At 69.8% G+C, this 57,671-nt stretch carries 46 protein-coding genes (2 of these 46 cut by a window edge); 23 read left to right on the top strand and 23 right to left on the bottom strand.

What is annotated here, in order from left to right:
• A protein-coding gene (locus GGR66_RS16455) for a methylmalonyl-CoA mutase family protein (RefSeq protein WP_184449143.1) crosses the window boundary here: on the bottom strand, positions 1-1,013 show its beginning. It extends 2,581 nt beyond the left edge of the window; 1,013 of the gene's 3,594 nt are visible here — the first part of the coding sequence; its start codon is at positions 1,011-1,013; its stop codon lies beyond the left edge, outside the window.
• 207 nt (positions 1,014-1,220) lie between these two features.
• Here GGR66_RS16455 and GGR66_RS16450 point away from each other — a divergent pair, with 207 nt between their 5' ends.
• Positions 1,221-1,535: a hypothetical protein gene (locus GGR66_RS16450; protein WP_255421741.1), complete on the top strand. Its 315-nt coding sequence runs from the start codon at positions 1,221-1,223 to the stop codon at positions 1,533-1,535.
• Positions 1,536-2,079: 544 nt separating this feature from the next.
• The gene (locus tag GGR66_RS16445) at positions 2,080-3,180 is read left to right on the top strand and encodes a Glu/Leu/Phe/Val dehydrogenase (RefSeq protein ID WP_184449141.1); all 1,101 of its coding nucleotides are present in this window, start codon (positions 2,080-2,082) and stop codon (positions 3,178-3,180) included.
• A 120-nt stretch (positions 3,181-3,300) separates the two neighbouring features.
• On the opposite strand, the gene GGR66_RS16440 is transcribed toward GGR66_RS16445, so the two are convergent.
• Positions 3,301-6,108, bottom strand: coding sequence for an autotransporter serine protease (locus GGR66_RS16440; RefSeq protein WP_255421740.1), 2,808 nt, complete (start codon positions 6,106-6,108; stop codon positions 3,301-3,303).
• A 201-nt stretch (positions 6,109-6,309) separates the two neighbouring features.
• Here GGR66_RS16440 and GGR66_RS16435 point away from each other — a divergent pair, with 201 nt between their 5' ends.
• The 6 genes from GGR66_RS16435 (at position 6,310) to GGR66_RS16410 (ending at position 11,749) form a co-directional block, all read left to right on the top strand.
• Positions 6,310-7,485, top strand: coding sequence for a thiolase family protein (locus GGR66_RS16435; protein WP_167087448.1), 1,176 nt, complete (start codon positions 6,310-6,312; stop codon positions 7,483-7,485).
• Positions 7,486-7,607: 122 nt separating this feature from the next.
• Positions 7,608-7,949 (top strand): hypothetical protein, encoded by a 342-nt coding sequence (locus GGR66_RS16430; protein ID WP_167087446.1) that lies wholly within the window; start codon positions 7,608-7,610, stop codon positions 7,947-7,949.
• 596 nt (positions 7,950-8,545) lie between these two features.
• Positions 8,546-8,899, top strand: coding sequence for a hypothetical protein (locus GGR66_RS16425; protein ID WP_160948353.1), 354 nt, complete (start codon positions 8,546-8,548; stop codon positions 8,897-8,899).
• 130 nt (positions 8,900-9,029) lie between these two features.
• Positions 9,030-10,739 (top strand): diguanylate cyclase, encoded by a 1,710-nt coding sequence (locus GGR66_RS16420; RefSeq protein ID WP_184449137.1) that lies wholly within the window; start codon positions 9,030-9,032, stop codon positions 10,737-10,739.
• 105 nt (positions 10,740-10,844) lie between these two features.
• Positions 10,845-11,390: a polymer-forming cytoskeletal protein gene (locus tag GGR66_RS16415; protein WP_184449135.1), complete on the top strand. Its 546-nt coding sequence runs from the start codon at positions 10,845-10,847 to the stop codon at positions 11,388-11,390.
• The gene (locus GGR66_RS16410; protein WP_010342294.1) at positions 11,387-11,749 is read left to right on the top strand and encodes a hypothetical protein; all 363 of its coding nucleotides are present in this window, start codon (positions 11,387-11,389) and stop codon (positions 11,747-11,749) included. The genes GGR66_RS16415 and GGR66_RS16410 overlap by 4 nt, the downstream gene beginning before the upstream one ends.
• Before the next feature lie 666 nt (positions 11,750-12,415).
• Here GGR66_RS16410 and GGR66_RS16405 read toward each other — a convergent pair.
• Entirely contained in the window at positions 12,416-14,056 is a 1,641-nt protein-coding gene (locus GGR66_RS16405) for an acyl-CoA dehydrogenase family protein (RefSeq protein ID WP_184449134.1), read from the bottom strand.
• A 111-nt stretch (positions 14,057-14,167) separates the two neighbouring features.
• On the opposite strand from GGR66_RS16405, the gene GGR66_RS16400 reads away from it, so the two are divergent.
• The 4 genes from GGR66_RS16400 to pdeM are packed head-to-tail and all read left to right on the top strand — an operon-like array spanning position 14,168 to position 19,941.
• Positions 14,168-15,172: a ligase-associated DNA damage response exonuclease gene (locus GGR66_RS16400; protein WP_167087440.1), complete on the top strand. Its 1,005-nt coding sequence runs from the start codon at positions 14,168-14,170 to the stop codon at positions 15,170-15,172.
• Positions 15,169-16,761 carry an ATP-dependent DNA ligase gene (locus GGR66_RS16395; protein ID WP_184449131.1) on the top strand — a complete coding sequence of 531 codons (1,593 nt, stop codon included), beginning with the start codon at positions 15,169-15,171 and terminating at the stop codon, positions 16,759-16,761. The genes GGR66_RS16400 and GGR66_RS16395 overlap by 4 nt, the downstream gene beginning before the upstream one ends.
• The gene (locus tag GGR66_RS16390) at positions 16,758-19,304 is read left to right on the top strand and encodes a ligase-associated DNA damage response DEXH box helicase (RefSeq protein WP_184449129.1); all 2,547 of its coding nucleotides are present in this window, start codon (positions 16,758-16,760) and stop codon (positions 19,302-19,304) included. Before GGR66_RS16395 ends, GGR66_RS16390 begins: the two co-directional genes overlap by 4 nt.
• The gene (gene pdeM, locus GGR66_RS16385; RefSeq protein ID WP_184449127.1) at positions 19,294-19,941 is read left to right on the top strand and encodes a ligase-associated DNA damage response endonuclease PdeM; all 648 of its coding nucleotides are present in this window, start codon (positions 19,294-19,296) and stop codon (positions 19,939-19,941) included. Before GGR66_RS16390 ends, pdeM begins: the two co-directional genes overlap by 11 nt.
• 349 nt (positions 19,942-20,290) lie before the next feature.
• On the opposite strand, the gene GGR66_RS16380 is transcribed toward pdeM, so the two are convergent.
• From GGR66_RS16380 to rlmD, 8 genes are all read right to left on the bottom strand, one after another.
• Positions 20,291-21,559, bottom strand: a complete 1,269-nt coding sequence (locus GGR66_RS16380; RefSeq protein WP_184449125.1) for an NAD(P)/FAD-dependent oxidoreductase — start codon at positions 21,557-21,559, stop codon at positions 20,291-20,293.
• A gap of 101 nt (positions 21,560-21,660) precedes the next feature.
• Positions 21,661-21,867: a cold-shock protein gene (locus tag GGR66_RS16375; RefSeq protein WP_003488188.1), complete on the bottom strand. Its 207-nt coding sequence runs from the start codon at positions 21,865-21,867 to the stop codon at positions 21,661-21,663.
• Positions 21,868-21,955: 88 nt separating this feature from the next.
• Positions 21,956-22,708: an S-methyl-5'-thioinosine phosphorylase gene (locus GGR66_RS16370; RefSeq protein WP_087943469.1), complete on the bottom strand. Its 753-nt coding sequence runs from the start codon at positions 22,706-22,708 to the stop codon at positions 21,956-21,958.
• An 81-nt stretch (positions 22,709-22,789) separates the two neighbouring features.
• Positions 22,790-23,344: a hypoxanthine-guanine phosphoribosyltransferase gene (locus GGR66_RS16365; protein ID WP_167087430.1), complete on the bottom strand. Its 555-nt coding sequence runs from the start codon at positions 23,342-23,344 to the stop codon at positions 22,790-22,792.
• Positions 23,344-24,351 (bottom strand): beta-N-acetylhexosaminidase, encoded by a 1,008-nt coding sequence (nagZ, locus tag GGR66_RS16360; protein WP_184449122.1) that lies wholly within the window; start codon positions 24,349-24,351, stop codon positions 23,344-23,346. The genes GGR66_RS16365 and nagZ overlap by 1 nt, the downstream gene beginning before the upstream one ends.
• Positions 24,352-24,732: 381 nt before the next feature.
• The gene (locus GGR66_RS16355; protein WP_184449121.1) at positions 24,733-25,407 is read right to left on the bottom strand and encodes a DsbA family oxidoreductase; all 675 of its coding nucleotides are present in this window, start codon (positions 25,405-25,407) and stop codon (positions 24,733-24,735) included.
• Positions 25,408-25,570: 163 nt separating this feature from the next.
• A complete protein-coding gene (locus GGR66_RS16350; protein ID WP_184449119.1) occupies positions 25,571-26,077 on the bottom strand; it encodes a CYTH domain-containing protein in 507 nt (168 codons plus the stop codon).
• Between the two features lie 69 nt (positions 26,078-26,146).
• A complete protein-coding gene (gene rlmD, locus GGR66_RS16345; RefSeq protein WP_184449116.1) occupies positions 26,147-27,493 on the bottom strand; it encodes a 23S rRNA (uracil(1939)-C(5))-methyltransferase RlmD in 1,347 nt (448 codons plus the stop codon).
• A 150-nt stretch (positions 27,494-27,643) separates the two neighbouring features.
• On the opposite strand from rlmD, the gene GGR66_RS16340 reads away from it, so the two are divergent.
• Positions 27,644-28,354 carry a response regulator gene (locus GGR66_RS16340; protein ID WP_184449114.1) on the top strand — a complete coding sequence of 237 codons (711 nt, stop codon included), beginning with the start codon at positions 27,644-27,646 and terminating at the stop codon, positions 28,352-28,354.
• A gap of 453 nt (positions 28,355-28,807) precedes the next feature.
• Here the strand turns inward: GGR66_RS16340 and recO are convergent, their stop codons facing one another.
• From recO to rpoE, 9 genes are all read right to left on the bottom strand, one after another.
• Positions 28,808-29,668, bottom strand: a complete 861-nt coding sequence (gene recO, locus GGR66_RS16335) for a DNA repair protein RecO (RefSeq protein WP_326521053.1) — start codon at positions 29,666-29,668, stop codon at positions 28,808-28,810.
• Between the two features lie 346 nt (positions 29,669-30,014).
• The gene (gene era, locus GGR66_RS16330) at positions 30,015-30,920 is read right to left on the bottom strand and encodes a GTPase Era (protein WP_184449110.1); all 906 of its coding nucleotides are present in this window, start codon (positions 30,918-30,920) and stop codon (positions 30,015-30,017) included.
• On the bottom strand, positions 30,917-31,597 hold the full coding sequence (rnc, locus tag GGR66_RS16325) for a ribonuclease III (protein WP_167087414.1): 681 nt from the start codon (positions 31,595-31,597) through the stop codon (positions 30,917-30,919). Before rnc ends, era begins: the two co-directional genes overlap by 4 nt.
• On the bottom strand, positions 31,587-31,964 hold the full coding sequence (locus GGR66_RS16320) for a DUF4845 domain-containing protein (protein ID WP_167087412.1): 378 nt from the start codon (positions 31,962-31,964) through the stop codon (positions 31,587-31,589). Before GGR66_RS16320 ends, rnc begins: the two co-directional genes overlap by 11 nt.
• A 20-nt stretch (positions 31,965-31,984) precedes the next feature.
• Positions 31,985-32,785, bottom strand: coding sequence for a signal peptidase I (gene lepB / locus GGR66_RS16315; RefSeq protein WP_167087410.1), 801 nt, complete (start codon positions 32,783-32,785; stop codon positions 31,985-31,987).
• A gap of 112 nt (positions 32,786-32,897) precedes the next feature.
• Positions 32,898-34,688 (bottom strand): translation elongation factor 4, encoded by a 1,791-nt coding sequence (gene lepA, locus GGR66_RS16310; protein WP_184449366.1) that lies wholly within the window; start codon positions 34,686-34,688, stop codon positions 32,898-32,900.
• 172 nt (positions 34,689-34,860) lie between these two features.
• Positions 34,861-36,396: a DegQ family serine endoprotease gene (locus GGR66_RS16305; protein WP_184449108.1), complete on the bottom strand. Its 1,536-nt coding sequence runs from the start codon at positions 36,394-36,396 to the stop codon at positions 34,861-34,863.
• A 99-nt stretch (positions 36,397-36,495) separates the two neighbouring features.
• Positions 36,496-37,458: a sigma-E factor negative regulatory protein gene (locus GGR66_RS16300; RefSeq protein ID WP_184449106.1), complete on the bottom strand. Its 963-nt coding sequence runs from the start codon at positions 37,456-37,458 to the stop codon at positions 36,496-36,498.
• A complete protein-coding gene (gene rpoE, locus GGR66_RS16295; RefSeq protein ID WP_167087404.1) occupies positions 37,455-38,075 on the bottom strand; it encodes an RNA polymerase sigma factor RpoE in 621 nt (206 codons plus the stop codon). Before rpoE ends, GGR66_RS16300 begins: the two co-directional genes overlap by 4 nt.
• 238 nt (positions 38,076-38,313) lie before the next feature.
• Here rpoE and GGR66_RS16290 point away from each other — a divergent pair, with 238 nt between their 5' ends.
• A complete protein-coding gene (locus GGR66_RS16290; protein WP_184449104.1) occupies positions 38,314-40,377 on the top strand; it encodes a 3-hydroxyacyl-CoA dehydrogenase NAD-binding domain-containing protein in 2,064 nt (687 codons plus the stop codon).
• A gap of 279 nt (positions 40,378-40,656) precedes the next feature.
• Here the strand turns inward: GGR66_RS16290 and GGR66_RS16285 are convergent, their stop codons facing one another.
• Both GGR66_RS16285 and GGR66_RS16280 read right to left on the bottom strand, forming a co-directional pair.
• The gene (locus tag GGR66_RS16285; protein WP_184449102.1) at positions 40,657-41,670 is read right to left on the bottom strand and encodes a cation diffusion facilitator family transporter; all 1,014 of its coding nucleotides are present in this window, start codon (positions 41,668-41,670) and stop codon (positions 40,657-40,659) included.
• A gap of 181 nt (positions 41,671-41,851) precedes the next feature.
• Positions 41,852-42,490, bottom strand: a complete 639-nt coding sequence (locus GGR66_RS16280; RefSeq protein ID WP_255421739.1) for a DUF4142 domain-containing protein — start codon at positions 42,488-42,490, stop codon at positions 41,852-41,854.
• 239 nt (positions 42,491-42,729) lie between these two features.
• Here GGR66_RS16280 and GGR66_RS16275 point away from each other — a divergent pair, with 239 nt between their 5' ends.
• Complete coding sequence (locus tag GGR66_RS16275; protein ID WP_167087397.1) at positions 42,730-43,611, top strand: SDR family oxidoreductase; 882 nt, start codon at positions 42,730-42,732, stop codon at positions 43,609-43,611.
• A 27-nt stretch (positions 43,612-43,638) separates the two neighbouring features.
• Here the strand turns inward: GGR66_RS16275 and GGR66_RS16270 are convergent, their stop codons facing one another.
• Positions 43,639-44,634, bottom strand: coding sequence for a putative sulfate exporter family transporter (locus GGR66_RS16270; protein ID WP_255421738.1), 996 nt, complete (start codon positions 44,632-44,634; stop codon positions 43,639-43,641).
• A 115-nt stretch (positions 44,635-44,749) separates the two neighbouring features.
• Here GGR66_RS16270 and GGR66_RS16265 point away from each other — a divergent pair, with 115 nt between their 5' ends.
• From GGR66_RS16265 to GGR66_RS16230, 8 genes are all read left to right on the top strand, one after another.
• Complete coding sequence (locus GGR66_RS16265; RefSeq protein ID WP_167087393.1) at positions 44,750-45,643, top strand: LysR family transcriptional regulator; 894 nt, start codon at positions 44,750-44,752, stop codon at positions 45,641-45,643.
• Positions 45,644-45,972: 329 nt separating this feature from the next.
• Entirely contained in the window at positions 45,973-48,675 is a 2,703-nt protein-coding gene (locus GGR66_RS16260) for a TonB-dependent receptor (protein ID WP_255421737.1), read from the top strand.
• Positions 48,676-48,691: 16 nt separating this feature from the next.
• Complete coding sequence (locus tag GGR66_RS16255; RefSeq protein WP_184449100.1) at positions 48,692-49,867, top strand: arabinogalactan endo-1,4-beta-galactosidase; 1,176 nt, start codon at positions 48,692-48,694, stop codon at positions 49,865-49,867.
• Complete coding sequence (gene galA, locus GGR66_RS16250) at positions 49,864-52,425, top strand: beta-galactosidase GalA (RefSeq protein WP_184449098.1); 2,562 nt, start codon at positions 49,864-49,866, stop codon at positions 52,423-52,425. Before GGR66_RS16255 ends, galA begins: the two co-directional genes overlap by 4 nt.
• Before the next feature lie 567 nt (positions 52,426-52,992).
• Complete coding sequence (locus GGR66_RS16245) at positions 52,993-55,083, top strand: ferritin-like domain-containing protein (protein WP_184449096.1); 2,091 nt, start codon at positions 52,993-52,995, stop codon at positions 55,081-55,083.
• A 12-nt stretch (positions 55,084-55,095) separates the two neighbouring features.
• Positions 55,096-56,064, top strand: coding sequence for a DUF692 domain-containing protein (locus GGR66_RS16240; RefSeq protein WP_184449094.1), 969 nt, complete (start codon positions 55,096-55,098; stop codon positions 56,062-56,064).
• Positions 56,057-56,995 (top strand): DNA-binding domain-containing protein, encoded by a 939-nt coding sequence (locus GGR66_RS16235; protein ID WP_255421736.1) that lies wholly within the window; start codon positions 56,057-56,059, stop codon positions 56,993-56,995. The genes GGR66_RS16240 and GGR66_RS16235 overlap by 8 nt, the downstream gene beginning before the upstream one ends.
• A protein-coding gene (locus GGR66_RS16230; protein ID WP_184449092.1) for a phosphatidylserine decarboxylase family protein crosses the window boundary here: on the top strand, positions 56,988-57,671 show its 5' portion. Its footprint extends 585 nt past the window's final position; the window shows 684 of its 1,269 coding nt (coding positions 1-684); the start codon lies at positions 56,988-56,990; its stop codon lies beyond the right edge, outside the window. The genes GGR66_RS16235 and GGR66_RS16230 overlap by 8 nt, the downstream gene beginning before the upstream one ends.

Genomic DNA, 57,671 nt, shown 5'->3' with positions numbered 1-57,671 from the left:
AGATCGACGATCTCCGAATCGCTCTGGCCGATGCCGGCGGTCTCCACGATCACCAGGTCGTAGCCGATGCCCTTCAGCAGCGCGATGCAGTCCTTCAGCACGCGATTGGTGGCGGCGTGCTGGCGCCGCGTGGCCATCGAGCGCATGTACACGCGCGGGCTGCGCAGCGCGTTCATGCGGATGCGGTCGCCGAGCAGCGCGCCGCCGGTGCGGCGTCGGCTCGGGTCCACCGACACCACCGCGATGCGCATCTGCGGGAAGCTGGCCAGGAAGCGGTTGAGCAGTTCGTCGGTGACCGAGGACTTGCCGGCGCCACCGGTGCCGGTCAGGCCGAGTACGGGCGCTGCGCGCCGGCTGCGGGACCCGGGACCCGGGGCCCGGGACTCGGAAGGGCGAGGCAGGCCGGCTTGCCACTGCTTGCGCAGCAGGGCCAGTTCGGCCTCGGAGAACACGCCGTCTTCAATGGCCGACAGCATCCGGCCGATGCCGATCTCGTCGTCGATGCTGGGAATCGAGGTGCCGGCGTGTTCCGGGTCCCGGGTCCCGGGTCCCGCGTCCCGTGCGCGCCCGGCGCGCGCCACCACGTCTTCGATCATCTCCACCAGGCCCATCTTCATGCCGTCGTTGGGGTGGTAGATGCGCTCCACGCCGTAGGCCTGCAGCTCGGCGATCTCCTCGGGGGTGATGGTGCCGCCACCGCCGCCGAACACCCGCACATGGCCGGCGCCGCGCTCGCGCAGCATGTCCACCATGTACTTGAAGTACTCCACGTGGCCGCCCTGGTAGGACGACAGCGCGATCGCATCGGCATCCTCGTGCAGCGCCGCGCGCACCACGTCCTCGACGCTGCGGTTGTGGCCGAGATGGATCACCTCGGCGCCCTGCGCCTGGATCAGGCGGCGCATGATGTTGATCGCCGCATCGTGGCCGTCGAACAGGCTGGCGGCGGTGACGAAACGCAAGGGACTGGCATCCGTCTGCGGCAACGGAACGCGGGACGCGGGAAGGCTCATCGTGCGCACATCGAAAAGAGAATGCCGCGATTCTAGGCGCGTAGGGCGACACGGGCAGGTTGCGCTGCAGCATACGCGTCCACGCCGCGTGCCGCCGCGCCCGCCTATCCGGCGGATGAATAGGCTCTCCCGAGCGCGTCAACACCTCCCCGGGCCGCGGCGTTTCCTCCCGCGTCGGCACCCCGCCGATGCCTTCGGAGAAATCGCATGTTCGCTCGTCCCTTGTTGCTGGCCTCCCTGCTCGGCGGCGCGCTCGCCGGCGGCATGGCCGCCGCGCCCGCGCAGGCGCGCGAGGTGGTGGAACTGTCGGTCCGCACCGCGCCGCCGCCGCGGGTGGAACGGGTGGTGGTGCGTCCCGGCTATGTCTGGATGCCCGGCTACTGGCAGTGGAACGGGTACCACCACGTCTGGGTCGCCGGCCGCTATGTGGTGGAACGGCCGGGCTACGTCTACGTCGGCCCGCGCTGGGAGCACTACGGCCCCGCCTATCGCTTCCACGCCGGGTACTGGGTCCGCCGCTGATGCATCGCCCCACAGCGCCGCGCGTGACCGCCATGCTGGCGGCGCGCGGCTGCGTGCCCACCGATACATGGCCGCCGGCCCGCATGGCGCACCGCGACACACGCGGTGCCGGCGTTCGGCCGCTGCCCGCTGCGCAGCTGCGAAGAGACTTCAGCCCCGGCGCCGACTGTCAGACGTCGGGGGCTGAAGCCCCTCCCACAATGCAATCGCATTGTCGGCGGCCGCCACGGGACTGACCGCCACCGCTCGCCCGCTCTTCCCCGTCCGCCGGGCGCCGCCTCCACCGACAGCCGCCCTGGTCCGCGATCTCAGCATCGGCCCGAGCAAACGGGCACGCCGCCGCCCCTTGCGTCGCACAGCACAGCGAGATGCCCGTACCGCGGGGCCATGGCGTCATCGCGCGGGCAGCCGGCAATTGCTTTAAAATGCCGGCATCGCGACGCTCAGGGCCTGTTCCGGAACCGTCGCGTTTTTGTTTTGCGCCACCCACCAGGCACGTTCCTGGACCATGGTGCCTGACACCTGCAACGCCAGCGGAGCCCCCATGCTTTTCGAAACGCTAGCCAACACCGGCCACGAACAGGTCGTCTTCTGCCACAACCGCGACGTGGGACTGCAGGCGATCATCGCCATCCACAACACCGTGCTCGGCCCCGCGCTGGGCGGCGTGCGCATGCGCCCCTACGCCAACACCGAGTCCGCCCTGCAGGACGCGCTGCGGCTCAGCCGCACCATGACCTACAAGAACGCGCTGGCCGGGCTCAACATCGGCGGCGGCAAGGCGGTGATCATCGGCGATCCGAAGAGCGACAAGTCCGAAGCGCTGTTCCGCGCCTTCGGTCGCTACGTCGATTCGCTGGGCGGCCGCTACATCACCGCCGAGGACGTCGGCACCGACGTCAACGACATGGAGCAGATCTACCTGGAAACCGAGTACGTCACCGGCGTGCACCAGGTGCACGGCGGCTCCGGCGACCCGGCCCCGTTCACCGCCTACGGCGCGCTGCAGGCGCTGATGGCCTCGCTGCAACGCAAGTTCGGCCACGAGGAGATCGGCAAGACCAGCATCGCCGTGCAGGGCCTGGGCCACATCGGCATGGAGCTAGTGAAGCTGCTCAAGGAACGCGGCGCCAAGCTGTACGTGACCGACCTGGACCCCGCGCTGGTCGCGCGCGCCGTGGCCGAATACGGCGCCGAATCGGTCGACCCGGACGACATCTACGACGTCGCCGCCGACGTGCTGGCGCCGTGCGCCATGGAGAGCGCGCTCGACGAGGCCAAGCTGCCGCGGCTCAAGGTCAAGATCGTCTGCGGCACCGCCAACAACCAGTTGGCCAATCCCGCCGTCGGCGAAGAATTGCACCGCCGCGGCATCCTCTACGCGCCCGACTACGCGGTCAACGCCGGCGGGGTGATGAACGTGTCGCTGGAGATCGACGGCTACAACCGCGAACGTGCGATGCGACTGATCCGCAGCATGTACCACAACCTCGGCAAGATCTTCGACCTGTCCGAGCGCGAGAACATTCCGCCGCAACAGGCCGCCGACCGCATCGCCGAGACGCGCATGCAGGCGATCGGCAAGCTCAAGCTGCCGCTGGGCCGCACCGCACCGCGCTCGATGGGCCATCTGCGCGGCGAGTGACACCGCGCGCCGCCTGCGCCGCAGGCGGAAGAGCCACAGATCGCAGGGCCGGGACGCCCCGGCCCTGCCTGACTGATCGACCCCGAGCCGGCGCAGCACGCGCCGGACGGGTACCGGGACTCAGAAGCCCAGGCGATAGTTCAGCGACACCGCGCGGTCGTCGCCGCGCGGCCCGAAGCGCTGGTCGTAGCCCAGGCCCAGCAGCGCGCCATTCCAGCGCGTCTGCAGGCTGGCGCCGAACAGCCCGCCCGAGCGCGCCGGCTGCAGGTCCACCAGCGGCGCCCACGCGTTCACGCCGACGAAGCTGGCCTGCCGCTCCAAGCCCTGCGTGGCCAGCGTCTGCTGCCACTCGGCATAGCCCTGCAGCGACCAGCCGTGCCCACCGAATCCGCCCCGCAAGCCGGCCAGTGCCTGGCTGCGCGAGGAACTGGCCGCGCCGGCCATCAGCCCGAAGCCATCGCCGCCCTGTTCGCGGAAGCCATCGCTGTCGATGCGGCTGTAGTCGGCGCCGGCATACGGGGTCAGCCACGCCGGACCGCGCCCGAACCGATAGCCGACCTCGACGCTGGAGGACAGGAAGCGCCCGGCATAGCGGCTGGAGGCGTCGGCGACGGTGTCGCCAAGCAGCAGGCTGCGGTCGAGCTGGCGCTGGTACTGGCCGCTGCCCAGTTGCGCCAGCGCGTAGGCATTGCCGGCCATCGCACCGAGATAGGCCTGGCCCTGCACCTGGCGGTTGCGGCTGCGGTCCAGGCTGCCGGCATCGCTGGCGCGGCTCTCGCCGAAAGCGACGCCGGCGACGAGGTGGTCGTTCAGGCGCAGGTCCTGGCCCATCAGCCAGCCATCGAGTTGGAACTCGCTGCCTGCGAAGCTGCCCTGCCCGGTCTCGCCCAGGCGCTGGCTCCAGGCGCCGACCGCGCGCGGTCGTTCGACCAGCGTATCGAAGCGGCTGGACAGCGCGCGCCGCTGCAGGTCCATGGTGTCGAAGGTCATCGCGGTGGCCGCGGCATGCGCCTCGCCGGACAGGCTGCGCAGCGTCGCCGACGCCGCCGCCACGCTCGGCGACTGCTGCACCGCGCCGGCCGCCTTGAGCAGGGCGCCGTCGACCGTGGCCGGGTCGTGGCTCAGCTGCGTGTTGAGCTGCGCGAACGCCGCATCCACGCGCGTCGCCGACGCCAGAGTGGCCGCAGTGATGTTGCCGAAACTGGCCGCGGCGGCGGTGACGCTCAGCGCCTGCACGGTGATCGAGGCGCTGGTGGCGTCGTAGGACAGGAACGAGGTCAGGAACACGTTCGACGGCGTGGTCACCGAGGCGAACGTGCCGGTGAGCCCGCCGTTGGCCTCCAGCACCCTGTACGCGGTGTTGTTGACCACGTAGTCGCGCTTGCCCAGCACGTACAGCGAACCGCCCTGCAGGACGGCGCTGCCGCCGACCGAGAGCTTGTCGCCGACCAACAGGGCCAGCCGGCCGTTGCTGCTCTGCACGTAGTTGCCGCTCAGGCTCAGCGTGGCCGCGCCGACCTGGAAGGTGCCGGCATTGGCGACGCTGCCGCCGAGCGCGCCGGTGCCGACGAAGGTGGCGCCATTGCTGATCGCCACGTTCGAGCTGCCCAGGCTGGCCGCGCTGAGCGTGCCGCCCTGCACCTGGGTGTCGCCGCTGTAGGTGTTCTGGGTGCCGCTCAGGGTCAGCGTGCCGCTGCCCTGCTTGATCAGGCCGCCGCTGCCGGCGATGTCGTTGGCCCAGGTCGAGCTGCCGGTGAAGCCCACGGTCACGTCGCCCCAGTCGAAGCGGCCAGGTCCCTGCACCGCCTTGCCGACGTTGAGCAGGCCGTAGCCGAAGGTCGCGTCCACGCCCGGCGTGCCCAGGTCGGTGGCGGTGCCGAGCAGGGTCTGCCGGACCAGGTCGTTGGTGAAATACGGGAAGGCCTGCCAGACCAGCGCCGCCGCACCGGACACCAGCGGCGCCGCGAACGAGGTGCCGCTGCCGTAGTAGTAGTCGGGGTTGCTGGCGGAGGTGGCCTTGGGATCGACGAACACCTCGGTGCCGGGCGCGACCAGGCAGTAGCGCATCGCCGCGCCACAGGCGTTGGAATACGAGGCCAGCTGCGTGCCGGTGCTCGAATCCGTCGCCGCCACCACCAGCCAGCCGCGCTCCAGGTCCGCCGCAGGCAGGGTGCCGTTGGGGCCGGACTTGCTGGGCAGCGAAGCGATGTCCGAGGGTGTGGACTTGGATTCGTTGCCGGCGGCGAACACCACCAGGCCACCATTGCCGATCACGAACGGGCGGTACTCGGCGGCGATGGCGTTGGTCGAGTTCAGGTCGGTCCAGTAGATGCCGCCCCAGGAGTTGTTCATCACCTTGACGCCGGCATTGATCAGGTCCTGGTGGACCTGGGTCAGGCCCAGCCCGCCACTGACCTGGTTGCCGCTGCCGCTGCCGTCGTCCTTGGGCGGAGTATCGGCAATGATGCGTGCGGACACGATCTGCGCGCCCGGCGCGATGCCGCCCGGCCACTGCCCGACCGACTTGCCCGCCGCCAGTTGCGCCACGGTGGTGCCGTGGCCGTCGACGTCGTCGACCTTGGTGTTGTTCTGGCTCGGATCGACGTAGATCAGGTTCGACACCACCCGCCCGGCCAGCGCCGGATGGTTGCGGTTGACGCCGGTGTCGACCACGCCGATGCGGTAGCCGCTGCCGTCGTAGCCGGCGCTGTGCGCGGCCAGCGTATTGGTCAGGGTCAGATGCGCGTCGAACGCCGGCTGCGGCGGCGGTGGCGAGGTCGGAGGCGGTGGGGGCGGCGGCGGCGGTGGGGGCGGAGGCGGCGAGGTCGGCGGCGGACTGCCATGGACCAGATTGCCGCCACCGCCTCCGCCGCCACCGCACGAGGTCAGCGCAACCGCCACCGCGGCCGCCAGCAGCGACCGTGCCATCAATGCCCGCATGTTCTTCCCCTCTACCTTGATCTGCCGCACCGACCGGTGCCATTCCATTCATCGGCCGTCGGCGACGGCGATGACCCACGCCAATCTACACCGAAACAGCGTTCGCGGAACGGCCACCCCGGGCACCTGCGATTGGCAGAACCCGCGCCGCGGCCGATAATCGGAAAACCACTTTCGTAAGGGTTTGCCATGACCGAGATCGTCATCGCCGCGGCCAAGCGCACCGCCATCGGCGCGTTCCTGGGCCAGTTCAACGGCGTACCCACGCCGACGCTGGGCGCCGCGGCCATCCGCGCCGCGCTGGAGCAGTCCGGCATCCCCGCCGCGGATGTCTCCGAAGTCATCATGGGCTGCGTGCTGCCGGCCAATCTCGGCCAAGCTCCCGCCCGCCAGGCCGCGCGCGCGGCCGGCGTGCCCGACGGCACCGGCGCCACCACCATCAACAAGGTCTGCGGCTCGGGCATGAAGGCGGTGATGCTCGGCCACGACCTGATCAAGGCCGGTTCGGCCAGCATCGTCGTCGCCGGCGGCATGGAGTCGATGAGCAACGCGCCGCACATGCTGCCGAACTCGCGCACCGGCAACCGCTACGGCAACTTCCAGGCGGTCGACCACATGGCCTGGGACGGCCTGACCAATCCCGACGACGGCCAGGCGATGGGCGTGTTCGGCGAGGCCACCGCGGAGAAGTTCGGCTTCAGCCGCCAGGACCAGGACGCGTTCGCGATCGAATCGGTGAACCGCGCGCAGGCCGCGCAGCGCGATGGCGCCTTCGCTGCGGAAATCGTCCCCGTGACCGTCGCCACCCGCAAGGGCGAGGTGCAGGTCGACAGCGACGAGCAGCCGGGCAAGTCCGACGTGACCAAGATCCCGGCGCTGAAGCCGGCGTTCAAGAAGGACGGCACGGTCACCGCGGCCAGTTCCTCGAGCATCTCCGACGGCGCCGCCGCGCTGGTGCTGCTGGGTGCCGACGAGGCCGCGCGCCGCGGCGTCGCGCCGCTGGCGCGGATCGTCGGCCACGCGACCTTCTCGCAGGCGCCGGAATGGTTCACCACCGCACCGGTCGGCGCGATCCGCAAGCTGCTCGATCAGGTGGGCTGGAGCCTGGACCAGGTCGACCTGTTCGAGATCAACGAAGCCTTCGCCGTGGTGGCCATGGTGCCGATCAAGGAACTGGGCCTGGACCATGCCAAGATCAACGTCCACGGCGGTGCCTGTGCGCTCGGCCATCCGATCGGCGCCTCCGGTGCGCGCCTGCTGGTGACATTGCTAAATGCGTTGCGCAGCCGTGGCGGCCGCCGCGGAATCGCGACCCTGTGCATCGGGGGTGGCGAAGCGACAGCGGTCGCCATCGAATTGATTTGACTGGAATTAACCCCTGAAACACAAAAATGAATGCGCGTGCGCTTGACAGCCGACTTTGGCTTGTCATCATGTTGAGGGCGCGCATTCGCGCGTTGCCTAACTAAACGACGAGGATAGACACAATGAGCATCAACAAGCTGCTGATCGCAATGGCCCTGGGCCTGGCCCTGGCCGCGTGCTCGAAGCAGGAGCAGGCCCAGGACGCCGCGCAGTCGGCTAACGAAGCCGCCACCGACGCCCAGGCTGCTGCCGACCAGTCGGCTGCCGCCGGCGCCCCGACCGCCGACGCCTCTCAGGCTGCTGCCGACACCGCCGCGACCGCCGCCAACACCGCTGCCGACGCTTCGGCCGCTGCCGCCGCTGCCCCGACCGATGCCGCTGCCGACAAGGCTGCCGACACCGCCAAGGCTGCGGAAGACACCGCCGACAAGGCCAAGGACGCTGCTCAGGAAGCCAAGAAGTAATCACTTCTTGCTTTTTGCAGTCCTGAAAGAGCCGCTGGTCCGCCAGCGGCTTTTTCTTTGCCTGGCGATTGGCGGGTGCGACGACGAAAGGGTGCGATCGGCACCGCACCGCGCTGCTGCCTCCGGGCGATCGCAATGGCGGCGCTATCACGCCGCGACGCGCGCAGACGCCGCAGCGCTGCGCGCCCGGTGTCGTCGCACACGCTCCCCGCGGCACATGCCGCGCACGCACCCACGCCAACGTGAGGTTGCCGCTCCGCCGCGATGCAGGCGCCCACGCACGCACTGCGCGACACGCGGCAAATCTCCCCGCAGGCTGGGGCATGGCGGGCCCGGCTCGCCGACACTGCCATCGGGAATCGCGTACCGCCTTCGCGCCGGCGCACCAAGTACCGCGAATCGGCCGATGAAGATTTCGACCACTCCGTCCCCCGTGAACGCATGGCGCGCGCATGACAGGACGCGCTGGGCCGTCCCACGCCACACGTCCCTCCCTGCGCCGCCATCCTGAACACTTGCCCGCGCGCCTTGACGCAGGCTGCATGCGCGCCCGCCTAGGCTGCGCCGCGTCACCCACCCGTGGACGGAGAAGCCGCATGAACAAGACCCCGATCGTGGCCCTGCTGGGCGCCCTTGCACTGGCCGGCTGCCAGGGTCCCGAATCGCAGCAGGCGCAACGCGACGCCAAGGTCGCCGCCGAGCAGACCGGCGAAGCCGCCAAGGAAGCCGCGGGCCAGGTCGCGCAGACTGGGCGCGAGGTCGCCGCCGACGCGCGCGACGCCGCGCACCGTGCCGCCAATTCCGAGGCCGTGCAGGACGCCTCGGCCGCGGCCAAGGAAATGGCGGCCGATGCCAGCGAAGCCACCGCGAATGCGGCGCAGAAGGTCGCCGACAAGGCACGCGAGAACGCCAACGAAGACCCGCACAACGGCGACCGCGAGCGCCATTGAGTCACCTGCCGCTCCCGCACATGCGGGAGCGGCAGCCGCCGTGCAGCGCGTGCCGTGCGCTGCTGCGTTTCGGCACGCTTTTTTGTGACGCCGGTCCAAGGCTGTTGCGGCGTCACAGTAGAATTTTCCGATGCCGATCCTTCTTCGCGTGCGGGCCAGAACGCGCCTCGCCCTGCTCTTCTCCGCCGCGGTCTTTGTGCTGATCGGCTTTGGCGTGTTCTCCGGGGCGCAACGCGCGATTTCCGACGCCGCGCGCGTCGCCCACACCCACGAAGTGCTGCGCAACATCGACGAGGTGCAATCCACCTTGCTGATGACAGAATCGGCGGTGCGCGGCTACGAGTTGACCGGCAACCAGGCCTATCTCACCACCTATCACGACAGCGCCGAGCGGGTGCCGCGACATCTGGCGCAACTGCGCAAGCTGGTCGCCGACAACCCCGTGCAGATCGCCAACGTGCAGGTGCTGCAGCAACTGGTGAATACGCGCCTCACGCAGATGCAACGGATGCTCGTCGTGTACCAACGCGACGGCCTGGAAGCGCTGCAGCGGGCGATGGCGCCGAACGTCTACCAGAGTTCCACCGCGGTCCGCGACCAGGTGCAGCAGATGACCGACGCGGAACTGCAGTTGTTGCAGAGCCGCGATCGCTCCAGTCAGCGCAGCGCGGACATGCTGCTGGGCCTGGCGCTGGCCGGCATCCCGTTCGGCCTGGGCAGCGTCGGCGTGGTCTATGCGTTGCTGTTCCGCGAACTGCGCAACCGCGCCAACGCCGAGCAGGCTGCCTCGATCGCCAACGAGAAGATGGAAGCGGGCATCCGCGAACTGGAGCGCACCAGTGCCGACCTCAACGCGCTCAGCCGCTACACCGGCCTGCTGCAGAGCTGCGCGGAACCGGCCGAGGCGCTGACGGTGACCGCGCGTCTGCTCGCCGCGCTGATGCCCGACACCGGCGGCAGCGTCTACCTGCTGCGCGCCTCGCGCGACCGCGCCGAGCAGATCGTCAGCTGGGGCCAGCCGCCGGTCGGCAGCGAGCCGGCCGTGGCGCCGCAGGATTGCTGGGCCTTGCGCCGCGACAAGAGCCACTTCGTGCACGCACAAGGCCACGACTCGGCCTGTGCGCATCTGCGCGAGGATCCGTACGCCGCCGGCGCCAGCACCGCCTGCATCCCCTTGTCGGCGCAGGGCACGCAGCTGGGCTTCGTGTTCCTGGCCGGGCGCGGCGCTGGCCCACTGCCGCGCGTCGCCATCGCCGAGGCCGCCGCCGAGCAGTTGTCGCTGGCGCTGAGCAACCTGCGCCTGCGCGAGTCGCTGCGCCTGCAGTCGATCCGCGATCCGCTCACCGGCCTGTTCAACCGGCGCTACCTGGAAGAATCGCTCAACCACGAACTGGCCCGCTGCGGGCGCCGGCAGATGCCGCTGTCGCTGCTGATGCTGGACGTGGACCACTTCAAGCAGTTCAACGACCTGCACGGCCATGGCGGCGGCGACAGCCTGCTGGCCGCGGTCGGGCAGATGCTGTCGACGCGGCTGCGCGGCGAAGACATCGCCTGCCGCTACGGCGGCGAAGAGTTCACGGTGATCCTGCCGGAGACCGACACGGAACAGGCGCAGGCCATCGCCGAACAGATCCGCAGCGCCGCCCAGCAACTGAGCGCCAGCGTGGACGGCAAGGCGCTGCCGGCGGTGACCATGTCGCTCGGCGTGGCCAGCTATCCGCGCGACGGCGTGGTCGCCACCACCCTGCTGCGCAAGGCCGACGCGGCGCTGTACCGGGCCAAGCGCTGCGGCCGCAACCAGGTGCAGGCCTACGACCCGTCGCTGGACGGCATGGGCTGAACCGGCGGCCGCGACACGCCCAGCCGCCGTTTTGAAGAAAGCGTCACAAAACCGACGCGATAGAGCGGCGATAGTCGCGCTTCCCCCGACTGGAGACGACAGCCCATGTCCATCTGGAAAGACCAGGGTCCCGCGCGCAAGGATGGCCTGCCGCCCGTTCCCGGCAACGGCGCATTGCCGCCGGAGCCGCGCCCGCCGGGCGACGCCGCCCCCGGCGAACCGCTCGCCGCGGTCGCCGCCGCCGCGCCTACGGCCCGCGCACCCGCGCCCGCCCCGGCCGCGAAGGAATCGCTGATCGCCGCCGACATCAGCATCGAAGGCAAGATCGAGGGTACCGGCCACATCCGCATCGCCGGCAAGTTCAAGGGCGACGTCAACGTGCAGGGCGATCTCACCATCGAGACCGGCGCCAAGCTCAGTGGCGGCGTGCGCGCCGACAAGGTGGTCATCGCCGGCGAGCTGGAGGGCAACATCGAATCGGCCTCGCGGGTGGAGCTGCTCGCCTCCGGCGCACTGATCGGCGACGTCAAGGCCGGCTCGCTGACCGTGGCCGCCGGCTCGCGCATGCGCGGCCAGGCCGACTTCGGCTGGGACGACGACAAGCACGCCCGCAAGGGCGGCAAGCCCGCGGAGTCCGACGCCGGCGCATGAGCAGCCCGCGTCCCGGCAGTCCGGGGGCGACCCGGACCTGCCCGCACTGCAAGGCCACCATCCTCGAAAGCGCCAGCGTCTGCCCGGCGTGCAAGCACCACCTGCGCTTCGATTCGGCGGTGCTGCAGCAGTCGGCGCCGTCGGCGCTGGTGCCGCTGCGGGTGGAGGGCAGCATCCGCCATCCGGACGACGGCAGCGCCTGGGAATACACCGTGCTGGTCAGCATCCGCAACGGCCGCGGCGAGGAGATCAAACGCCAACTGGTCGGCGTCGGCGCCATGCTCGACGGCGAGGAGCGCAGCTTCACCCTGTCGGTCGAGGCGACGCCGGTGCGGGGCGGGAAGCGCGGGAGGCATTAGCGCCTTTGGCGCTGGGATTGGGGATTGGGGATTCGCGGGGGCCTAGCCCCTCTCCCACCGGGAGAGGGGTTGGGGTGAGGGTACGGCTGCGCGCCGCCTGTGGTGCTGCACTTGCTGTGCGGTTGCGCTGGCCGTCGTACCCTCATCCGCCCCTTCGGGGCACCTTCTCCCGAGGGGAGAAGGGAGCGCCAGCCAGTCGGTTCCGAGTTGGCGAGGGCGTGATGGGCGACATGCCGCACGCCCATGGCATTGCAGACGCTTAACCCCTCTCCCGTCGGGAGAGGGGTTGGGGTAAGGGTACGGGCGCAGCCACGTACAGTCAGAACGACATGGCGCACGGTCGCACCCTCATCCGCCCCTTCGGGGCACCTTCTCCCGGAGGGAGAAGGAGTTGCCGGCCCGTTTCCTTCCAGCGGATGAGGGCGCCATGGGCTGCCATGCCGCGCATCTAAAGCACCGTAGAAGCCTAGCCCCTCTCCCGCCGGGAGAGGGGTTGGGGTGAGGGTACGGCTGCGCAGCGCCTGTGATCGCTGCACTTGCTGTGCGGTTGCGCTGGCTGTCGTACCCTCATCCGCCCCTTCGGGGCACCTTCTCCCGAGGGGAGAAGGGAGCGCCAGCCAGTCGGTTCCGAGTTGGCGAGGGCGTGATGGGCGACATGCCGCACGCCTACGGCAAGGCGCGCGCCAGCAGTTCCTCGACCGGCACACCCGTCTCCAGCGTGCCGAAGGCCAGGCCGTGCGCGCCGGCCAGGCGGCTGCGTACGAAGCTCGCGGCTGCCGGGCTGGCGCTGCGCAGCAGCACCGCCGCCTGCAGGGCCAGCATCAGGCGTTCGGCCAACTGGCGCGCGGTGTACTCGTCGGTGGACGCGGCGCCGCTCAACGGCGGGCGCAATGCGTCCACCGCTGCGTCGTAGGCCGGGTCGGTGCCGGCCGCCGTCTCCAGCTCCGCCAGCACCGCGGCCGCGCTGGCGGGTTCGCGCGCCAGCGCGCGCAGCACGTCCAGGCACTGGATGTTGCCGCTACCCTCCCAGATCGAATTCAGCGGTGCCTGCCGGTACAGCCGCGGCAGGATCGACTCCTCGACGTAGCCGGCGCCGCCCAGGCATTCCTGCGCCTCGTTGACGAAGGCCGGCGCGCGCTTGCACAGCCAGTACTTGCCCAGCGCGGTGGCGATGCGCGCGAACGCCGCTTCCGACGCGTCGGTGTCGGCCGCGTCCACCGCGCGCGCCACGCGCAGCGCGAACGCGGTGGCGGCTTCGGATTCGAGCGCCAGATCGGCCAGCACGTTGCGCATCAGCGGCTGCTCGATCAGGCGCTTGCCGAACGCGATGCGATGCCGCGTGTGGTGCAGCGCCTGCGCCAGGGCCATGCGCATCTGCGCGGCGGCGGCGAGCATGCAGTCGAGGCGGGTCAGCATCACCATGCCGATGATGCGCGCCACCCCGCGTCCCTCCTCGCCGACGCGCTGCGCCCAGGCACCGGCGAATTCCACTTCGCTGGACGCGTTGGACCAGTCGCCCAATTTGTCCTTCAGCCGCATCAGCCGCAGCGCGTTGAGGCTGCCGTCGGGCAGGCGCCGCGGCAGCAGGAAGCAGGTCAAGCCACCCGGCGCCTGCGCCAGCACCAGGAAGCCGTCGGACATCGGCGCGGAGAAGAACCACTTGTGTCCGACCAGGCTGTACGCGCCGGCGTCGTCCAGCGGCGTGGCGACGGTGGCGTTGCTGCGCACGTCCGAGCCGCCCTGCTTCTCGGTCATGCCCATGCCGAGGGTGATGCCGACCTTGTCGGCGATCGGCACATCGCGCGGGTCGTAATGCGGCGCGGCGGCCTTGTCGGCCCATTCGCGCAAGGCCGGGTCCTGGCGCAGCACCGCGACCGCGGCGTGGGTCATGGTCAGCGGGCAACTGGTGCCAGCTTCGGCCTGGTGGTGCAGGTAGCTCAGCGCCGCGCGCGCCACGTGTGCGCCCGGCTGCGGGGCATGCCAGGACAGCCCCGCCACGCCATGGCGCTTGGCCGCGTCCAGCAGCTGGTGATAGGCCGGATGGAACTCGACCGTGTCGATGCGGTGCCCGTAGCGGTCGTGCGTGCGCAGCCGCGGACGGTCGCGATTGGCGTCGAAGCCGAGCCGGTACAGCGTGTCGCCGGCGAGCGCACCGTACTGCGCCAGCGCCGCGGCGAAGGCGTCGGCGCCTTCGCGTGCGCTGGCGGCGCGCAGCACCGCGTCGTCGGCCCACAGATCGCGCGGTTCGAACGGCGGCGGCTGGTTGTCGACCGTATGCGTGGCGAACGCCGGCAGGTCCGTGTGCATGCATCTCCCTCCCAGAAGCGCTTGGCGCATTGTGGCCGATCCGTCGCGCCGCCGCGAACGCGCATGGCGGATTCTCATCTCCTGCACACCGGCTTGGACACAGTGGCGGCCATGCCGAATGCCGCTTCCCAGGACCTGGTGGTGCTGCGCCCGGAAGGGCTGTACTGCCCCGCCGGCGACTTCCATATCGATCCCTGGCGGCCGGTGCCGCGTGCGGTCATCACCCACGGCCATGGCGACCATGCGCGCTCGGGCATGGGCGAGTACCACTGCGCCGCCGCCGGCTTGCCGATCCTGCGCTGGCGACTGGGCGAGCAGGCCTATCGCGCCTACGACTACGGCACCCGCTTCACGCTGGGCCGCGCGCAGGTCTCGCTGCATCCGGCCGGGCACGTGCTCGGCTCGGCGCAGGTGCGCATCGAGGTGGATGGCGAGGTCTGGGTGGCCTCGGGCGACTACAAGCGCCAGCCCGATCCGACCTGCGCACCGTTCGAGGTGGTGCGTTGCGATACCTTCATCACCGAGGCCACCTTCGCCCTGCCGGTGTACCGCTGGCCGGACACCAGCGATGTGGCGCGCGAGATCGTCGCCTGGCGCCGCGAGTGCGGCGCGCGCGGCGAGGCCGCCGTGCTGTTCTGCTACGCGCTGGGCAAGGCGCAGCGCGTGCTCGCCGAACTGCAGCCGTGGGACGACCAGCCGGCGCTGCTGCACGGCGCGGTGGCGGCCGGCGTGGCGGTGTACCGCGAGGCTGGCGTGGCGATGCTGGACACGCGCACGGTGTCCGAACTGGACAAGCGCGCCGACTACGCCGGGCAGTTGGTGCTGGCGCCGCCGTCGGCCGCCGGCAGCCCGTGGCTGCGCCGTTTCCGCCACGCGCAACTCGGCTTCGCCTCGGGCTGGATGCGACTGCGCGGCAACCGCCGCCGGCGCAACTACGACCGCGGCTTCGTCGTGTCCGATCATGCCGACTGGCCCGATCTGCTGCGCACCATCGACGAAACCGGCGCACGCCGGGTGATCGCCACCCACGGCAACACCGACGCGATCATCCGCGCACTCAACGAACGCGGCGTTGCCGCCGAGGCGTTCCGCACCGACTACGGTGGCGAAGAATGAAGCGCTTCGCCGCGCTGTATCGGCAACTGGACCAGAGCACCGCGACGCTGGACAAGCGCGCCGCGCTGGTCGCGTATTTCGAGCAGGCGCCGCCGGCCGATGCGGCCTGGGCGATCTGGCTGCTCAGCGGCGGCAAGCTGCGACGCATCGCCAACACCCGCGAACTGCGCGAGTGGATCGCGCAGGAAAGCGGCCTGCCCGGCTGGCTGGTGGACGACAGCTACGACCACGTCGGCGATCTCGCCGAGACCCTGACCCTGCTGCTCGACGATCCGGCGGAAACGCCGGACCCGGCGCCGCTGCGCGACTGGATCGAAGACCGCCTGCTGCCGGTAGCCGCGCAGGACGACGCCGCGCGCCGCGCCGCGGTCGTGGCCGGCTGGCGCAGCCTGGCCTTCGACGAACGCCTGCTGTTCAACAAGCTGCTGACCGGCGCGCTGCGCGTGGGCGTGTCGCAGCGGCTGGTGCAGCAGGCGCTGGCGGCAATGTCGGGGATCGACATCGCGCGCATCGCCCAGCGCATGCTCGGCGCGTGGTCGCCGACGCCGCAGGCGTTGGAACAGTTGCTGTCCGACGAGGTGCTGCCCAGCGACCGCCAGCAGCCCTACCCGTTCTTCCTCGCCTCGCCGCTGGAAGCCGAGGCCACCACGCTCGGCGCGCTCGACGATTGGCTGCTGGAATGGAAGTGGGACGGCATCCGCCTGCAACTGATCCGCCGCGACGGCGAGGTGGCGCTGTGGTCACGCGGCGAGGAGCGCCTGGACGGGCGCTTCCCGGAGATCGAAGCGGCCGCGGCGACGCTGCCGCGCGATGCGGTGATCGACGGCGAACTGCTGGTCTGGCGCGACGGCGACACAGCGCCGCTGCCGTTCACCGCGCTGCAGACCCGCATCCAGCGTCGCAAGCCCGGTGCCAAGACCCTGGCCGACACGCCGGCACGCGTGCTCGCCTACGATTTATTGGAACTGGACGGCCAGGACCTGCGCGAGCAGCCGCTGCAGCAGCGCCGCGCGCAGTTGCAGGCATTGCTGGAGGCGCATGCCGATCCGCGCCTGACCCTGTCGCCGCAGGTGCAGGCCGCGACGTGGGAACAGGCGGCGACGCTGCGCGAGGATTCCCGCGTGCGCGGCGTGGAAGGATTGATGCTCAAGCGTGCGACGTCGCCCTACCAGTCCGGCCGCCGTCGCGGCGACTGGTGGAAATGGAAGGTGGCGCCGCTGACCATCGACGCGGTGCTGCTGTACGCGCAGGCCGGCCACGGCCGGCGCAGCACGCTGTACACCGACTACACCTTCGGCCTGTGGGACGGCGAGCAACTGGTGCCGGTGGCCAAGGCGTACTCGGGGCTGGACGACAGCGAGATCCTGGCGCTGGACCGCTGGATCCGCGCGCACACCACCGAGCGCTTCGGCCCGGTGCGCGCGGTGACGCCGTACCAGGTGTTCGAACTCGGCTTCGAGGCGGTGAATCGCAGCAGCCGGCACAAGTCCGGCATCGCCGTGCGCTTCCCGCGCATCCTGCGCTGGCGCCACGACAAGCCGTTCGCCGAGGCCGACCGCTTGACCACGCTGCAGGCGCTGGCGCGATGAGCGCAGCGGCGGCGCACCGGCGCCCGGCCGATGCGCCGCTGTACGCCTGGTTCGCGCAGCAGGGCTGGCAACCGTTGCCGTTCCAGCGCGCGCTATGGCGGCATTACCTGGACGGCGGCTCCGGGCTGCTGCACACGCCCACCGGCAGCGGCAAGACCCTGGCCGCGTTCGGCGGCCCCTTGCTGGAGGGCCTGCGCGCGCAGGCCGCGGCAGCCACCAGGAAGCCCGCACGCGGCGGCAGTAACGCCAGCGCCGCGGCCAAGGCCGCCAAAACCGCCACGTCGCCGCGCGCGCGCCGGCAGGCGCAGCGCGATCTGAAAGTGCTATGGATCACGCCGTTGCGCGCGCTCGCCGCCGACACCGTGCGTGCGCTGCGCGAACCGGCGCAGGCGCTGGGCCTGGACTGGCAGATCGGCCTGCGCACCGGCGATGCCAGCGCGCGCGACAAGCGCCTGGCACGCAGTGGCAAGCTCGATGTGCTGGTGACCACGCCCGAATCGCTGGCGCTGCTGCTGTCCTATCCCGACACCGCACCGCAACTGGCGACGCTGCGCTGCGTGATCGTCGACGAGTGGCACGAGCTGCTCGGCAACAAGCGCGGCGTGCTGCTGCAGCTGTGCCTGGCGCGGCTGCGCGGCTGGGCGCCGGCGCTGCGCACCTGGGGCCTGTCGGCCACGCTCGGCAACCTGGACGAGGCGCGCGACGTGCTGCTGCCGCACTTGCCGCAGGCGCCGATCGTGGCCGGGGTCAAGCCGCGCACGCTGACCCTGGAGACGCTGGCGCCGGCGGTCGGCGAGCGCTTCCCCTGGGCCGGTCACCTGGGTCTGGCGCAGTTGCCGCGGGTGCTGGAAAAACTCTTCGCGGTGCGCACCAGCCTGCTGTTCACCAACACCCGCGCGCAAGCCGAGTTGTGGCATCAGGCGCTGACCTCGGTGTGGCCGGAAGAGGCGCACACCCTGGCCCTGCACCACGGCTCACTGGACCCGGCGCTGCGCAGCGCTGCGGAACAAGGCCTGCGCGATGGCAGCCTGCGCTGCGTGGTGGCGACCTCGAGCCTGGACCTGGGCGTGGACTTCCCGGCCGTCGATCAGGTGCTGCAAGTCGGCAGCCCCAAGGGCGTGGCGCGGCTGCTGCAGCGCGCCGGCCGTGCCAAGCATCGCCCCGGCGAGGCCGGCCACGTGCTGTGCGTGCCCTCGCACGCGCTGGAACTGGTCGAGTACGCCGCCGCGCGCCGCGCCATCGCCCATGGCCGCATCGAATCGCGGCCCTCGCCGCGGCTGTCGCTGGACGTGCTGGCCCAGCACTGCATCACCTGCGCGCTGGGCGGCGGCTTCGATGCCGATGCGCTGTACGCCGAAGTGCGCGGCACCGCCGCCTTCGCCATGCTGGATGCACCGACCTGGCAGGCGGTGCTGGAGTTCGTCGTGCAGGGCGGACGCGCGCTGGCGCAGTACCCCGACTACCGCAAGGTGGTGCTGGACGCGGACGGCCTGTACCGCGTGCACGACCGCCGCATCGCCCTGCGCCACCGCCTGTCGATCGGCACCATCACCAGCGACGGCAGCGTCGCGGTGCGCTTCCTGCGCGGCGGCCGCCTCGGCGCGGTGGAGGAGCAGTTCGTCGGCCGCCTGCGCCGCGGCGACCGCTTCCAGTTCGCCGGGCGTCTGCTGGAACTGGTGCGGCTGGAGGACATGACCGCCTACGTGCGCCTGGCCAAGGGCGGCGACGGCAGCGTGCCGAAATGGATGGGCGGGCGCATGCCGCTGTCCTCGGAACTGGGCCGCGAGGTGGAGGCGGTGTTCGCCGATCCGCGCGGCGAGGCCGAACTGCGTGCGCTTGCGCCGCTGCTCGGCCTGCAGCGCGCACTGTCGGATCTGCCGGCGCCGCAGCGGCTGCTGGCCGAGCGCGTGCGCGCCCGCGACGGCCAGCACCTGTTCGTGTACCCGTTCGCCGGACGCCAGGTGCACGAAGGCCTGGCCGCGCTGCTGGCGCTGCGCTGGGGCCGGCGGCAGCGCAATACCTTCAGCTTCGCCGCCAACGACTATGGCTTCGTGCTGTCGCCGGCGGAGGACGCGCCGATCGACGCGGCGCTATTGCGTGAGCTACTGAGTCCGGCGCAGTTGTTCGAGGATCTGCGCGAGAGCCTCAACCTGGGCGAACTGGCGCGACGCCAGTTCCGCGAAATCGCCCGCGTCGCCGGCTTGTTGCCGCCCAGCCTACCCGGCCGCCTGCCGCGCAGCCTGCGCCAGCTGCAAGCCTCCAGCGGCCTGCTGTACGACGTGCTGAGCCGCTTCGATCCCGAGCATCTGCTGCTCGCGCAGGCCGAGCGCGAGGTGCTGCAGGGCCAGATGGAACTGACCCGGCTGGCCGCCACCCTGGACGATTGCGCCGCGCGCGAGCTGGCGCTGCACAACCCACGCAGCCTCACGCCACTGGCGTTCCCGCTGTGGGCCGAGAGCATCCGCGGCCAGCTCAGCACCGAGGACTGGAAGGCGCGGGTGATGCGTGCGGCGGCGCAACTGGAGCAGCGCCATGCGCGCTGAACTGGACTGGCTGCTGGCCGGCGAACCGATGCGCCTGCTCGGCGACCGCGGCCTGTACTGGCCTGCACGGCGGCGCCTGCTGATCGCCGATCTGCACCTGGGCAAGGCCGACGTCTTCCGCCGCGCCGGCATCGGCCTGCCCAGCGGCGGCACCGCGCTCGACCTGGGGCGGCTGTCGGCGCTGCTGCAGGCGCAGGACGCGGCCGAGCTGTGGATCCTCGGCGACGTGCTGCACGGCGCCGCGCCCGATGCCGACTGGCAACGCCAGTGGCATGCGTGGCGCGCGCAGCATCCGCAGCTGCGGGTGGCGGCGATCGCCGGCAACCACGACCGCGCCCTGGCCGGGGCCGGGCTGGACATCGCCCTGCTCGGCACCGAGCTGGAGGACGGCCCGTTCGTGCTGCGCCACGATCCGGCCACGGATACGCAGCGCCACGTGCTGTGCGGTCACCTGCATCCGCTGGTCAAGCTGCCCGGCCTGCGGCCGCGCTGGCCGGCGTTCTGGCTGCGCGACGGCATGACGGTGCTGCCGGCGTTCTCGCACTTCACTGCCGGTGTCGCCCCGGTGCTGGCGCCGGGCGAGCGCCTGGTCGCCTGCATCGAAGGCGCGGCGCTGGTGTTGCCTGTGGCGACGTAGGTCGGGTGCGGCTTCGCCTGGCCGATCGGCGATAGACACCTTGAGGACGTATCACTTGTGGGAGGGACTTCAGTCCCGACGCTTCCGCCATCACGGCGTCGGGGCTGAAGCCCCTCCCACAGTGCAATCGCAATGCGTTGCGTGAGTGCGTAGCCACGCTGCCGCGGGAAGCTTCGGTATTGCGCCACGCAATCCATGAGCGCAGCCGAAACAGCAAGTGCACTGCCTTTTGTGGGAGGGACTTCAGTCCCGACGCGACCAGTTGACTGGCGTCGTGGCCCACCACACTGCGATAGCGCGTCGCTGCATGCGAGGAATGCCTTCGGCTGGATCGCCGCTGCCGTCTCCGCTACGAAGGCGCAGCGTCGGTCTGCACCGACGCGGTCCGTGCTGCCAGTTCCTGCAGCGTTTCCAGAAACTCCGGCGCCAGCGGCAGCTTGCCGAACCAGCCGTGCTGGGTGCCGCTGAGCACGCGCAGCATGTGCCCGCGGCCGCCGGGCATGCGCCCGGCCGGACGCATGCCGACGTCGCGCAGCCGCGCCGCCAGGTCGCGCTCGGACTGGAACAGCGGGGTCAGCCAGCGGCTCCAGAACTGGTACACCGCCACGTGCGCCTGGCGCTGCGCCTGGTAGCGCGCCAGCGCCGTGTCGATGTCCGCGGCGGTGCGCAGGCTCTCGCTCAACGCCCAGGCATCCATCAGCGCCATGTTGACGCCCTGCCCCAACTGCGGGCTCATCGCGTGCGCGGCATCGCCGGCCAGGACCAGGCGGCCGCGGTACCAGTGCCGCTGCACCGCGTCGCGGTAGCTGGCGCGGGCCAGCTGCGCGGGTGCGTCGATCTGCGCCAGGCGTTCGCGCGCCTGCGGCCACAGCTGCGCGATCTCCTCCAGCCACGGCTGCATGCCGCGCGCCTGCCAGGCATCGAACTCGGCGGTCGGCAGGCTCCAGAAGAAACTCACCCGCGGCTCGGCATCGCCGGGGCGGGTGCCCACCGGCAGCAGGCCGATCATCTTGCGCGCGGCGACATAGCGCTGGCGCAGCTCGTCGGCGAAGGCCCAGTCGCCGCGCGGCAGCAGGCACCACAGCGCGCCCCACGGATACATCCGGTCCAGCCGCGTCGCCTGCACCTGCGCACGCAGCGCCGAGGCCGAGCCGTCGCAGGCGATCACCAGGTCGAACGGCCCGTGCCAGCGGCCATGCTGGTCCTGCACCCGGCGCAGCGTGTCGTCGATGGCGACGATGCGCGTGTCGCGCTGCAGCGTGGCGTAGCCGTCCCAGGCCTGCGCCAGCAGGGCGAACAGGGCGCCGCGCTGCAGGCCCAGCCCGAACAGGCGTGCGTCCAGGTCGCGGTAGCGCATGTCCATCACCGCGCGTCCGCACGGGGTCTCTCCATAGAGGCGGTGCACCGGCGCACCATAGGCCAACGCCTGCTCCAGCAGGCCGATCCGCCACAGCACCTGCAGGCCGGTCGGCTGCAGCAGGAAGCCGGCACCCACCGGCCCGGGCTGCGCCGCACGCTCGAACACCTGCACGCGGTGCCCGTCGCGCGCCAGCAGCAGCGCCAGCGTCTGGCCCGCCGTGCCGTAACCGACGATCCCGATCTGCAGTCCTTGCTTCATTGCGTCCACCGCCTGCCGACACCGACACCGACACCACGGCGTCTCCCATAAAAAACCCCGCCGAAGCGGGGTTCAAGGCACAACCGAGTCAACGCGAGCGCTTACTCGACCGGCGTGATATTCGAGGCCTGCGCGCCCTTCGGACCCTGGGTCACGTCGTAGCTGACACGCTGTCCTTCCTGCAGGCTGCGGAAGCCCTTGGAGTTGATCGCGGAGAAGTGCGCGAACACATCGGCGCTACCGTCTTCCGGAGAAATAAAACCAAATCCCTTGGCGTCGTTGAACCACTTGACGGTACCGTTCGGCATGGTGATGCGAGACCTTTTGCAGTGAATGGGTGGTGGTTGTGCGGCAGCCGCACCGGCGGAGTATGCAAAGCTTGCGCAGCGAAGACAATCACCCGCGCGCCAGTTCCCCCACCAGCTCCGGCAGCCCGACCGAGGCCGCCTCGACATTGGCCAGCACCTCGGCCAGGGTGATCTCCTCGGCGTCGCCGCAGCCGGCCGCCCAGTTGGCCACGATCGCCAGGCAGGCGTAGTCCAGGCCCAGCTCGCGTGCCAGCCCGGCTTCGGGCATGCCGGTCATGCCGACCAGGTCGCAACCGTCGCGGCGCAGCCGCGCGATCTCGGCGATGGTTTCCAGGCGCGGCCCCTGCGTGGCGGCATAGCAGCCACCGTCGACCAGGGCGGTGCCGGTGACGCGCGCGGCGGCGAGGATCTTGCTGCGCAGCAGCGGCGAATACGGATGGCCGAAATCCACGTGCAGCACCTCGCTGCCCGGCTCTTCGCACAGGGTGGAGATGCGCCCCCAGGTGTAGTCGATGAGCTGGTCCGGACAGGCCAGCACGCGCGGGCCGAAGCGTTCGGTGATGCCGCCGACGGTGTTGAGCGCCAGCACCCGGGTGGCGCCGATCTGCTGCAACGCAGCAAGGTTGGCGCGGTAGTTGATCTTGTGCGGCGGCAGCGAATGGCCTTCGCCATGGCGGGCCAGGAAGGCGACGCGGTGGCCGAGCAGCGTGCCGACCCGCACCGGGCCGGAGGGCGCGCCGTAGCGCGTTTCGACCTCGTGGGTCTGCACGTCGTCGAGCTGCGCGAGCTTGTAGACGCCGGTGCCGCCGATGACGGCCAATGCGATGTTGTCCATGCGGATCCTCGAACGAAAGGGACGCGTGCGCCGGCGGTGTGCGCCGGCAATGGGCAGCGGAGCGGCGAGACTGGCTCGCTTACCCGCTTACTCCTTCATCGCGTAGATCGCCGGCAGGTTGCGCAGGGCCTCGTTGACGTCCATGCCGAAGCCGAACACGTAGCGGTCCGGCACCTCGACGCCGATGTAGTCGGCGCTCACCCCGGGCACGCAGCGGTCGTGGCGCTTGACCGTCAGCGCGGCGATGCGCACGTCGGTGGCGCCCTGCTCCAGGCACCACTCGCGCACCGCCTTCAGGGTCAGGCCTTCGTCGAGGATGTCGTCGAGCAGCAGCACGCGGCGGCCGTACAGCGCGGTGGCCGGGCGGTGCTTCCACACCAGCTCGCCGCCGACGGTCTCACCGCGGTAGCGGGTGGCGTGCAGGTAGTCCAGCTGCAGGTCCTGGCCGCGGCTGCCCAGTTCCAGCGCCAGCTGGCCGGCGAACGGCAGCGCGCCGTGCATGATGGTCAGGTAGACCGGGATTTCGCCGCGGTAGTCGGCGGCGATGGCGTCGGCCATGTGGGCGATGGCCTGGTCGATGCGGGTGCGATCGACCAGCAGGTCGGCCTGGGCCAGGGCCTGGGCGATGGTGAGAGTGGACATCAGGCGGTTTTTCCGAAGGTGGAGAGCAGATGGGATTGGGTGTGGCCGTAGCGGGCGTCGGCCAGCAGGCCGTCCCAGCCGAGGCCGCCACGGCCGATCAGGCCGAGCAGCGCGGCGGTGTTGAGCGGGCGGTCGCGCACGGCCTGCAGCGATTCGTCGACCAGTTCCGGATGGCAGACCAGGACCACGTCGCAGCCGGCGTCCAGGTGCGCGGTGACCCGCGCGGCGACACCGCCGGCGGCGAACGAGGCGGCCATGCCGATGTCGTCGGAGAACACCACGCCGCGGAAGCCCAGGTCCTGGCGCAGGATCTGCTGGATCCAGCGCGGCGAGTAGCCGGCCGGCTCCGGCGCCACCTGCGGATAGACCACGTGCGCCATCATCACCGCATCGGCACCGGCGGCGATGCCGGCGGCGAACGGCACCAGGTCTTCCTGGCGCAGGGTCTGCAACGGACGCGGGTCCTCGGCGTTGTCGACGTGGGTGTCCTCGAGCACGGTACCGTGGCCGGGGAAATGCTTGAGGGTGGCGCCCATGCCGACGCTGTGCATGCCGCGCACATAGGCCGCGGCGAAGGCGGCGACCACCTGCGGGTCGTCGCTGAAGGCGCGGTCGCCGATGGCGCGGTTGCCGCGGGCCAGGTCCAGCACCGGGGCGAAGCTCAGGTCGACGCCACTGGCGCGGATCTCGCTGGCCATCAGCCAGGCATGCTGTTCGGCCAGTTCCAGTGCAGCGGCGGGATCGCGCGCGTACAACGCGCCGAAGCCCTGCAGCGGCGGCAGCGCGCTGTAGCCCTCGCGGAAGCGCTGCACGCGGCCGCCCTCCTGATCCACGCAGATCAGCAGCGGTCGCGGCGTCGCGGCGCGGATCGCCGCGCTCAGCTCGGTCACCTGCGCGCGCGAGGCGAAATTGCGTTTGAACAGGACCACGCCGGCCACCGCATCGTGCTGCAGCCAGTCGCGCTCCTGCGCGGTGAGTTCGGTACCGGCAACGCCGATCGCGAGCATGCGGGGGATTCCTCCTGCCGGCGCGGTTCAGGCGCCTGTGGGCCGGCATTGTCGCAGATGCCGGCGCTGGCGGCAGGCCGCGACCCTGCCAGCTGACACGTCTCGGTAACGAACGTGCTGAACATCGGCGCGGATAGCGCTGCGCCGTGCAATCCGGGCCGGGCCGGGCGGCAGTTCGCCCGGTCCCCGAGCCCAGGCGGCCTTGCGGCCATGGCTGGCGTGGCCCGTGCGGGTGCAGAATGCGGGAGACGCCCCGGCGGGCCGGCATCGGTGCCGGCGGGACGCCCGCGCAACACCGCGGGCCGCCCCTTCGCCACTGATACTTCGCTGTCTAGCGCGCCGCACGCGGCGAGTGGGTCCCGCTGTGCCGCACGCGCGCGCCTAGACCGCGCATCCGTCCGGGCCGCAGTCCTGGCCCGCCTGGGCGTCGGCGAGCAGACCGCGCACGGTCGCCGCAATCACCTCCGGCGGCTGCGCGCCCTGCAGCGCCTGGCGTCCATCGATGACGTAGGTGGGCACCGCACGGATGCCCATGGCCTGCGCCTGCTGCAGTTCCGCCTCGATCTCGTGCAGCCCCTCGTCGCCCTGCAACAGCGCCTGCACCCGCGCCGCCGGCAATCCGCCCGCAGCGCCGGCATCGCACAGCGTCTGCGGGTCGGCCAGATTACGGCCCTCGGCGAAGTGCGCATGGAACAGCGCTTCGGCCACCGCGTCGACATCGCCCTCGCGCGCGGCCAGCCACAGCAGCCGGTGCGCCGGCAGCGTGGTCACCCGCACCTGGCCGCGGCCGAAGTCGAACGGCAGACCTTCGGCACGCGCAGTGGCCTGGGTCTGCGCCAGGATCTGCTCGGTGCGCGTCGCCCCGCCGAACTTGGCCGCATAGGCCTCGCGCAACGGCACCGGCTCGGTGCCGGCGTCCGGATCCAGCTGATACGGATGCCAGTGGATCTCCAGCGCCGGCGCATCCGCGCCGAGCGATGCAAGACCTTGCTGCAAGCGGCGCTTGCCGATCCAGCACCAGGGGCAGACCACGTCGGACCAGATATCGATGCGCATGAGCGGGGATTAGGGATTAGGGATTAGGGATTAGGGATTCGCAAAAGCATAAGCCCGATTGCTGCGAGAAGCGGGGATTCGGGACTGGGGAGTGGGGATTCGCAAAAGCGTGCCGCGTGCGGCGTTTGGCTTTACGCTTTTGCCAATCCCTAATCCCTAATCCCTAATCCCTAATCCCCACTCCCTGCCACTCGCAGAATGGACAGCTTGCCAGCGCCACGTTGTAGTACCGCGGGTCGTCGCTGACTTCGGCGCCGAGCCAGTCCGGCTTGGCGAACGCTTCGTCGGCGCTGTCCAGTTCGATCTCGGCGACGACCAGCCCGGCGTTGTCGCCGAGGAACTCGTCCACTTCCCACAGGTGGCCCTGGTGCTGCACGAGATGCCGGCGCTTGTCGATCAGCCCGCCCGCGCACAGCGCCAGCAGCGCGCGCGCATCGTCCAGCGGAATCGGATACTCGAACTCCTGGCGGGTGTGTCCGAGCTCGCGCGACTTGAGGTTGAGGAACGCCGCCTCGCCCTGCACCCGCACCCGCACCGACGCCTTCTGCGCCCCGCTGGCCAGCGCCGTCTGGTCGTTGAGATAGCCCTGCGCCATCGGAATCACGGCATGCGCCGCCGCGCGCCAGCCGTCGCCGGTCACCAGGAATTTACGTTCGATTTCGATGGCCATGGGAATCGGGAATGGGGAAAGGAGAATGGAAAAAGCTTAAACCGCGCGCGCAGCCGCTGTGACGACTCCCTAATCCCGACTCCCCATTCCCGGCTTTTCAAATACCGCAATGCTCTCCACATGCGCGGTATGCGGGAACATGTCCATCGCGCCGGCGGCCTTGAGCACGAAGCCCTGTTCGTTGACCAGATAGCCGGCGTCGCGCGCCAGCGAGCCGGGATGGCAACTGACGTAGACGATGCGCTGGAACTGTTTCAGCGGCAGTTGCTGCAGCACCTCCAGCGCGCCGGAGCGCGGCGGGTCGAGCAGCAGCTTGTCGAAGCCCTGGCGCATCCACGGCGCCTGGCGCTGGTCCTGGGTCAGGTCCGCGGCGAAGAACTGGGCGTTGTCCAGGCCGTTGCGCTGTGCGTTCTCCCGCGCGCGCGCCACCAGCCCGGCGTCGCCTTCCACGCCGACCACCTCGCGCACGGTGCGCGCCAGCGGCAGGGTGAAGTTGCCCAGGCCACAGAACAGGTCCAGCACCCGGTCGCCGGGTTGCGCGTCGAGCAGCGCCAGCGCGTGCGCGATCATCTTCTCGTTGAGCGCGGCATTGACCTGGATGAAGTCCAGCGGCCGGAACGCCAGTTCCACGTCCCACTGCGGCAGCCGGAACGACAGCGGCACGTCCTGCGGGTATAGCGGATGCACGCTGTCCACGCCGCCGGGCTGCAGGAAGATGGCGAAGTCGTGTTCCTGGGCGAAGGCGATCAGCGCGTCCTGGTCGCGCGCGCTCAGCGGCTGCATGTGGCGGAAGGTCAGCGCCACCGCGGCGTCGCCGGCGATGAACTCGATCTGCGGGATGTCGCGCTTGCCGTCCAGACTTTCGACCAGGTCGGCCAGCGCGGTCACCTTGAAGCCGATCTGCGGGATCACCGTGTGGCACACCGAAAGGTCGGCGACGAAGCGCGGGTCCTGCTCGCGGAAGCCGACCAGGGTCTTGTCCTTCTTTTCCACCCGCCGCACCGAGAAGCGGCCCTTGCGCCGGTAGCCCCAGGGCGCGCCGGTCAGCGCCGGCAGCACCGCCTGCGGGGTCACGTGGCCGATGCGCTCCAGGTTCTCGGTCAGCACCCGCTGCTTGGCGACGATCTGCTGGTCCTCGGCCAGGTGCTGCAGCACGCAGCCGGCGCAGACCCCGAAATGCGGACAGCGCGGCGTCACCCGCTGCGGCGAGGCCTGCAGCACCTGCACGGTGCGCGCCTCGTCGAAGTGGCGGTTGCGTGCGGTGGGTTCGGCGAGGACGGTCTCGCCGGGCAGCGCGCCGGCGACGAAGGCGACCTTGTCGCCCTCGCGGCGGGCGACGCCGCGGCCGTCGTGGCTGAGGTCGGCGATGTCGGTCTGGAAGGGCGTGCGGTCGAGACGGTTTCTGGATCGGGCCACGTGGCAACAGGCTGCGGGCGGAAAAGGGCCGCCATTGTCGCAGATGGACCGGGCCGGGACCGGCTTGCGATTGCCGCGCCGGCGAGGCAAAGTGGCGCGACGCACGCGCGCCGCCGCGCGGGATGCGAACACGCCGCATGGAGGCATAGCATGGCATCGATCCAGGACCCGGTAACGCGACTGCTGCTCGTCGAAGACGACCCGATCAGTCGCGCCTTCTTCGACGCGACACTGCAGTCGCTGCCGGCCCAGGTGGACCTGGCCGACTCGGTCGCCAGCGCCCTCGCCCGCGCGCAGACGCAGGCGCACGACCTCTGGCTGATCGACGCCAACCTGCCCGACGGCAGCGGCAGCGAGTTGCTGCACCAGTTGCAGCGGCAACGCCCCGGCACCCTCGGCCTGGCGCATACCGCCGACGCCAGCGCCACGGTCCGCGCGCAGTTGCTCGACGCCGGCTTCGCCGACGTGCTGCTCAAGCCGCTCAGCACCGACCGGTTGCTGCAATCGGTGCGCCGGCTGCTCGCCCGCGGCCGCCTCGGCGGCACGCCTGGGAGCGCCGAGCCGACCCTGGACTGGGACGAGACCACCGCGCTGGCCGCACTCAACGGCGAGCGCGCGCATCTGATCGCCCTGCGCGAGCTGTTCCTAGCCGAACTGCCGGTCACCCGCGACGCGGTCGCCTCGGCCCTGCAGCTCAGCGACGAGCAGGCCGTGCGCACCCACCTGCACCGGTTGCAGGCCAGCTGCGGCTTCGTCGGCGCCGCCCGCCTGGCGCGTGCCGTGCGCCAGCTGCATGGCGACCCGGCCTCCTCGCAGGCGCGCCACCAGTTCAGCGAGGCGGTGGCGGCGTTGTTGCACTGAACGCTGGGATTGGGGATTGGGGATTGGGGATGACGCCCGGTCTTCTGTGGCAATGGGTGTGGGGACGCTTCAGCCGCGACCCGCGCGCACCCGGATATGCCAAAGGCGGCCCCACCGCAGCCCCCTCGACCCATCTGGCCTCCCGTCCCAGAGCAGGGATTGGGGAGTAGGGATGGATCCCCGTCTTCTGCACGAGTCGGCGTAGAGCGGCTTGAGGCGCGACCCGCGCACGCTCCCAGACGTGGCCATGGCGGCCTTCAGCCGGCCGCCCTCGCATCCCCCATTGATCCCGCGGTACGACGACGGCGACGGCGACGGCGACGGCGACGGCGACGGCGGGACAATGGCGCTGGCGATGTCGCCACCGAGGTCATTCCTACGGGGCAAGCTGCATTCGGTCGAGGTGTGACGAACGCGGCCCACGTGCCGACTCGCGCCGCCGATCCGCCCCGATCACGACTCCGCTGAGGACGGCGACCGCGGCGCTTCCGGCGTGGACGCCGACGTCGAATCGCGTTGCGCATCCAGCTCGGCGTCCGGCTCCGGCGTCGCGGGCGCTGCCGACTCCGACTCCGCGGCGGCGGCGCTGCGCTGGCGCGCCAGGTCCTCGACCATTTCCCAGGATTTCAGGCCGCGCCCGCCGAGGTGGTGCAGCAGCACCACGCGCATGCCGCGGCGCAGGCCGGGCAGATCCTCGGCAACCGGTTCGGTGTCGTCGGCCAGGGCCAACAAGGCGCGGCCGGTAGCCATGCCGCTGCGCTGGTCGTGGCCGCGGTCGCTCAACAGCCGCCGCGGCCCGTGTTCGGCGTCCAGCACGTAGCGCGCGGCCGGGTCGATCGGGTCGCCGTCGCCGTCGTGGCGCAGGTCGAAGCCCACGCCCAGCGCCTCCAGCAGGTCGCGTTCGAAGCAGCGCAGCGACCAGGCCAGCGGCGCCTCGGCGGCCAGCCGCGCGCGCACCCGCGCGTAGGCCAGGTACAGGTCCGGTGCCGGATCGTCGCGCGGCGCCAGGCGCAGGGTCAGTTCGTTGATATAGAACCCGGCCAGCATCGCCTCGCCGCTGAGCCGCGGCGCCGTGTCCACGGCCTCGGCCGCGCGCAACTGCGCCAGCTCGCCGCGCCGCTGCGCACTGAAGTGGATCGACTGCAGCGGCTGCAGCGCCGCGCGCAGGGCCTGCTTCTTCGGCCCCTGCACGCCGCGCGCCAGCACGCCGAGCCGGCCGTGGTGCACGCTCAGCACCTCCACCAGCAGGCTGGTCTCGCGCCAGGGCCGCGCATGCAGGACGAAACCGGGTTCGTGCTCGATCAAGGCGGGGATTCGGGAGTGGGGATTCGGGATTCGCAGGAGCGGCGGTCAGGGGGCGGAACGGGTGCGCGAGAAGCGGGAAACGAGAGACGACTCTGTATCGAATTGAATCGGTGTCGAGCAAGGCTGGGCCTTTTGTAGGTGCGCCTCTTGTCCCCTCTTGTGGGATTAGCCGCGACAGCGGTTACCGGTGACGCCCGTCGCGGCTAAAGCCGCTCCTACAAAAACGCCATCCTTGCCTTGATCTAGCAGAGCTTCCGAATCCCGGGTTCCAACAGCCGAAGGCTGTCATCCCGGCTTCCAACAGCCGCAGGCTGTTCATCCCGAATCCCCAATCCCCAATCCCGGCTTGCCGGCTTCACTCCCCGTAGCCGAACGCCTTCAGCGCGGCCTCGTCGTCGGACCAGCCCTCGCGCACGCGCACCCAGGTCTCCAGGAACACCTTGGCGCCGAACAGGCGCTCCATCTGCTGGCGGGCCTTGGCGCCGATGTCCTTGAGGCGGGTGCCGCCCTTGCCGATCACGATCGCCTTCTGGCCTTCGCGCTCGACCCAGATCACCGCGCCGATGCGCAGCAGCGCGCCGTCCTCGGCGAAGCGTTCGATCTCCACGGTGGTCGCGTACGGCAGTTCCTCGCCGAGCTGGCGCATCAACTGCTCGCGCACCAGTTCGCCGGCCAGGAAGCGCTGGCTGCGGTCGGTGATCTCGTCCTCGCCGAACATCGGCGGCGCTTCCGGCACCAGCGCCAGCAGGTCGCGCACCAGCGCCTCCAGGCCCTTGCGCTTGAGCGCGGAGATCGGATGCACCGCGGCGAAGCTGCGGCCCTCGCTGACCTGCTGCAGGAACGGCAGCAGCGCGGTCTTGTCCTTGAGCCGGTCGACCTTGTTGACCACTAGCACCACCGGGATGCCGGCATCGCTGAGCACGTTGAACGCCAGCGTGTCCTCGTCGTCCCAGCGCCCGGCCTCGATCACCAGCAGGCCGGCGTCCACGCCTTCCAGCGAGCCGCGCGCGGCGCGATTCATCACGCGGTTCATCGCGCGCTTCTGCTCGCGGTGCAGGCCGGGGGTGTCGACCAGCAGCAACTGACCGGCCGGAAAGCTGGCAATGCCGAGCAGCCGGTGCCGGGTGGTCTGCGGCCGGTTGGAGACGATGCTGACCTTGGCGCCCACCAGGGCGTTGGTCAGGGTGGACTTGCCCACATTGGGGCGGCCGATCACGGCCACACTGCCGCTGCGGTAAGGGGGGGTGGCTTGTTCGTTCACTTGCTCGAATCCAGTTGCTCGATGGCGGCGGCGGCGGCCTGCTGCTCGGCCAGGCGCCGCGAGGTGCCCTCGCCCTCGGTGACCAGGGCGGGCTCGGCGAGTACGCAGCGTACCCGGAATACTTTGGCGTGGTCGTCGCCGGTCTCGCTGATCAATTCGTAGGCCGGCAGGCTCCGCTGCCGGGCCTGCAGCCATTCCTGCAGGCGGGTCTTGGCGTCCTTCTCCACCTTGCCGACCGGCAGCGCCGCCAACGCGGCCTCGAACCAGGGCAGGATCGTGGCGCGGCAGGCCTCGAAGCCGGCGTCCAGGTAGATCGCCGCGACCACGGCCTCCACCGCATCGGCCAGGATCGAGTCGCGGCGATGGCCGCCGGACTTCATCTCGCCCGGCCCCAGGGTCAGGCGTTCGCCCAGCTCCAGTTGCCGACCGATCGCGGCCAGCGAGGCCTCGCGCACCAGTTCGGCGCGGGCGCGGGTCAGCGCGCCCTCGTCAGCCTTGGGCCAGCGCTGGTACAGCGCCTCGGCGATCAGCAGATTGACGATGCCGTCGCCGAGAAATTCCAGGCGTTCGTTGTGCGGCGCACCGGCGCTGCGATGGGTCAGCGCCTGCGCCAGCAGCTGCGGTTCGGCGAAGCGGTGACCGATGCGGTCACCGCGCAGGATGGTCTTACTGGCCACCACGCGTCGTCAGGTCCTGGGTGGCGTCGAACTTGCCGACCACGTCCAGATTGGCGATCAGCGGACGGCGCACTTCATAGGCCACATGCATCTTCACGCCGGTATCGGTGCGCTCGAAGGTGACGTCACTCGGCTTGACGTTGTCCGAATTGTTGATGTCCAGGCGCCGGAACAGCGAGGCCTTGACCTGCGACGGGTCAATCTCGGCGCTTCCGGTTTCGGTCGCCAGGCCCTTCATCGCCGAGCGCACCGCGTAGAACTCCATGTACATCGGGAACAGCTTCATGCCGATGTAGACGAAGAACCCGACCACCGCCAGCACGATCACGAACGAGGTCAAGGTCATGCCACTTTGCTTGTGCTTCATCGCGCTTCCCCTCACGCCAGTCACTGGATGGCCGTTCCGATCCGCGACGGATCGAAACTGCCGCTGCAGAACCACCCTTCGCAATTGAGCCAGATCAGGAACGCCTTGCCGCGCAGGTTCTCTTCGGGCAGGAAGTGGGTCTGGGTCCAGAACCGGCTGTCCTCGCTGTTGTCGCGATTATCGCCCATCACGAAATACTTGCCCGGCGGCACCACCCAGTCGCCCTGGCCGGCCGGGTTGTTGCGGTCGATCCATTCCAGTTCGGTGTGGGTACGGCCCGGCAGGTACTCGGTCAGCAGCGTGGCGCCGGTCATTTCCGCGCCCTTGCCCTTGCCGACGTACTCGCCCATGACCTTGTACTTCATCGGCGTGCCGTTGATGTACAGGGTGTCGCCGTGGAAGCCGATGCGGTCGCCCGGCAGGCCGATCACGCGCTTGATCCAGTTCTCGTCCGGCTTGTGCGGCGGCTTGAACACCACCACGTCGCCGCGCTTGGGCTCGCCCACCGGAATGATCTTCTGGTTGGTGATCGGCAGGCGGAAGCCGTAGGAGAACTTGTTGACCAGGATGAAATCGCCGACCAGCAGATTCGGCATCATCGAGCTGGACGGGATCTTGTACGGCTCGGCGATGAAGCTGCGCAGGATCAGCACCACCGCCAGCACCGGGAAGAACGCCCGCGAGTAGTCCACCAGCACCGGCTCGGCGTCCAGCAACCCGGCCCGCGCGGCGCGGCGCTTGGCGAAGAACAGCTTGTCCAGCAGGGTGATGATGCCGGTGGCGAAGGTCAGCACCACCAGCGCGATTTCAAACCATTTCATTCGGGTTCCTTCGGAACGGGATTGGGGATTGGGGAGATGGGATTCGCAAGAACGGGATGACGGCAGACGCGTCTGCCTTGGCCAATCTCCAATCCCGAATCCCCATTCCCAGTTACTTGTCCATCTGCAGCACCGCCAGGAAGGCTTCCTGCGGGATTTCCACGCGGCCGACCTGCTTCATGCGCTTCTTGCCTTCCTTCTGCTTTTCCAGAAGCTTCTTCTTGCGCGAGACGTCGCCACCATAGCACTTGGCCAGCACGTTCTTGCGCATCGCCTTGACCGTGGTGCGGGCGATGATCTGCGAGCCGATCGCGGCCTGGATGGCCACGTCGAACATCTGCCGCGGGATCAGATCCTTCATCTTCTCGCACAGCTCGCGGCCGCGGCGGTCGGCGTGGCTGCGGTGCGCGATCAGCGACAGCGCATCGACCTTGTCGCCGTTGATCAGCACGTCCACGCGCACGAACGGACCGGCATCGAAACGCACGAAGTGGTAGTCCAGCGAGGCGTAGCCGCGGCTGACCGACTTGAGCTTGTCGAAGAAGTCCAGCACCACCTCGGCCATCGGCAGCTCGTAGCTGATCTGCACCTGGCTGCCCAGGTAGTTGATGCCGATCTGGCTGCCGCGCTTTTCCTCGCACAGCTTGATGATGTTGCCGATGTATTCCTCGGGGGTGAGGATGTTGGCGCGGATGATCGGCTCGCGGATCTCCTCGACCATGTTCAACTGCGGCAGCTTGGCCGGGTTGTCCATGCTGATGATCGAACCGTCGGTCTTCAGCACCTCGTAGACCACGGTCGGCGCGGTGCTGATCAGGTCCAGGTTGTACTCGCGCTCCAGGCGCTCCTGCACGATCTCCATGTGCAGCATGCCGAGGAAGCCGCAGCGGAAGCCGAAGCCCATCGCCTCGGAGCTTTCCGGCTCGAAGCGCAGTGCCGCATCGTTCAGGCGCAGCTTGTCCAGCGCCTCGCGCAGGTTGGTGTAGTCCTCGGCGTCCACCGGGAACAGGCCGGCGAACACGCGCGGCTGCATTTCCTGGAAGCCGGGCAGCGGCTTGGTGGCCGGATCGCCGGCCAGGGTCAGAGTGTCGCCGACCGGGGCGCCGTGCACGTCCTTGATGCTGGCGGTGACCCAGCCCACCTCGCCCGCGCGCAGCGCCGGCAGCGGCTTGCGCTTGGGCGTGAACACGCCGACGCTGTCGACCTGGTGGGTGCGGCCGGTGGACATCACCAGCAGCTTGTCGCCGGCCTTGATCTCGCCCTGCATCACCCGCACCAGCGAGACCACGCCCAGGTAGTTGTCGAACCAGGAGTCGATGATCAGCGCCTGCAGCTTGTCGGTGTCGCGCGGCACCGGCGGCGGGATGCGCTGCACGATCGCCTCCAACACGTCGCGCACGTTCAGCCCGGTCTTGGCGCTGACCGCGACCGCGTCGGTGGCGTCGATGCCGATCACCGCCTCGATCTCGGCCTTGGCGCGGTCGATGTCGGCGGTGGGCAGGTCGATCTTGTTCAGCACCGGCACCACTTCCAGGCCCTGCTCCACCGCGGTGTAGCAGTTGGCCACCGACTGCGCTTCCACGCCCTGCGCCGCATCCACCACCAGCAGCGCGCCCTCGCAGGCGGCCAGCGAGCGGCTGACCTCGTAGGAGAAGTCGACGTGGCCGGGGGTGTCGATGAAGTTCAGGTGGTAGACCTGCCCGTCCTGCGCGGTGTACGGCAGCGACACGGACTGGGCCTTGATGGTGATGCCGCGCTCGCGCTCGATCGGGTTGGAATCGAGCACCTGCGCTTCCATCTCGCGCGCCTGCAGGCCGCCACAGAGTTGGATGATGCGATCGGCCAGGGTCGATTTGCCGTGGTCGACGTGGGCGATGATGGAGAAATTGCGGATGTTCCGCATCGAATCAGAGGACATGAGGTGGGCGGCGGCCAGGACCGTCGTCAGGATAACGGGCCATTATCGCATGGCCGGCGGCCGCTGGTGACGGCCGCCGGATTCGCCCCCGTCCCGGGGCGCCGACCGCTCTGGATCGGCGCCCGGGACGGTGCCCGGCCTCGGCCGGGCGCGCGGATCAGCCGCCGGCGCGCACCGCGACGAAGCTGGTGGTGTCGCGGACGCGGATCAGCAGCATCACCACATCGCCCTTCTTGTAGGCGCTCAACTGCTGGTTCAGGGCCGCCACGCTGCCGACCGGGGTACGCCCGACCTGCAGGATCACCATGCCCGGCACCAGTTGCGCCTCGCGCGCGGCGCGGCCGGTCACCGCGGTGATGCGCACGCCCTTGCCCGGCTCCAGGCCCAGCTGCTGGCGGGTGGCCGCGTCCAGATCGGCCACGTCGATGCCGAGCAGCGCGTTGGCGCCGGTGGCCGGGGCGGCGTTGTCGCCGACCGCCGGACCGGCATTGGCCTGGGCGTCGTCGGCCAGCGCGGTCAGTTGCACGGTCAGCTCGCGCGGCTTGCCGTCGCGCAGGATGCCCAGGCGCACCTTGGCGCCCGGCTGCATCGCGCCGATCATCGGTGGCAGGTCGCTGGAGGCGCCGATCTCGGTGCCGTTGACGGTGCGGATCACGTCGCCCACTTCCAGGCCGGCCTTGGCCGCCGGGCTGCCCTGGACGAGCTGGTTGACCAGGGCGCCGCGGGTATCCGGCAGGCCCAGGCCCTGCGCCTTCAGCGAATCGATGGCGCCGACCATGACCCCGAGCTGCGCGCGGGTGACCTTGCCGGTCTTCTTGATCTGCTCGACCGCGCTCATCGCCAGGTCGATCGGGATCGCGAAGCTGATGCCCATGTAGCCGCCGGAGGCGGAGAAGATCTGCGAATTGATGCCGACCACCTCGCCACGGGTGTTGAGCAGCGGGCCGCCGGAGTTGCCCTGGTTGATCGCCACGTCGGTCTGGATGAACGGCACGTAGCGCTGGTCGGCGTAGGGGTTGCTGCGGCCGGTGGCGCTGACGATGCCGGCGGTGACCGAGTGGTCCAGGCCGAACGGCGAGCCGATCGCCACCACCCACTGGCCGGGCTTGAGCAGGTTGGAGTCGCCGATGCGCACCGTCGGCAGGTTCTTGCCGTCGATCTTCAGCAGGGCCACGTCGTACTGCTGGTCGCTGCCGACCACCTTGGCGGTGAACTCGCGGCGGTCGGTGAGCTTGACCTTGACCTCGCTGGCGCCGTCGACCACGTGGTGGTTGGTCAGCACGTAGCCGTCGGGCGAGATGATGAAGCCCGAGCCCATCGAGCGCCCGGCGGGGCCGCCATCGTCGTCCGGCGCGCCGCCGCGCGGTTGCCCGGGCATGCCCGGCATGCCTTCCGGACCGAAGAAGCGGCGGAAGAATTCGGGGATCTGGTCGTCGTCGGGCATGCCGCCGCCGGAGCGCGCGGCCGCGGCGCGGCGGCTGATGGTGGTCTCGACATTGACCACGCCCGGACCGACCTGTTCGACCAGGCGGGTGAAGTCGGGAAGATTGCCGACCAGCTGCGGCGCGGGCGCGGACTGCGCGGCCGGCGGCGTGGTGCTGGCGGCGCTGGGGCTGGGCTGCTGCGCGCAGGCGGCCAGCGGCACGGTCAGCGCCAGCAGGCCCAACAGATGGTGGCGGATACGGTGAGTCATCGGACGCGAGCCTCCGGTTCGGGAAGGGGAAGAACGAGGGAACGAAGCAACGGGGACCACGCGCCGGGACGCAGCACGGACGCCTGCCGGCGCGCGGGGTCAGGGCTGCGGATGCGGCGGCGGGTTGGCCGCGGCGTCGGCAGGCAATCGGGGTTCGAACGGATAGAACGCCGCCGGGTCCGCGCCGCTGCGCGGGAAGCTGGCGGTGAACTCGCTGCCGGCGTCGGCGGCCGGCAGGGTCGAGCGCGGCCACGGCCGGGCCTGCAGCGGCGTTGCCGGATGCCCGAACGGATCGCTGGCGTGTTGCGCGACCATCGTCGGGGGCACAGCGACCGGCGCCACGAACGGCGTCTGCGCCGGCGCCTTGGCGCGCGGCTTGGTGGCCGCCGCCGCCGCGTAGGCGCGCTCGGCGGGGACGCTGCGGGTGCGCGCGGCCTGTTCGCTGCGCGTGGCCTCGCGTCGCGCCGCGGCGTCCTGGCGGCGGTTGGCGGCGATCGCCATCGCCGGCGCCGCAGCAACGGCTGCGGCGAGATCGCCCTGCGGATCGGCCGGCGCAGGTGCAGGCGTCGGGACCTGCGGCGTGGTCGCCGCCGGAGTCGGCGCAGGCGCGGTGGCATCGGCGACCTGCGCCGGCGGCAGCGCCTCGGGGGTCTGCGGCAGGCGCTGGGTCACGAACAGGGCCAGCACGGCGACCGAGGCGGCCAGCGCCGCACTGCCGCCCCAGCGCCAGCTGCGACGTTTGCCGGCCGCGCTGGCCGCCTCGGCACGCGCGGCCTGCTGCGCTTCGGCGGCCACCGCCTGGCGCACGCGGGCACTGAAACCGCTGGGCGCCGGCACGCTGACGCGGCCGCGCAGGATGTCGCCGCACAACTGCCAGCGCTCGTGGCAGCCGGACAGTTCCTCGTCGTGCTGCAGCCGGCGCAGCACGAAACGCGCTTCGTCGGCCGGCAGTTCGCCGTCGATCAGGGCGGACAGTTGCTGCCGGTAGTGCAACTCGAACTTGTCCGGCGCGGCGCTGTCGGGCGCCGGCACTGGCTTGGGAAAGGGCGTGCTCTCGGTCATACGCGGTGTCGCTCACGGGTGGCGCTGTCGGTATCCAGCAGGGGACGGAGTTCGGCGTCGATGGCCTCGCGGGCGCGGAAGATCCGCGAACGCACGGTGCCGATCGGGCAGCCCATCTTCTGCGCGATGTCCTCGTAGCTCATGCCCTCCACCTCGCGCAGGGTGATGGCGGTACGCAATTCTTCCGGCAACGCGTTCACCGCCTTCATCACCGTCTGCTCCAGTTCCTGGCGCATCAACTCGCGCTCGGGCGTGTCGGTGTCGCGCAGGCGGGTGCCGCTGTCGAACTGCTCGGCATCGAGCACGTCGACATCGTCGGTGGGCGGCCTGCGGTTGTGCGCGACCAGGTAGTTCTTGGCGGTATTCACGGCGATCCGGTGCAACCATGTGGAGAACTGGGCGTCGCCGCGGAAGCTCCCCATCGCGCGGTAGGCGCGGATGAAGGTGTCCTGGGCCACGTCCTGACATTCGCTCCAGTCGGCGATGTAGCGCCCGATCAGGCCGACGATCCGGTGTTGGTACTTGCGCACCAGCACATCGAACGCCGCGCTTTCGCCGCGCTGCACACGCCGGACCAGTTCCAGGTCCAGCTCCTGGGGTGTTTCGACATCGGCCATAGCGGGCCGCACTCCTGTCAGCCCAACCTACGTCGGACCCTCTGACCGCCAATTCGGAAAAAAGTTCAGCGCCCCTCAGCGGATCGCCGCCCCACGACGTTAACCGGCGTTCCGTTAGGCTGGCGCAAGGCCAGCGGTCGCGGGACGCGCGTCAATTCCTTGGATTGGGATTTGACGCGACGGAAACAACCTCTGGATGATAACGATCTTCTCCATACATAAGCGGATGGTCCTCCCCATGCTTTCAGGCTTCGACGGGCTCCGATTCAGTCACTGGCAGGCGGACTTTCGCGGCGACGGCGTGATCGTGCTCAGCCTCGATCGCCAGGACGCGCCCGTCAACGCGCTGTCGCAGGACGTGCTGCTGGAGCTGGGCGACCTGCTCGAGCGCATCGCCATCGATCCGCCCAAGGGCGTGGTGATCCGCTCGGCCAAGGACAACGGCTTCATCGCCGGCGCCGACCTCAAGGAATTCCAGGAATTCGACCGCCGCGGCACCGTCAACGACGCCATCCGCCGCGGCCAAGCCACCTTCCAGAAGCTGGCGGAACTGCCCTGCCCCACGGTCGCGGCGATCCACGGCTTCTGCATGGGCGGCGGCACCGAGATCGCCCTGGCCTGCCGCTACCGCGTGGCCTCCAGCGATGCGGCCACCCGCATCGGCCTGCCCGAGACCAAGCTCGGCATCTTCCCCGGCTGGGGCGGCAGCGCGCGCCTGCCGCGGCTGATCGGTGCGCCGGCGGCGATGGACCTGATGCTCACCGGACGCACCGTGTCGGCTTCGGCGGCGCGGGCGATGGGCCTGGTCGACAAGGTCGCCGCACCGGCCGTGCTGACCGATACCGCGGTGGCGCTGGCGTTGTCCGGCAGCGCCCGTTCCTTCAAGCAACGCGCCACCGCCTGGGCCACCAACACCTGGCCGGCGCGCAAGCTGCTGGCGCCGCAGATGCGCAAGCAGGTGGCGCGCAAGGCGCGCAAGGAACACTACCCGGCGCCGTACGCGCTGATCGGCGTATGGGAACGCAGCGGCGGCAGCGGCATCCAGGCGCGCCTGGACGCCGAGCGCAAGGCGGTGGTCAAGCTGGCCAGCACGCCGACCGCGCGCAATCTGATCCGCATCTTCTTCCTCACCGAACGGCTCAAGGCGCTGGGCGGCAAGGATCACGGCATCCGCCACGTGCACGTGGTCGGCGCCGGGGTGATGGGCGGCGACATCGCCGCCTGGTCGGCCTACAAGGGCTTCGAGGTGACCCTGCAGGACCGCGAGCAGCGCTTCATCGACGGTGCGCTGAGCCGTGCCGGCGAGCTGTTCGCCAAGCGGGTCAAGGACGACAGCAAGCGCCCGGCGGTGGCGGCGCGCCTGAAGGGCGACCTGGCCGGCGACGGCGTGCCGACCGCCGATCTGGTGATCGAGGCGATCATCGAGAACCCGCAGGCCAAGCGCGAGCTGTACCAGTCGCTGGAGCCGCGCATGCAGCCGAACGCACTGCTGAGCACCAACACCTCCTCGATTCCGCTGACCGAACTGCGCGAGCACATCCAGCGCCCGGCGCAGTTCGGCGGCCTGCACTACTTCAACCCGGTGGCGCAGATGCCGCTGGTGGAGATCGTCTGCCACGACGGGCTGGCGCCGGAGAACCAGAAGCGGCTGGCCGCGTTCTGCAAGGCGATCGACAAGCTGCCGGTGCCGGTCGCCGGCACGCCCGGCTTCCTGGTCAACCGCGTGCTGTTCCCGTACATGCTGGAAGCGGCCACCGCCTATGCCGAAGGCATTCCCGGCCCGGCGATCGACAAGGCCGCGGTCAAGTTCGGCATGCCGATGGGCCCGATCGAACTGATCGACACCGTGGGCCTGGACGTGGCCGCCGGCGTCGGCGCCGAACTGGCGCCGTTCCTGGGCCTGCCGATCCCGGCGGCGCTGCAGACGGTGGAGCCGGGCAAGCGCGGCAAGAAGGACGGCCAGGGCCTGTACGCGTGGGAGAACGGCCGCGCCAAGAAGCCCGAACTGCCCAAGGACTATCACGCGCCGGACGATCTGGAGGACCGCCTGATCCTGCCGCTGCTCAACGAGGCGGTCGCCTGCCTGCACGAAGGCGTGGTCGCCGATGCCGACCTGCTCGATGCCGGCGTGATCTTCGGCACCGGCTTCGCCCCGTTCCGCGGCGGCCCGATCCAGCACATCCGTGCCGCTGGCGCCGACGTGCTGCTCGCCCGCCTGCGTGCCCTGCAGGCGCGCTACGGCGAGCGCTTCGCGCCGCGCCCGGGCTGGGAGTCGCCGGCGTTGCGCGAGCCGGTGGTCTGAGGCGCGCAGGCGCTCACATGTAGGCACGGTTTCAACCGCGATAGGCGCCATTGGGAAAGCGCGTCGCGGCTGAAGCCGCTCCTACGAAAGCGCCTCGCGGCGCTGGGTGAAGCGCATGCAGCTGATTCGGCATCTAGGCAACCGTCGAGGCGGACGCCCTTGTAGGATTCGCAGGAGCGGCTTCAGCCGCGACCGGCATTGCCGATAACCGCGGGTAGCCAATTCCGAACCGAAGACACGCGCTGCGCCTGCACGAACGTCATCACGCAGCAGTGTTGCCTACGAGTGCGAATGCCCATGCATGTGGCCGTGCCCATGTGTGGGATGAGCATGACCATGATCGTGGTCCTCGTGACCATGCCCATGATGACCGTGACCACCGCCCTCACCCGCCGCGGCCGGCGCGCCGCACGGGGCGGCACCGCAATGGCCGGCTTCCATCTGCAGGGTGATGTGGTCGATGTCGAACTGCGCATGCAGGCCATCGCACAGCGCAGCGCGCAGCGCATCGGCGTCGCCGCCCTCGTCCACCACCACGTGCGCGGTCAGCGCCGGCGTGCTGGAGGCCAGCGCCCACACGTGCAGGTCGTGCACGCTGGCCACGCCGGGCGCCGACTGCAGGTAGCCGCGCACCGCGTCCAGATCCACGCCCTTGGGCACGCCTTCCAGCAGCACGTTGACCGCTTCGCGCAGCAGCACCCAAGTCCGTGGCAATACCCACAGACCGATCAGCACCGCCAGGATCGGATCGATCAGCTTCCACCCGGTGACACGGATCGCCAGCGCGCCGACGATCACCGCGACCGAGCCGAGCATGTCGCTCCACACTTCCAGGTAGGCGCCCTTCATGTTGAGGCTCTCGCCGCTGCCGGCCTTGAGCAGGCGCATCGAGATCAGGTTGATCAGCAGGCCGAACGCGGCGATGCCGAGCATGCCGACGGTGGCGATCTCCTGCGGCTGGCGGAAACGCTGTACCGCCTCCCACAGGATGTAGCCGGCCACCACGAACAGCAGTGCGCCATTGACCAGCGCGCCCAGCGCCTCCAGCCGCGCATAGCCATAGCTGCGCTTGGCATCGGGCGGGCGCCGGCTCAGCCGCACCGCCACCAAGGCGATCATCAGCGCCAGCGTGTCGGTGGCCATGTGCGCGGCGTCGGACAACAGCGCCAGGCTGTTGGTGACGAAGGCGCCGGCCACTTCCACCACCAGGAACAGCGCGGTGAGGCCGAGCGCCCACCACAGGGGCTGCTCGTGACGGATTTCGGTGGGGGCGTGGCTGTGATCGTGTCCCATGGGGCGACCGATGGCGATGCGGAGGAAGATGGCCGCTACCTTAGGCCGCCGCCTGCGCGGAGACTATTACACCACCGGTGCGACGGCCCTGGACCGCAACGAAACGCCGCGCACACTGCCGCCGCGAGCGACGCGGTCGCGGTGCGGGTCGCGGCGGCTCGGCCGCGACCCGCAGCATGGCTCAGCGGCTGGAACCGGCCGGCGTGGCGCCAGCGCTCTGCAGCTGCTGCGCCTTGGCCAGGTGCTCGGCCACATGCGCGCGCGTGGTGCGCAGATGCGCGGCCACTTCCGGGGTCTTGGCCGCAGGGATCAGCGTGCTGTCGAGCATCTGCAGGGCGGCCTGGTGATCCTTGACCATCGCCGCCACGTAGGCCTGCTCGAAGCGATCGCCGTCCAATGCCTGCAGCTTGCCGGCTTCCGCCTTGGCCTTCTGCATCTGCTGCTGCGCGGGCGCGGCCTTGGTGTCGGGACCCCAAGGCGCGATCTTGGCGTTGTTGTCGGAATGCTCCTTCACCATCTGCATGGCGTAGTCGCGCACCGGGCCCTTGACCTGCTTCTGCAGGGCCAGATTGCCGGCGTTGACCTCGCTGATGTTGATCGCCGACAGCACGCCGAGCGCCTGCTTTTCGTTGAGCGCAGCCGTCCGCGCGCCTTGCATGCTGGTCGACGCCGGCGAGGCAGTCGTCGACGGGGCGTTCTGCTGCATCGCGCCGGGATCGCGCGTGCCGGCCTGGCCGGAGGTATCGGTCTGTGCGTGGGCCAGGCCGATGCCGAAGACCGACACCAGCGCCAGGGAGAGAACGGAACGGGAAGGACGCATGACGATTTCCTTTGCATGACAGGTGCAGCCATGCTCTGCCGCCTCTCGTGAGCGCCTGGTTGAACGTGGGTGCACACGATGCGAAATGCTGCAGCCGCAAAATGGACCAATGCGCACCCAGCATCGCTTGCGGAGATTTATGTGATGCCCGCGACGATTGACGCCACCGCGATCCGTACCTCACACCCCCCAACGCGCCGCGGCCCAGGCTGGGGCTATCCCACTCCGGAGCACAGCACATGGCACAGCGACATCTTCCGCTCGCGCAACAGGTGATCGTGATCACCGGCGCCTCCAGCGGCATCGGCCTGTGTACCGCACTACTGGCCGCCGAACGCGGTGCCCGCCTGGTGCTGGTGGCGCGCAGCCAGGGCGTTCTCGACGCGACCGTGCAGACCATCCGCGATGGCGGCGGCGACGCGCTCGCCGTCGTCGCCGATGTCGCCGAGCGCACGCAGCTGGACGAAGCCGCGGCGGTGGCGATCCGGCACTTCGGGCGCGTCGACACCTGGGTGAACAACGCCGGCGTGGCGATCTACGGCAAGCTTGCCGATGTGGACGATGGCGACAGCAGGCGCCTGTTCGACGTGAACTTCTGGGGCGTGGTGCATGGATCGATGGCGGCGCTGCCGCATCTGCTCGCCTCGCGCGGCACCCTGATCAATCTGGGCAGTGAGGCCTCCGAGGCGGCCCTTCCGCTACAGGGCATGTATGCGGCGTCCAAGCACGCGGTAAAGGGCTTTACCGACACCTTGCGGATCGAACTGGACCAGCTGGACGGCGCACCGATATCGGTGGTGCTGATCCAGCCGACCGCGGTGAACACGCCGTATCCGCAGCATGCGCGCAACTATCTGCGCGAGGAACCGACGCTGCCCAAACCGATGATCGCACCGCTGCGGGTCGCCGAGGCGATCCTGCATGCGGCCGAACACGGCGGTCGCGATGTCAAGGTCGGCATGCTGGCCAGCGCCAACGTGGCGATGACCCACTTGCTGCCGCGCCTGGCCGACCGGCTCTCGGCGCTGCGCAGCGAACAGCAGCGGCAGGCGCAGCCGGCGCGCGACCCACAAGGCACGCTGTACCTCGCTGGCGAGAGCGGCCGCATCCACGGCGACTGACCACGAACGCGCCGCGTCGTACCGCGCTTACGGCAACCAGCGCAGCAGCAGCACGCTGAGGCTGGCCAGCGCCAGCAGCGATAGCGTGCCGGCGGCGAGCACGCGGCCGCCGGAGGCGAGCACGCTGCGCAGATTCACCGACAGGCCCAGTGCCGCCATCGCCACCAGGGTGAACAGCAGCGACAGCGTTTGCGCCGCCTCGATCACTGGGGCCGGCAGCACGCCCAGCGCGCGCAGGCCCATCATGCCGACGAAACCGAACACGAACCACGGCACCAGCGCATGCAGTGGGCGCCGCTGCGCCGGCGATCCGCCGCGGATCAAGCCCAGCAGCAGCATCACCGGCCCCAGCATCAACACCCGCATCAGCTTCACCAACGCGCCCACCTGCGCGCTGACCGCCCCCACCGGCACGGTTGCCGCCAGCACCTGCGGCACGGCGTAGACGGTCATGCCGGCGAGGATGCCGTAGTGGCGCTGGTCCAGCCCCAGCAACGGCACCGCCAGCGGCAGCAGCAGCACCACCAGCACGCCCAGGGCGGCGGTGAACGCGATCGAGGCGGCGACGTCGTCGGAGTCGGCATCGATCACCGGCGCGGCGGCGACGATCGCCGAATTGCCGCAGATCGCGTTGCCGCAGGCGACCAGCGTGGCCAGCCGCGACGGCAACCCCAGCGCGCGGCCGATGCCGTAGCCGAGCGCGATCGCCAGCAGCACCACCGCGGCGATGGCGCCCAGCAACAGACCGCCGGCGGCGCCGATGGCGCCGATGCCGACCGAGGCGCCGAGCAGCACGATCGCCAGTTCCAGCGGCAGCTTGGCGGCGAAGGCGATGCCGGCGTGGCTGGACGGCGGCAGCCGCCAGGCGGTGCGCAGCAGCGTGCCGAGCACGATCGCGAACACCAACGCGTCGATCCAGCGCCGACCCAGCCACTGCAGTTGCGCGCGCTCGGCCAGCCAGGCCAGCGCCGCCACCGCGATGGCCAGGGCCAGCCCGGGCAGTAAGGTCGAAGGTCTGTGCAAGTGCGTACGCATGGGAGCGGTCCGGATCGAAGTGGCGGCAGATTGCGCCCGTTGACCATTTCGATCCATCGCATAATGACGCACACTTCATTCGATCCATCCGAACGGTCCTCGCATGACCCTGGAACAACTCGCGCTGTTCGTGGCGGTGGCCGAGCGCCAGCACCTGACCCTGGGCGCACAGGCCGCGCATCGCACGCCCTCGGCCGCCAGCGCCGCGATCAAGGCGCTGGAGCATCGGTACGGGGTGGCGCTGTTCGACCGGGTCGGCCGCGGCCTGGTGCTGACCGCGGCCGGGGCGGCGTTCTGCGAGGACGCCAAGGCGATCCTGGCGCGCAGCCGCGCCGCCGAGCTGGCGCTGAGCGAATGGCGCGGCGTGCTGCGCGGCACGCTCGACCTGCACGCCAGCCAGACCGTGGCCAGCTACTGGTTGCCAACCCGGCTGATGGCGTTCCACGCGCGCTATCCGCAGATCGAGATCCGCCTGAGCGTGGGCAACACCGACAGCGTGGCGCGTGCGGTACGCGAGGGGCGCGCGGAACTGGGCTTCGTCGAGGGGCGCGTGCAGGCCGCGGAACTGCGGAGTTCACCGCTGGACCACGACCGGCTGAGCGTGGTGGCCGCGCCGGACCACCCGCTGGCCGGGCGCCGCCGCCCCGGGCTGGCACGGCTGGTCGCGGACAGCACCTGGATCATGCGCGAGCCCGGCTCGGGCACCCGTTCGGCGTTCGAGGCGGCGCTGCGCACCGCCGGCATCGCCCCGGACCGCCTGCGCGTGGCGCTGTCCCTGCCCTCCAACGAAGCGGTGCTGTCGGCGGTGCAGGCCGGGCACAGCCTGGCGGCGATCTCGGAGCTGGCCGCGGCGCCTTGGCTGGAGAGCGGCCGCCTGCAGCGCCTCGCCGTGACGCTGAGCGAACGCACCTTCCATGCGCTGCACCACCGCGAACGCAGCCTGGGCGCGGCGGCGGCCGCCCTGCTCGGCTTGCAGACCCCATCCGCCACGGCCTGAGCACAGCGCAGACCGGGTGACGCGCCGCGGCGCGCGACATCCATTCCAAAACGAGATAGCCCTCGGCAAATGCTTCATTGGAATGGAATGCCTTGCGCTTCTATCCTCGCTCCCGGTCTCTCGCGCGCCAAGGCAGCGGAACGGGGATGTCCCCGGCGCCGCCGCAGGACATGCCACGCCCGCCCTGCCGCGCCGACAGACACGCCATCGAGGACAACGACCAGGACAGCCTGCAGTCACGCACGCCGTCCTGTCGATGCCCCCAGGACCGGACCCTTCCGGCCCATGCCAACTTGCTCGGTCACTTTTTGTCCTGGGAGGGAACAAAAATGCCTTTGGAACAGCTCCGTCGCCCGCTCGGCCGGCGCGCGCATCGTCCTGCCGCCCGCACCCTGCTGGGCGCGGCCATCGTCCTGGTCCTGTCCGGCAACTTCGCCGCGCACGCGCAGAGCGCCACCGCCGATCCGTCGACCACGCCGCCCGCCAAAACCGATGCCACGCCCGACGCCAAGAACGGCCAGCAACCGGTCACCCTGGACAACGTGATGGTGGTCGGCCAGCGCGCCAGCCTGGAACAGGCGGTGCAGGCCAAGCAGCTCGACGACCACGTGGTCGAGGTGATCTCGGCCGACAACATGGGGCAGATGCCCAACGTCACCGTGGCCGAGGCGCTGGTGCGCCTGCCCGGCGTCAACGGCACCCGCGACCGCGGCAACGAAAGTCTGGCCACGGTGCGCGGCCTCGGCCCGCGCATGACCATGGGTACGGTCAACGGCCGCGAGATCGCCTCCTCCGAACCCAACCGCGCGGTGCGCTGGGAGGTATTCCCCACCGAGATCGTCTCCACCGTCAAGGTCTACAAGACCCCTTCGGCGGACCTGATCGCCGGCGGCATCGCCGCCACCGTGGACATCTCCACCATCAACCCGCTCGATCACACCGGCCCGACCTTCGTCGCCACCGCCGGCCCGGTCTACTACGACGAGGCCAAGGACGCACGCGACTACTCGCCGTGGGGCCAGCGCCTGGGCGCGAGCTGGATCCACCGCATCAACGACAACCTGGCGGTCGCGCTCGGCGCCACCTACCAGAAGCAGAAGAACGCCGGCGTCTCGATCGGCACCTGGGGTTACACCGACGCCAGCAGCGCGCGCGACGTCGATGGCGACGGCAAGGTCGACTACACGCCCTGGGGCGCGGCCGACCAGCTCAAGCTGACCGAGCAGACCCGCACCGGCGCGATGGGCACCGTGCAGTGGCGCTCGGGCAACCTGGAACTCAAGCTCGACGGGCTGTACTCGCGCATCCGCATCGACGAGGACCAGCGCCAGAACTGGTTCAACAACCTCGGCTACAGCATCTATTCGACCAGCAACCCGTACACCACGCCCGGCTCGTCCTACACCATCGTCGACGGCGACGTGGTCGCCGGCACCCTGGCCAATTCCAGGCTGCAGGTGGACCACGTCATCGCCAACTACAACGAGGTCAAGACGCTGGCGGCCGGCGGCCTCAACGCCAAGTGGCGCGGCGACGTGTGGACGCTGGGCAGCGACCTGTCGTTCTCGCAGGCCAAGCGCGACAACGACTGGCGCGCGGTGCGCTTCGGCAGCAACCCGGACACGGTATCGTTCGACTTCCGCCATGGCGTCACCCCCACCATCAGCACCAGCTCCGATGCGCCGGAATGGGGCATCAGCGGCCAGACCGAACCGCAGGCGCTGCGCGACCGCATCGCCGCGCTGGCACTGAGCGCCAGCCGCGCGATCGAGGATTCGCCGATCACCGCGCTGGAGTTCGGCGCGCGCGCCGCACGCCGCGAGAAGCAGAACCGCCATTTCACCAGCTTCCAGTCCGGCTACGACCAGCCGATCTCCGCCTACCAGAACCTGATCTACCCGGTAACGATGCCGGATCTGAACGTGCCGACGCTGACCGGCGGCGACCTGGACGCGATCGCCAAGCTCGGCTTCGGCGGCTTCGATCCCGGCCTGGCCGCCGAACAGCGCCTGGACCACTGGAACGTCGAGGAGAACGTGCGCGAGGCCTTCGCCAAGGCGGTGTTCAGTGCGCAGTGGTTCGGCGTGGACGTCACCGGCAATGCCGGCGTACGCGTGGTCCACACCGACACCGACAGCAACGGCTACGACACCGTCGGCGGCGTGGTGCAGCCGAGCAGCGCCGGCAAGACCTACACCGACGTGCTGCCCAGCGCCACGGTCAACTTCCTGATCGACCCCGAGCGCATCCTGCGCGTATCGGTGGCCAAGGTGATGGCGCGGCCGCCGCTGGACGAACTGCGTACCGGACGCGCGCTCGACGATCCCAACACCACCGTCGGCCAGCTCACCGGCAGCGGCGGCAACCCGCAGCTCAACCCGTTCCGCGCCACCCAGCTCGACCTGTCCTACGAGTGGTACTTCCACAAGGAAGCGCTGGCGGCGCTGGCGCTGTACCGCAAATGGGTGGATTCGAGCATCGGCTACAAGACCCAGCACGAGACCATCGACGGCCGCGACTACCTGATCAGCGGGCCGTTCAACGGTGGCGGCGGCTACATCAACGGCGCCGAGCTGACCTTCCAGACCCCGTTCTTCTTCATCCCGCACATGGAGAACTTCGGCATCTACTCGAACTACTCGTACGTGGAGTCCAACCTGCACGAGTTCTCGCCGGCGGACAATCCGCTGCCGCTCAGCGGCCTGGCGCGCAACACCGGCACGCTGGACTTCTGGTACAACAACGGCAGTTTCGAAGCGCGGATCGGCTACAAGTACCACAGCCCCTACACCGTGGTGTACGGCTGGAACGCGGCGCGGCTGGCGCGACTGGAGAGCGAAGGCACGGTGGACCTGAGCCTGGCCTGGCGCTACAGCGAGCACCTGGGCTTCAAGTTCCAGGTCGGCAACCTGACCAACGAACCACTGCGCGCCTACAGCGACAACAAGCGCAACCGGCTCGCCAACCAGGACGATGGCGGCTACCAGTTGTTCGGGCGCCGCTTCGCCCTGGAAGCGACCTACACGTTCTGAGCCGGTGGAGACCCGCATGCGATCCAAACGCACCTGGCTGCCGGCGCTCGCGCTGGCCATGGCCGCCGCCCTCGCCGCGCCCATGGCCGGCGCCGGCCCGCTGTACCTGGGCGCCGACCTGTCCTACGTCAACGAGATGGAGGATTGCGGCGTGCAGTACCGCGAGCAGGGTACGGTGCGCGACCCGTTCGAGCTGTTCCACGCGCACGGCGCCAACCTGGTGCGCGTGCGCCTGTGGAACGATGCGCGCTGGACCCGCTACAGCGACCTGAGCGACGTCAAGAAGACCATCCGTCGCGCGCGTGCGCAGGGCATGCAGGTGCTGCTGGACTTCCACTACTCCGACGACTGGGCAGACGGCGACAAGCAATTGATCCCCAAGGCCTGGGCCTCGATCACCGACCAGGACGAACTGGCGCGCACGCTGTACGGCTTCACCTATGACACGCTGAGCGCGCTGGACCGCGCAGGGCTGATGCCGGAACTGGTGCAGGTGGGCAACGAGAGCAATTCGGACCTGATGGACAGCCAGCCCTGGGACAAGCGCCGGCCGATCGACTGGACCCGCAACGCCAAGCTGTTCAACGCCGGCATCAAGGCAGTGCGCGACGCCGGCGCGCGCTCGACGATCAAACCGAAGGTGATGCTGCATATCGCCCAGCCGGAGAACGTGGAGCCGTGGTTCGCCGACGCGGCCAAGGCCGGCGTGCGCGACTTCGACTTCATCGGCATCAGCTACTACCGCAAGTGGTCGCGCGAGACCATGGACCAGCTCGGCGCCACCATCAAGCGCCTGCGCCAGCGCTATCCGGCCGAAGTGATGGTGGTGGAGACCGCCTATCCATGGACGCTGGAGAGCGGCGATCCCTCGCCCAACCTGCTCGGCGCGGACTCGCTGATTCCGGGCTACCCGGCCACGCCGCAGGGCCAGCTGAAGTACCTGGTCGACCTCACCCAACTGGTGGTCGACAACGGCGGCAGCGGCGTCGTGTACTGGGAGCCGGCGTGGACCAGCAACCAGTGCAAGACCCGCTGGGGCGTCGGCTCCTCGTGGGAGAACGCCAGTTTCTTCGATTTCCGCCACGGCAACGAACTGCTGCCCGGCATCGGCTTCATGCAGCACGCCTACCGGCCGGCTCCGGCCACGGCAGCGAGCAAGGCCGACGCGCCGGCGCAGGACGCGCGGCCATGATCGAACTGAGCCGCCGCGACCTCCTGCGCTCGCTGGTCGCCGGCGGCGTGCAGGTGGCAGTGCCCGGCGCGGCCGCGGCGCTGGCGCCGGCCGCGCTGGCCGCCACGCCCGCCAGCGGTAGCGCCGCGTCACCGCTGTGGCTGGACCTGGACGACGACGCGCCGCGCCGGCGCCTGCTGTGCGATACCGGCTGGCGTTTCCATCTCGGCCACGCCGACGATCCGGCGCGCGACTTCAACTTCGGCACCTTCCAGCGCACCTACGCCAAGGCCGGCAAGGACACCGCCGATGCCGCCCTGCTCGGCTTCGACGACAGCGACTGGGAGCGCATCGACCTGCCGCACGACTGGGCAGTCACGCTGCCGCCACGGAAGGACCCGACCTCCACCCTGGTCAATGGCGAAGACCCGGCCGCCGCGCATGGCTACAAGCCGCTGGGCCGCACCGATCCGCAGACCAGCATCGGCTGGTACCGGCGCGTGCTGGAGATTCCGACCGAGGACCTGGGCAAGCGCATCAGCCTGGAATTCGACGGCGTGTTCCGCGATTGCATCGTGTTCTGCAACGGCCACATCGTCGGCCGCAACGGCAGCGGCTACTGCGGCTTCGAGGTCGACCTCAGCGACGTGCTCGACTACGGCGCCAGGAACATCATCGCCGTACGCGTGGACGCCACCCTCGGCGAAGGCTGGTTCTACGAAGGCGCCGGCATCTACCGCCACGTCTGGCTGCGCACCACCGACGCGCTGCACGTGCCGATGGATGGCGTCTTCGTGCGCAGCGCCTGGGACGGCGGCGACGCACAAGCAATGGTGGAAACCGAACTCGGCAACAACGGCGCGACACCGCGCCAGTGCAGCGTGGTGTCGGTGATCCGCGCCCCCGACGGGCGCATCGTCGCCCAGGCCAGCTCGGCGCCGATTACGGTCGAACCGGGCGTGGTGCAGCGCGTGCAGCAGACCCTGGACCTGGGCACACCCGCGCCGTGGTCGCCGGAAACCCCGCAGCGCTACACCCTGTCCACGCGCCTGCTCGGCGATGGCCGCACCTGCGACGCCACCACCACGCATTTCGGCGTGCGCCGCCTGCAGTTCGATCCGCAGCGCGGCCTGCTGCTCAACGGCGCCGTCTACAAGCTGCACGGCACCAACAACCACCAGGACCATGCCGGCGTCGGCACCGCCATCCCCGACCGCCTGCACGAATGGCGCCTGCGCCAGCTCAAGTCGATGGGCTGCAATGCCTACCGCAGCGCACACAACCCGGCCTCGCCCGCGGTGCTGGAGCTGTGCGATCGGCTGGGCCTGCTGCTGATCGACGAGACCCGGCGCATGTCCTCCGACGAGGAGGCCATGACCGAACTGACCGCGATGGTGCGGCGCGGCCGCAACCATCCCTGCGTGATGCTGTGGTCGCTGGGCAACGAAGAACCGCAGATGGTCACCGCGCGCGGTGCGCGCATCGTCGCGCGCATGCAGCGCCTGGTGCGGCGCCTGGACCCGACCCGGCCCACCACCTTCGCCATGGACAAGGGCTTCGACGACTGCGTCGGCCAGGTCGTGGACGTGGTCGGCTTCAACTACCGCACCACGCAGATGGACGCCTTCCATGCGCGCCATCCGCAGATCCCGGTCTACGGCAGCGAAACCGGCAGCACCGTCGGCGTGCGCGGCAACTACCGCACCGACGACGTGCGCGGCTACGCCCGCGCCTACGACCTCGACTACCCCTGGTGGGCCAGCAGCGCCGAAGCCTGGTGGAGCTATGTCGCGCAGCGCCCGTACATCGCCGGCGGCTTCGTCTGGACCGGCTTCGACTACCGCGGCGAACCGACCCCGTACAACCGCTGGCCGAACGTGGCCTCGCAGTTCGGCATCCTCGACAGCTGCGGCTTTCCCAAGGACAACTACTGGTACTACCGCGCGCAGTGGACCGCCGAGCCGGTGCTGCACCTGTTCCCGCACTGGAACTGGGATGGCCTGCTGGACGAGCGCGACAACGGCATGGTCGACGTGTGGTGCCACAGCAACCTGGACGCGGTGGAACTGTTGGTCAACGGCGTCAGCCAGGGCCTGCAACAGGTGCCGGCCTACGGTCACGTCGAGTGGCGCGTGCGCTACGCCCCCGGTCGCATCGAAGCGCGCGGCTACCGCGGCGGCAAGCAGGTGCTGACGCAACTGCGCGAGACCGTCGGCGCTCCGGCCGCGGTGCGCCTGCGCTGCGAGCGCACCACCCTGCTGGCCGACGCCGAGGACGTGGCCGTGGTCGCGGTGGAAATCGTCGACGCGCAGGGCCGCGTCGTACCCACCGCCAGCGACGCCGTGCGCTTCGCCGTCCACGGTCCCGGCCGCCTGATCGGCGTGGGCAACGGCGACCCGTCCAGCCACGAGAGCGACAAGGCCGACCATCGCCACGCCTTCAACGGCCTGTGCATGGCCTTGCTGCAGACCACGCGCACGGCGGGCACGCTGACAGTGGAAGCTACGGCGACCGGGTTGGCATCGGCGCGGTTGGCGCTGCCTGTGGAGCGCGCGCGATCGCGTCCGTTCGTGGCGTAAGCACCGGGCACCTTCGCTGCCAGGGTGCTGCGATGGGCACAGGGCAGCTGCGCTTCGGCGTCGGCATCATTGCCGGTCTTCTGCGCCCCAACCTTGACCATTGCCGGTCGAGGCACGTGCGGCTTCCGGCTGGATGGCGTCAATGCGCCCAGCATCACGCCCGCGCTTGTCCATGGCGCGATGGCCACCGCGTCGTCACCGCAATGCGTGGCATGCGCAGGCGCGTCCCGCGACATCTCACCGTCATACCTTCAGCATCGTCGCGTCACCAACGCTGAAACAACGATGCGGGCGTCTCGTCAAGTAGACACTTTGAGACAAGTGTCGCAGATCAATTGACGCATTTTGCGCCGACGCCTATATCTCGCATCACACGGCGGGCATGCGGGGGCATGCCGACACCACCGACTCGCATCGTAGCCACTTTTCGCGCGACACCGCTTCGCGCACCCAGCATCCGTACAGACTCAACGCCTCACCCGCACTACCACGTGGAACAGGCAGGTGCAGTTGCTCGCGCCTGCTCATCACCCAGCCCAACGCCAGGCCCACCACGGAGAAGGTTTCATGAGCGCATCGCAAGCCCCTGCCGTCCGCGGCATCATCCCCAAGCAGCCGATTCAGATCACCGGACAGCCACTGAGCGAACTGGCCGCCGACACCGCAGCGCTGAAGGCTCTGGTGCAGGCCGCGGTCAACGTGGAGCTCTTCACCATCCCGCTGTACATGTGCACGATGAAGTCGATCCAGGGCACGCACGCGATCAACGCCAGCGGCATTTCCTACTACAAGGGCCGCGTCTGGCCGGGCATGGCGACCGGCGTCGTGGTGCCTGCCGACGACACCTCGCCCGCGACTGCACCACAGCGCGCCTACAACCTGCTGTTCTCGGTCTTCATCGACGAGATGCTGCACCTGCAGATGGCGGCCAACATCTGCAACGCCGTTGGCGTGCAGCCCAATTTCAACAGCCCGCTGCTGCAGGACGCCAACTACAACTGGATCTGCTACGGCCCCACGCAGACCGTCATTCCGCACGTGATCGATCTGCGCGACCTGAAAGATCCCTCGGTCGGCAGCAACCTGACCGTGCAGCTATCCGAACTGAGTGAAGACCAGGTCACGTTGTTCACCCTCATCGAGGAAGACCACGCGGCCGCACTCGCCAGGATCAAGTCCAACCCAGGTAATGCGTATTTCCCCCAGGTCCCGTTCGCGGACTGGACGGCACAAAGCAAGGAAACCGACCTGCCGCTGTTCGGGACGATCGGATGGATGTACTACAGCCTTTACCGGTACATGACCATCAAGTACGAGGACGGACAGCTGCTGTGGGAGAAACTGTTCGTCGGACCCGTCAGGCAGTGGGACCTGTTCAACAGCACGGCCAAGTCCGCGGAAAAGGAGTATCCGCTGATGCCGACGCAGATCACCGCCAAGGCCGCGGTGACCGCCGGCATGCAGGCGATCACCATGATGGCCGCCATCTGCGACCAGGGCGAAGGCGGCATCGACGCATCGACCACCCGCGAGTTCCTGAACATGCTGCACGCGCGTGCGCTGGAGATTGGCATGTCCCTGGCCGAGATCAACAGCGTGGTTCCGACGTTCCAGCCGGACAAGGAGGCGATGGCCAACAACCACCCCTCCTATACCGACACCGGCGCATCGGCCACCTCCACGGATGCCGACGCACGCGCGACCAATGGCGCCCTGGACCACCACCAGCGTTTCGAGAACCTGCTGGGACTGGTCGGACAGGTGCAGACCTGGAGCCAATGGCATGCGATTTCGAGCAACGTCTGGACGGGCGCGATGCTGACCACCTCCGATTTCGATCCCACCACCGCGCCAAGCAACATCCCCAAGCCCGACGACGTGGCCACCGCACTCAACAATCTGAAAAAGGTCGATCCCACCGCGCTGGACAACGTCGCGCAAGGCGCGCTCGCCGGCATCACCACGGTGTTGAGCACGTCGTGGGGCGCCACCGATGTCCAGTTCCCGTATCCGTCGATGGTCGGCTCCGGCGATCGCCTGGGCCTGTACTGGGCGATCTACGGCAGCGCGCCCACCTTGCAGAAGGTGACCAGCAGCACGCAGGCGACAAGCACACTGCTGCACGCCTGCCAGGGACTCGCCCTCGATGGATCCGGCGGCGACTGCGCGGCGCCGGCGATCTATCACAGCTGCAAGGGTTCCAACCACTGCGCCACCCAGGGCGGCTGCGGATTCGTGCAATCGGTGGACGGCGGCGGCAATTGCTCGCAGGCCATCGGCGGCGGTTGCGGTCAGCGCGTCGCGGCGGCGGCACAGGCGGCGGCCAAGGCCGCAGCGGGCGAACAGGTCGGCGGAACCTGCGGCGCGCCCACGCTGTACAGCGCGCCAGCCAACAACAAGTGCGGCGGCTTCGGCGGTTGTGCCGTGCCGATCTCGGCATCGCAACTCTATCCGGCTGCCGGCACCATGCAGGTCTTCGACTTCACCGCCCCGGACAACACCCCGACGCCCTTGACGACGCAGGCGTTCGCCGTCGGCGATGCGGTCTACGACATCGCGTGGGATGCATACAAGAAGGTGATGACCGAGCGCAAACTGCCGGTGGGCGACCAGCCAAAGCCCACCGACCTGCGCGTCGCCCTGCCGCCCTCGACCTGAGGAGGCAAGGCGATGGCGGACATTGCAGACCCGACGCGCGCGCGGCCGCAGCAGGCAGCGCCAAATGCCGCACCACCGCGTCTGGGCCTGCCGAACCTGGGCTTCGGCGTCGGCCTGCGCCCGCAGCATCTCCCGGCCATTCTGGCCGGGGGAGCGCGTGTGGACTGGTTCGAGATCATCTCCGAAAACTACATCGAGGACGCCGGCTACCAGCGCGCGATGTTGAACGCGCTCGCCAAGCAGACGCCCATCGTCATGCATGGGGTCTGTCTTTCGATCGGATCGGACGCACCGCTGGATCACGACTATCTCGGCAAGCTCAAGCGCCTGGCGCGCGACGTCGACGCGGCATGGATCTCGGACCATCTGTGCTGGACCGGACTCGGCTCGCACAATGCGCACGATCTGCTGCCGTTGCCGTTCAATGCGGAATCCTTCGCGCATGTGCGCGATCGCGTGCTGCAGGTCCAGGACATCCTGGGCAGGCCGCTGGTGCTGGAGAACCCCTCCAGCTACGTGCAGTTCCAGACCTCGACCATGCCCGAATGGGAGTTCCTCGGCGGCCTGGCCGATGCCACCGACTGCGGCATCCTGCTCGACGTCAACAACGTCTACGTGAGCGCGCACAACCATCGCTTCGATCCCGAGCGCTACCTGCGCGCCCTGCCCGCCGATCACGTGGTGCAACTGCACCTGGCCGGCCCCACCCGCCACGGCGATTGCCTGATCGACACCCACGACCAACCGGTGCCTGGCCGCGTCTGGGAACTGTATGCGCTCGCGCAGCAACTCACCGGCGGCGTGTCCACCCTGCTGGAATGGGACGCCAGGCTGCCGGACTACGACGGCCTGCTGGAAGAACTGGACAAGGCACGCGCCGTCATGGCCGGCACGATGCCGGCCATGGCCGATCCCGTCTGCGCCGAGCACGCCGTGTCCACGCCGTTGCACTACGCATCGAGGGAACCTGCCGATGCCTGACGCCGCCGCCGCCGGAACGGCGCCGGCAGCGCTCGCCCACGTGCAGCGCTGGATGCTGAGCGCCACCACGCATCCTGGCGGACTCGCGGCTGGCCTCCGCTACGCCGGCGACCTGCACGGACTGGATGCCGCCAGGCTGCTGACGTTGCCGGAGGGGGCCGATCCGCAGGCGCGACTGGCGATCTACGCCAACGGCTATTGGCAACGCCTGATCGAGGCGCTGCGTGCCGAATTCCCGGCACTGTGCCGCCTGCTCGGCGACGACCTGTTCGGCTTCTTCGCCCGTGCCTATCTCAGCGCGCACCCGCCGCGTGCGCCATCGCTGCATACGCTGGGTGCGGGATTTCCCGCCTTCCTGCGCGCGTCCCAGCGCCGCCAGGGCCAGGCGCGTGATCGCTTCCCCGTGCAACTGGCGTGGCTGGAGCGCGCCCTGGCCGAGGCCAGCCGTGCCGAGGGCCTGGAAGCCGCAGCGCACGCGCCAGCCGTCGACGCCTCTGCGCTCGCGCTCGGCTGGCCTTGCCGCATCGGCGTGCCGGCGACCACCCGCTTGGCCGTGCTGTCCTATCCATGCGCCGCGTTTCGCGATTGGCTGTCCGGCACCGCGACCTCGGTGCCGGAACCCGCGCAACCCAGCTTCCTGTGCATTGGCCGCCATCGGTTCCGCACCACCATCGCAGCGCTGAGCGATTGGCAGTTCTTCGCGTTGCGCCATGCCGCGCGCGGACGACGTCCACTGCAGGCCTGCGCCCAGGCGGCCGCGCGGCGCACCGGCCGCGATACGGGCGAGGTATTGGCCCTGCTCGCGCTGTGGCTGCCCGATGCGCAGGCATCGAGCCTGGTGACGCTGACACCGCTCAACACGCCCGCACCGCCGGCTTTGCACCTCCCCAGCGCTTTCATCCACCGCGACAAGGACACCGCACATGACTGACATGAACGAAAGTGCGCTCGACACGCACTACCGGAACAGCTTCGGCTGGCTCGCCGGCTACTTGCCGGAAGATCGCAGCGGCCTGCGGCACTGGCATGCCGCGTTTCGCGAACGCGCCCTGCGACACCGCGACGGCACGGCACCCGGTTATGCGCACGATGCCGTGCAACACCTGGCCGACCTGATCGCGACCGACCCGATCGTGCGGATGTACGCGACCGAGGCCATCGCACAGATTGCCCAGCAACCGCCGAACATCACCTCCATCGACGACATGCTGGCGCAACTGGACCTGATCTGCACCACCGCGCCCGAGTACAACGCCAACCCGAACAAGCGCGTGCTGTTTCCCATGTCGGCGTTGTTCGTCGACATGATGGCGACCCCGGCCGGCAAGGCGCTGTTCCGTCTCGACGCCTTCAACGAAGGCCTCCGCGCCATCCTCGAGACCTGGGCCGCCTATCTCGACAGCCCGGCGAGTTGCTCGGTACTGAATCCGGACCCGGTGACCGGTTGGCTCGGCACGGCCGCCATCGCTGAATTCAAGCTCGCCGACTTCGTGATCGACTGGGATGCCAAGTACGGCGGCTTCGACTGCTACAACGCGTTCTTCCATCGCGAGATCCAGTCCAAGGTTCGCCCCATCGCCGGCGTCGGCAACTCCGGCATCGTCACC

Source organism: Xanthomonas sp. 3498 (assembly GCF_014199795.1).
Lineage (GTDB): Bacteria > Pseudomonadota > Gammaproteobacteria > Xanthomonadales > Xanthomonadaceae > Xanthomonas_A > Xanthomonas_A rydalmerensis.
Note: the sequence above shows the minus strand (reverse complement) of the source record. Positions and strands in the feature narration are given on the sequence as shown.

Coding starts and splice junctions, on each gene's coding strand:
- GGR66_RS16450 (WP_255421741.1), top strand. CDS start 1,221: ATGTTCGCTCGTCCCTTGTTGCTGGCCTCCCTGCTCGGCGGCGCGCTC.
- GGR66_RS16445 (WP_184449141.1), top strand. CDS start 2,080: ATGCTTTTCGAAACGCTAGCCAACACCGGCCACGAACAGGTCGTCTTC.
- GGR66_RS16440 (WP_255421740.1), bottom strand. CDS start 6,108: ATGGCACGGTCGCTGCTGGCGGCCGCGGTGGCGGTTGCGCTGACCTCG.
- GGR66_RS16435 (WP_167087448.1), top strand. CDS start 6,310: ATGACCGAGATCGTCATCGCCGCGGCCAAGCGCACCGCCATCGGCGCG.
- GGR66_RS16430 (WP_167087446.1), top strand. CDS start 7,608: ATGAGCATCAACAAGCTGCTGATCGCAATGGCCCTGGGCCTGGCCCTG.
- GGR66_RS16425 (WP_160948353.1), top strand. CDS start 8,546: ATGAACAAGACCCCGATCGTGGCCCTGCTGGGCGCCCTTGCACTGGCC.
- GGR66_RS16420 (WP_184449137.1), top strand. CDS start 9,030: ATGCCGATCCTTCTTCGCGTGCGGGCCAGAACGCGCCTCGCCCTGCTC.
- GGR66_RS16415 (WP_184449135.1), top strand. CDS start 10,845: ATGTCCATCTGGAAAGACCAGGGTCCCGCGCGCAAGGATGGCCTGCCG.
- GGR66_RS16410 (WP_010342294.1), top strand. CDS start 11,387: ATGAGCAGCCCGCGTCCCGGCAGTCCGGGGGCGACCCGGACCTGCCCG.
- GGR66_RS16405 (WP_184449134.1), bottom strand. CDS start 14,056: ATGCACACGGACCTGCCGGCGTTCGCCACGCATACGGTCGACAACCAG.
- GGR66_RS16400 (WP_167087440.1), top strand. CDS start 14,168: ATGCCGAATGCCGCTTCCCAGGACCTGGTGGTGCTGCGCCCGGAAGGG.
- GGR66_RS16395 (WP_184449131.1), top strand. CDS start 15,169: ATGAAGCGCTTCGCCGCGCTGTATCGGCAACTGGACCAGAGCACCGCG.
- GGR66_RS16390 (WP_184449129.1), top strand. CDS start 16,758: ATGAGCGCAGCGGCGGCGCACCGGCGCCCGGCCGATGCGCCGCTGTAC.
- pdeM (WP_184449127.1), top strand. CDS start 19,294: ATGCGCGCTGAACTGGACTGGCTGCTGGCCGGCGAACCGATGCGCCTG.
- GGR66_RS16380 (WP_184449125.1), bottom strand. CDS start 21,559: ATGAAGCAAGGACTGCAGATCGGGATCGTCGGTTACGGCACGGCGGGC.
- GGR66_RS16375 (WP_003488188.1), bottom strand. CDS start 21,867: ATGCCGAACGGTACCGTCAAGTGGTTCAACGACGCCAAGGGATTTGGT.
- GGR66_RS16365 (WP_167087430.1), bottom strand. CDS start 23,344: ATGTCCACTCTCACCATCGCCCAGGCCCTGGCCCAGGCCGACCTGCTG.
- nagZ (WP_184449122.1), bottom strand. CDS start 24,351: ATGCTCGCGATCGGCGTTGCCGGTACCGAACTCACCGCGCAGGAGCGC.
- GGR66_RS16355 (WP_184449121.1), bottom strand. CDS start 25,407: ATGCGCATCGATATCTGGTCCGACGTGGTCTGCCCCTGGTGCTGGATC.
- GGR66_RS16350 (WP_184449119.1), bottom strand. CDS start 26,077: ATGGCCATCGAAATCGAACGTAAATTCCTGGTGACCGGCGACGGCTGG.
- GGR66_RS16340 (WP_184449114.1), top strand. CDS start 27,644: ATGGCATCGATCCAGGACCCGGTAACGCGACTGCTGCTCGTCGAAGAC.
- GGR66_RS16320 (WP_167087412.1), bottom strand. CDS start 31,964: ATGAAGCACAAGCAAAGTGGCATGACCTTGACCTCGTTCGTGATCGTG.
- lepB (WP_167087410.1), bottom strand. CDS start 32,785: ATGAAATGGTTTGAAATCGCGCTGGTGGTGCTGACCTTCGCCACCGGC.
- lepA (WP_184449366.1), bottom strand. CDS start 34,688: ATGCGGAACATCCGCAATTTCTCCATCATCGCCCACGTCGACCACGGC.
- GGR66_RS16305 (WP_184449108.1), bottom strand. CDS start 36,396: ATGACTCACCGTATCCGCCACCATCTGTTGGGCCTGCTGGCGCTGACC.
- GGR66_RS16300 (WP_184449106.1), bottom strand. CDS start 37,458: ATGACCGAGAGCACGCCCTTTCCCAAGCCAGTGCCGGCGCCCGACAGC.
- rpoE (WP_167087404.1), bottom strand. CDS start 38,075: ATGGCCGATGTCGAAACACCCCAGGAGCTGGACCTGGAACTGGTCCGG.
- GGR66_RS16290 (WP_184449104.1), top strand. CDS start 38,314: ATGCTTTCAGGCTTCGACGGGCTCCGATTCAGTCACTGGCAGGCGGAC.
- GGR66_RS16285 (WP_184449102.1), bottom strand. CDS start 41,670: ATGGGACACGATCACAGCCACGCCCCCACCGAAATCCGTCACGAGCAG.
- GGR66_RS16280 (WP_255421739.1), bottom strand. CDS start 42,490: ATGCGTCCTTCCCGTTCCGTTCTCTCCCTGGCGCTGGTGTCGGTCTTC.
- GGR66_RS16275 (WP_167087397.1), top strand. CDS start 42,730: ATGGCACAGCGACATCTTCCGCTCGCGCAACAGGTGATCGTGATCACC.
- GGR66_RS16265 (WP_167087393.1), top strand. CDS start 44,750: ATGACCCTGGAACAACTCGCGCTGTTCGTGGCGGTGGCCGAGCGCCAG.
- GGR66_RS16260 (WP_255421737.1), top strand. CDS start 45,973: ATGCCTTTGGAACAGCTCCGTCGCCCGCTCGGCCGGCGCGCGCATCGT.
- GGR66_RS16255 (WP_184449100.1), top strand. CDS start 48,692: ATGCGATCCAAACGCACCTGGCTGCCGGCGCTCGCGCTGGCCATGGCC.
- galA (WP_184449098.1), top strand. CDS start 49,864: ATGATCGAACTGAGCCGCCGCGACCTCCTGCGCTCGCTGGTCGCCGGC.
- GGR66_RS16245 (WP_184449096.1), top strand. CDS start 52,993: ATGAGCGCATCGCAAGCCCCTGCCGTCCGCGGCATCATCCCCAAGCAG.
- GGR66_RS16240 (WP_184449094.1), top strand. CDS start 55,096: ATGGCGGACATTGCAGACCCGACGCGCGCGCGGCCGCAGCAGGCAGCG.
- GGR66_RS16235 (WP_255421736.1), top strand. CDS start 56,057: ATGCCTGACGCCGCCGCCGCCGGAACGGCGCCGGCAGCGCTCGCCCAC.